The following is a 55104-nucleotide window of genomic DNA, read 5'->3' as shown; positions in this document are numbered from 1 at the left end:
GTCTCAAACCCGTTGGCATTCTCCGACCTAATGTTGCGGTCGGCTCTTGTGTTCGACATGTCTGCACGGATCCATATGTGGAGCGCGAGTCGTGGTGTGTTTCTTTTGCAACTGCGCCGATATCTCGTGGTCCGCCATCTCCTATTTGCCCAGCTCGACTTTGTGGCGCGGCGGCACAAGAGGGAACTCGCGACTGCCCGCAGCGAGGTCGACCTGCCCCACGCTCCACGAGCGAAATGCCAGGAGCAGCCACCAGGCTCGCCTGGCAGCACCTCTTCCCGGTCTCTCCCCTTGCGCCCATCCAGCGACTTGTCGGCAGATCCGCTTCCGCCTGCACGAATCGGCAGTGCAGAGGGCCGTGCACGATACCGGACGCGTGGCGGTGCTCGCCAAGCGCGCGGCATGCGGTACGCTCCGCCACAGCTTCGCGATCCACCTGCTCGAGGCGAGCATGGACATCCGGACGCTTCAGACACTGCTCGGCCGCCAGGATGTGCGGACCACGATGATCTACACCCAGATGAACGACCGCGGCCTTTGGGGCGTCATCAGCGCCCTCGCCCGCTGACCGCATCCTCCGCGTGGAGCGCCTTGAGCTCCGACCCCACGCCGTGGTGTCGCCCCCACTCATCGTGGAAATGTAGCGTATCCGACCGCTACCCCGCCTTGTCAAGGCGACTGCGCCAAGAGCGCACGAGCTCCACACCGGACAACGGCGCGAACGGTCTCTCGATGCCTGCCTCTCCGAGCCGAGAAGGTCGCCCTACAACGGCCCGGCCAGTCATCGGCCAGCCCTCTCATGTTGCTGCAGCTTGTCGAGTTCGCCATTGCGCGGTGCAGCGTCTGCAGCGAAGCACGCGCCAGTTCTGCGTCACGTTGAGGAGCACTCGGGGGACCGTAGGCGGTCGAGCTGCCGGCAGCGGGGATGGTGGTCAAGCGCCGGCGGGACGCTTGCCCGAGGCCCCCCTCGTCTCGCGCGGCCTCCTCCGCGCCTTCCACCGCCTCCGCCCCGAGCTTCGCCAGATCCTGTCGCTCGCCGCCACCGGCCTTTCCTCGCTCGAGATCGCCGCGTCCCTCTCGCTCCCGCGCCCCACGGTCGCCACCCGCCTCCGCCTCGCGCGCCGCCTCTTCGCCCGCGCCCTCACCCGCTCTCGGAGGTGGCCCCGATGAGCCGCGCCCCCGTCGACGCCCCCGCCGAGACGGCGGCCGAGCTGCCGACCGCGACCGAGGCCGCCCTCATCGAGATGGTGCTCGGCCTGCCCGGCGTCGGGCCGCGCATCCTCGGCACGGCCGCTCTCCCCTCCCTCGGTCGCCTCTCTCCCGCGGCGCTCGCCGAGCGCACCCAGATCGCCCTCTTCGACGCGACCCGGCTCGCCGCCGCCTTCGAGCTCGGCCGCCGCTACCACGCCGCCCGCGCGCGCCGGGGCGCGCTCCTCACCGACGCCGCCCGCGTGGCGCGGTACTTCGGCCCGAAGCTGGCGTCCCTGGTCCACGAGGAGCTCTGGATCGCAGCGCTCGACAGCCACGGTCGCGTCCGCGAGACGCGACTGCTCGCCCGCGGCTCCGACGACGCCCTCCACGTCGGCCGCTCCACCGTCCTGCGCACAGCGCTGGACATGGCAGCCCACAGCTTCGTCCTGGCCCACAACCACCCCAGCGGCGACCCGACGCCGACCCGCGAGGACGAAGACATGACCCTGGAGCTGCGCCACCTCTCCGAGGAACTGCACGTCCCGCTCAAGGCTCACGTCATCGTCACCCCCAGCGGCCGCTACGCCGCCGTCCACGAGTAGGCCCTCGCCACGCGCAGCGCCCCGCCGCCGGCGCGCTGCGCCCCGCGCATCCAGCCGAAAACCCCAGCGCATCGCCCCCGTCCGCATCACTGTCTCCCACGACCATTCTGACCACCGGAGCGGGAGTTGCCTCCGGTGAACCAGTCAAGGACCCACGATGCGACCGGCTGCCGACTCGATTCCAGAGGCGACGTTGGTCCACGCCTCATCGCGGTTGGCCCAACTCGTTACTGGCCGCGCGTCTTTCGGCAGAGCTTGCAGCTTGGCGAAGGGCGCGCGGCTCCACTTGCACTCGCGCAGAATAATGGGGATGACCATCGCTTCGCCGGCATCGTGCCGGGCAAGAGCACGCTTCATTTCGATATCGTAGCAGTAGTCCGACGCAAGAAAGTCTGCGCTCACGAGAAGCAGAATCATCTGCGCCTCTTCGAGGTTCGAATCGATCGCCGCCTTCCAATCCTCGCCAGCTTCAATGCGGCGATCGTACCAGCTTCGAATCACGCCCGCACGCTCAAGCAGCTTCAGGTGGGTCGCGAGTTCGTCACGAAGGACCTCGTCTTTATGGGAGTACGAGAAGAATACGCTAATCTGGTCCATAACTTCAATGTTCTTCTTACGGACAGCAGTGATCGGACGCTGGCCGCAATCCGTCAACGATATATCGACAGCCGTAGCCCTCTCCGATTCTTTCTGCGGAGGAATTGCAGCCTGAGGCGCGATCGTGACTGCCTCAAAGTGGATTGATGCGGAAACATCAGCAGTCGAACCTGCGTTCACAGGTTGCCCAGGCGAGGACGCTAGAACCCGAGGAGGGACGACCCTGCGATCATAATAGGGAGGAGGAGGAGGGAGCGGCGAGGGTCGGCGCGCAGGCGTGCAGGGCACTTCGGGCTTACGTTGTACCAAGCTGATGGATGGAACCTCGCCTCCGTTCATGAGCCGCATGTGCGAAGACGTGGCAAGAACCCGCTCAATCAATCTTCGGGTCTTATGTGAGGCTCGTTCCCGGCTTGATGGCCGCTCGATGATATCGAGGATCGAGAGCAGCTCTTGTTCAGGTCTGATGACCCCGTCAAATAAGGAACTCAACGCCGCGGGATCGGCATCCGTTTGGCTGCGTAGGATAAGGCGCGCCCTCGAGCCCGTCTTGTTTGCGATCTGATCGACGAACCACAGCGAACCGAAATTTGGAAGAGAGAGGGGCAACACGACGAAGTCCATCAGCGAAACGGCCAGCATGAGCTGGGAGTCGTAGGCATCGTGGTGCTGATAAAGTTGGACCTCGTAGTTCTTTCCGGCATTCTCCGCCGCCGCCAGAAACTCCTTGAATGCATCGGGATACCCGAACCACGCGCCACGAACTACTTTCCGAGAAAATGCAGCGTTCGTCACAGTTGTAACCTGGTGGTGATGATTCTCGTAACTACTCGAAGGTGACGATCTGGCTGGTTCGTGACTCCCGCATCTGCCGGCACAACGTCGCAATCAGCTGTGCTGCGCGACATGTCTTCGCGCTTTCGCGTGTAGGCATGCAACCCGTGGTGCCCGATCACCGTATTCTCGCGGATGAGCTGCGGCACTCCGTAGCATATCTTCGTATTTCTGCGGATAGGTCGCGATCTTCCGCGCGCCATCTGCGCATCTCCGGAGATAGGCCGCCGCTGCATAACTGTCGCAGACACCGATCTCGAGCGACGGAAACCCATGGTGCGCCGCGGGAAAGGACAGCACGGCCGGCCGGCCTGGCTCCCCGTTCGGGCCCGCGACGAGCGGCAGGCCCATCTCGACGCCATGACGCAACGACACAAGAAGGAACTCGCGGCTGACCGCGGCGAGGTCGACCTGCCCCAAGCTCTGCGCGCCAAAATGCCAGGAGCAGCCACGAGCCTCGCCTGGCAGTACCTCTTCCCCCCTCTCGCCCTTGCACCGAGCCTGCGACTGGTCGACAGGGGCCTCTACCACCTGCAGGAACTGGCGGTGCAAAGGGCCGTGCACGATGCCGGACGCGCGGTGGGACTCACGAAGCGCGCGACATGCCATACCCTCCGCCGTAGCTTCGCGCCCCACCTGCTCGAGGCGAGCACCGACATCCTGACGACTCAGACAATGCTCGGCCACAAGGATGTGCGGACCACGGCGCTCTACACGCATATTGGCGACCGCGGCCCACTCGGCGTGATCACTCCTCTCAACCGCTGACCGCCGCTTCCGCGTGGAGCGCCTTGAACTCCGACCCCACCCCCACGTGCCGCCCCCACGCATTGTGGAAAGGTAGCGTAACCGACGGCTGCCCCACCTTGTCAAGGAGACCGGCGCAGGACCGTGCGCTCTCTACACCGGACGAAGGCGCGAGCGGGCCCTCGATGCCCTCAGCGACGAAGTGCCCGTGCAACGGTCCGGCCGATCAGCGGCCGGGCTGTTCAGGCTGTCGAAGATTGCCGGCTGCTCCGCCAGGCAGGACAGCGTCCGACGACGCAGCAAAGCACGCGCAACTACGCGCCGAGTGTAGGAGCGCGCGGATGGCCGCGGGCTGTCGACGTGCGGACACCGGTGTCCGGCTTTCAGGTGCCGGCGGGACGCTTGCGCGGCCGGCCCCCCTTGATCTCCGTCATCGCGGCACTGCGAAGAAGAACCCCGGGCGACACATCGAGCGCGTTCGAGCCTGACGAGCGTGCCGAGGCTCATGCTCTGCCGCCTCCCTCTCGCTCCCGCGCCCCACGGTCGCCACCCGCCTCCGCCTCGCGCGCCGGCTCTTCGCCCGCGCCCTCACCCGCTCTCGGAGGTGGCCCCGATGAGCCCGATGAGCCGCGCCCCCGTCGACGCCCCCGCCGAGACGGCGGCCGATCTCCCGACCGCGACCGAGGCCGCCCTCCTCGAGATGGTGCTCGGCCTGCGCGGCGTCGGCCCGCGCATCCTCGGCACGGCCGCTCTCCCCTCCCTCGGTCGCCTCTCGCCCGCGGCGCTCGCCGAGCGCACCCAGATCGCCCTCTTCGACGCGACCCGGCTCGCCGCCGCCTTCGAGCTCGGCCGCCGCTACCACGCCGCCCGCGCGCGCCGGGGCGCGCTCCTCACCGACGCCGCCCGCGTGGCGCGGTACTTCGGCCCGAGGCTCGCCTCCCTGGTCCACGAGGAGCTCTGGATCGCAGCGCTCGACACCCACGGCCGCGTCCGCGAAACGCGCCTGCTCGCCCGCGGTTCGGACGACGCCCTCCACGTCGGCCGCTCAACCGTCCTGCGCACGGCGCTGAACATGGCCGCCCACAGCTTCGTCCTGGCCCATAACCACCCGAGCGGCGACCCGACGCCGACCCGCGAGGACGAAGCGATGACCCTGGAGCTGCGCCACCTCTCCGCGGAGCTGCTCGTCCCGCTCACGGCCCACGTCATCGTCACCCCCAGCGGCCGCTACGCCGCCGTCCACGAGTAGGCCCCCGCGGGGCGCAGCGCCCCGCCGCCGGCGCGCAGCTCCCCTGCGCATCCAGCCGACAGCCTCCAGCGCACCGCTGCCGCCCGCGTCTCCGTCGCCTCCGGAAGCCGCACAACTAGCTAGAGCACGCGGAGTCAAAGGCCGTGGCTTGGTTCGCCCAAGCTCGGTCGGGTCACGGCGCCTCGGGCGTGACGTCCTTCAGGTGGAGGGTGCCGGCGTTCTCCGCGCGCAGCGCCGCCACGCCGTCCAGGATGCCCTCAACCCCGGGCAGCGCTTTGCGCAGTCGCGCCGTCTGCTCAGGCCTCCGCGGCGGCGAGAGCGTCACGCCCAGCATGTCGGCCACCTCGCGGGGGATCGGCGGTCTGGCCGGCCTGGTGGTGCTGCTCGATCTCGTGGTGGGATCCGAGCGCCTCGTCGTCGTCGTTCGGGGAGCCATGGAATCCCCCTGGCGGATTCAAGGTCGAGGATGGCTTCGTCAGCATGGAATGATGGATCGGCCATCATTCCATGCTGGAGCGGCCATCGTCGAAGCCTGCGCGGTCAACCCCGGAGCATGGCTCGGCCGACCTCCAGCACGGGTCCGGCAGCATCGCGACGGGCGCGATGCTGCACGTCCGCCGCGACGCGCACATGAGACGCTCCGGCAAGCGTCGATGGATGTCCGGGGCATTCCCCGCTTATCTCATGGCCGGCGCACGAGGGTAGTGCATGTTTTGCGGATCAGACGTTCGAGCCGGCGGAGCAGCCTGTCGTCGCCAACGGCGGCCTCGAGCTCGCCAAGGAGTTCGCGGATGCGATCGATGTTGAGGTCGTGCTGCTCGGGCAGCACGCCGCGCACGTTCTCGATGTCCTTGGGGCGGCCGGCCAGGGCCTTGGTGAGGACCAGGTCTTGGGGGCTGATCATCGGCACGCGCACGCCGCCGAGATCGATCAGCCTGCGGCGCGCCAGGAACTCGACGTGCAGGCTCGACGCTGCGATCACCGCGTCGATGGGCATGCAGGTCGGGCGGTGCACGAGCGGGAGCAGGCGGGCTTCGCGGAAGAAATCCTCGCCGAGCTTACAAACATAGCGATGGGAGACAGTTCAGCCCGACGTGAACCTGCCGCAGGAGTCGCGATAGCGACCGGCCCGGTGGTCCCATCGCGCATTCGGCGTGCCCGAGCCGCTCGCCAGGGCGGCGCCGAGGCCCACGCCGAACAAGGTGGCGAAGAACGCCACAGCGCCCCAGCTGGGAGAGGTGGCCTGCGGTGCTGGGGTCGGCGCCGGGCGAGGCGGCGGCCACACCGGGCGCCCAGCCCGCGTTGCGCGGATCGTACGTTCCGCCGCAGCTCGCACCGAGGCCGCCGCCCTTTGGGTGGCGAGATCTCGATCGTAGCTACCCCGGGTCTCCGCATTGGCGAGAACCGCGTAAGCAGCCACAATCTTCTTTAACCGCATCTCGGCGCCCGTGTCGCCGTGGTTGCGGTCGGGGTGGTGCTTCTTCACGAGCTCGCGGAACGCTGCCTTGATCGCGTCGGCCGATGCGTCCTCACGGACACCGAGAACCTGGTAATACGTCGGATCCATCTTCGTGATGCCTTCCTTTTGCCGGTTGTGGTCAGTGGCGACAGATTCTCGCTGAGAATTTCGGAGCGGAAGATCGCGCGAGCGATCAGGACCGCCTCAGTCGGTGGGCTCGCGGCGCTATGCTTCCGACCTGAGCGCCGACGTCATTGTTCTCCCCCGCCCGGTTCTGCCTGCGGATCGAGCGCAACATCAACGAGCGCCGCAAAGAGCAGGCCCATCGCAGCGCCGACGAACATCCCCTCGCGCTTGCTGGTAACCGAGGTACCAATCGCCCCGCCGAGAAGCGCGCCGCCGAGGTACATCGCCGTCGTCACGCTCGTTTCGGCTCCTTGCTCGGCGCGCTCTCCGACGGTGATCCCGTCGATGGTCGCCTCGAAATGATCGTCGAACTCGCGAATGATCAAGGGCGGCGCGTTCGACGCGCTCTCGATGGCGTAGTCGGCGATCTGTCCGACGGGCCACGTCGCCGTCGGGCGAGCGCCAGCGTCTAGCGGATGGGGAAACGACGTCTTCGGGACGCGCGCCGTGACGCGGGGACCTGCCTGCTCAAGACCACGGCGAACACCGTCCCATGCCCGTCGGCTTCTCGCGCGCGTGTACATCACAGTTCTCCGCCAATCTCGCGAAGCAGATCAATGAAGCGATTCTCTGGCGGGCTGGTCGGTATCGAGCTCCGCGATCGACGGCTGCGGCGCTGCTCCATCGCGTTCGCTGACGGGAAGTGCTGGGGGAAGCGGTCCGCAATCTGCTGCGAGCCTAAAGCTCCGGAGCTCCGACCGGGCTGGAACATCGCCGCGTCGCGGGCGTCGAGCTCCCGCACCCTGCGGATCGCATCGGCGGTCGTGAACATCTCCGACCAAGCGGTGCCAAGCTCGGTCATCGCATCGCCAAACCGGACGCTGACATCCGCCCGGAGGTGCAGCATCATCTCGGACACGAGCAAGTGCAGCGGCCGCAGCTCTGGGTCCGTGAAGTCCCCGGCGTCGAGCACGTCACGCAGCACGTCCTCCGCGACGTCATCTATCTCCGCAAGCGAACCAGTCGCCTCGACCTCTGGAGCGTCCCACGTCGCGATGAGCAGGTTCAGTCGCACCGCAACCCAGAGCAGGAAGCGACACAGGGCGGCCTCGGGGTCGTCCCGCCGGGTCGCGATAGCGAATAGCAGGCGTCGTGCCGGGTCGAACCCGCCGCCCGCCGCGAACTTAAGGATGGCCTTCAGCCCCAGGAGAATCTCCGGGGGCACGCGCCACTGGAGCAAGTTCGTCGCGCCCCAGCAAACGCGGCCCATCTTCAGAAAGTCCGGGCGAACGACGGCTTCCGCGTACCGGAGCCCTTGGTGCTCGGCGAGCATGACCTCCAGCCCAAGTTGACCCGCCTGGAGGGCGAGGGTCGGGAGCTCCTTCTCAATCTGTTCACGAATCGCCTGGGGATAGAAGGCGATCACCTGGTTCATCACGGTTCGGACCATCAACACGGCAACCTCCTCGCTGACAACCAGAGCATGCACCAGGTGGGTGCCGTTCCTGACAGCGCCCGGTCAATTTCTGTTCTTTTGTAAACTCGGCCACAACCGGTGGCGCACGCTTTGCGGATCTGACGCTCCAGGCGGCGGAGCAACCTGTCCTCTCCGAGGGCGGCCTCGAGCTCGCCGAGGAAGTCGAAGATGCGATCGAGGTCGACGTCGTGCTGCTCGAGCAGCACGCAGCGCACGTCCTTGAGGTCCTTGGGGTGGCCGGCCAGGACCTTGGTGACGACCAGGTCTTCGGGAGGTCGAAGCCCGCGCGCGAGAGCTCGTGCACGAGGGTGAGCGTGTTGGTCTGCGCGAGGTCCTCCGGCCGTCTCGGCCCGAATGGATGAACCGCGGCAAACTAACAGGCGATGTTTCCGAGGGGTGCCGCGGTGGGGCAGCCCGGCGGGGCGGGTACGACCACGACGGCGGCGCGCGCGGGCGTCCGCAGGTCATCGCGCCGATGTTCGCCGATCAGCCCTACTGGGCCTCGTGGGTCCCGGCGCTCGGGCTCGGGACGTCCGTGGCTTGTGGAGCACTGAGCGCGGAGCGCCTCTTGGCCGCGTTGCGGGGAGCCCTCGAACAGCCGCGCCCCCGTCGATGCCCCCGCGGAGACGGCGGCCGAGCTGCCGACCGCGACCGAGGCCGCCCTCCTCGATATGATGCTCGGCCTGCCCGGCGTCGGCCCGCGCATCCTCGGCACGGCCGCTCTCCCATCGCTCGGTCGCCTCTCGCCCGCGGCCCTTGCCGAGCGCACCCAGATCGCCCTCTTCGACGCGACCCGGCTCGCCGCCGCCTTCGAACTCGGCCGCCGCTACCACGCCGCCCGCGCGCGCCGGGGCGCGCTCCTGACCGACGCCGCCCGCGTGGCGCGTTACTTCGGCCCGAGGCTGGCGTCCCTGGTCCACGAGGAGCTCTGGATCGCCGCGCTCGACGCCCACGGCCGCGTCCGCGAGACGCGCCTGCTCGCCCGCGGTTCCGATGACGCCCTCCACGTCGGCCGCTCAACCGTCCTGCGCACGGCGCTGGACATGGCCGCCCACAGCTTCGTCCTGGCCCATAACCACCCGAGCGGCGACCCGACGCCGATCCGCGAGGACGAAGCGATGACCCTGGAGCTGCGCCACCTCTCCGCGGAGCTGCTCGTCCCGCTCACGGCCCACGTCATCGTCACCCCCAGCGGCCGCTACGCCGCCGTCCACGAGGTTGCCCTCGCGGCGCGCAGCGCCCCGCCGTCGGCGCGCTGCGCCCCTGCGCATCCAGCCGAAAGCCTCCCGCGCACCGCCCCTTCCGGGAGTTCCGCGAGCCCGAGCAGCGGCAGAGGCGCTGGAGCAGGTGGAGCACCCGACCGTGCCTTGGCTCGCCCGAGCTCGATCAGGCCGCTCCGTGCCTGCGCCCTGCGCCACGCCAGTCGACGTCGGCCACCGCCGTCGTCGCGGCAGCTCCTCGCCGATGGGGAAGCGCGCCTGGGCAGCCGCCGAGCCGCGCGGTACAATCCCCCCGTGAACCTTCCCGAGCTGGAAGCCGAAGCCCTGAAGCTGCCCGTCGCGGAGCGCGCACGTCTCGCAGAGACGCTTCTGGAAAGCCTGGATGAGCTCTCCGAGGAGGAGCACAGGCGCCTCTGGACCGAGGAAGCGACGCGCCGGGACGCAGAGCTCGACGCAGATCCGTCCCGGGGGCGACCTGCCGAGGAGGTCTTTCGTGACGCCCGCGCGCGGCTCCGGTGACGCTCCCGGTCATCTTTCACGACCGGGCTGAGGTCGAGCTGAACGAGGCCGCCGCCTACTACGCTCGGGCGCGTCCTGGCCTTGGCGACACCTTCGTCACCGAGGTTCAAGGCGCAGTCGATGCCCTGGCTGCGTCACCGCTCGCGGGGAGGGTTGGGGAGAACGATGTTCGCTGGTGGCTCGTGCGGCGATTCCCCTACAGCGTGCTGTACCGGGTACGCGACGATCACATTCGTATTCTCGCGATTGCACATCAGAAGCGGCGTCCCTTCTACTGGCGCGGGCGCCAGTAATCCGGCTCGGCGCCTGCTCGCCCGCGGTTCCGAGGACGCCCTCTACGTCGGCCGCTCCACCGTCCTGCGCACGGCGCTGGACATGGCCGTCCACAGCTTCGTCCTGGCCCATAACCACCCGAGCGGCGACCCGACGCCGACCCGCGAGGACGAAGCGATGACCCTGGAGCTGCGCCACCTCTCCGCGGAGTTGCTCGTCCCGCTCACGGCCCACGTCATCGTCACGCCCAGCGGCCGTTACGCCGCCGTCCACGAGTAGGCCCTCGCGGGGCGCTTGCGCCCCCTATGCCCCTGCGGCGGCGCGCGGCGCCCCTGCGCATCCAGCCTCCAGCCTCCAGCGGACGCCTCGGCCGGCAGCTTCGCAAGCCTCCGGCAGCGGCGTCTCAGGCTGGCGCCCCCGCGCCATCTGATCCGGCCTGGTGGATGGCCATCGCGGAAGTCTCTGGTCACAACACCGGGCACGCTCGCGCAATGACGGCCGGCGAGACGCCTGGCGCCGCATGCCCGGCATGCCCGGATGGCATGCGGCACAGCCCGCCGCGATGCGGGGCTCGTCCATCGCAGCAGTGCCTGGTACGCTCCGCCCACGATGGGCGATCCCGAAGCGACATCTCCGGTCTACAATGAGGACGGCGTCGACCTCACGCTCATCCGGTGGATGCTGAGCCTCACGCCAGCGGATCGGGTCGCCACCCTCCAGGCCCACATCGACTTCGTCTCGCTCGCCCGTGAGAGCAGGCGCGCGCGAGAACCGCATGTCCGCGCCGACGAAGATCGTTGAGCGCATCAGTGTGCTCGCCCGGCACCTTTCGTGCTAAAAACAGACTTGCCCGCCTCTTCGAGCAACCAAGGACGGAACATGGCAACTCGACAGATTGTGGTGGATGTGCCCGAGAAGGTGCTCCTTGCGGAGAAGATGGACGAAGCTGAGTTCGCGCGAGAGCTCCGCACCCTCGCCGCGGTCAAGCTGTACGAGCTGGGGCGGCTCTCGTCCGGCCGCGCTGCGGAGCTCGCCGGCATGGCGCGGGTCGAATTTCTGTTGAGTCTGGGTCGCTACAAGGTTTTCCCTCTCGACGCCGAGCTCCGCGCGCTGGAGGCCGCAGTTGGTTGAGGCCATCAGCAATACCTCACCCCTGCTGTACCTTCACCGCATCGACGCCATCGACTGGCTCGCCGAGATGTTCAAAGACGTCTGAATCCCCAGCGCTGGCACGACGCACGGCTCAAGCGGCAGGGCTGGTCGTCTGGGGAACGCTCAAGATCTTGCTGGAGGCAAAGTCTCGAGGGATCACGCAAAACGTCGGACCGTGGGTCGACAAGCTCGCCGATGCGGGCATGTGGCTGTCTGGCGAGATCCGCCAGAGAATCCTGTCGCTGGCTGGGGAACCGGGTGAGTAGCGCACCGCCCCGGCCAGCAGCCTCGCCGCGCGTTCGCCCTCGTCATCGCGGTTGGCCGGGGAGGGGAGGAGCGGGGGTGCTCCTCGTGCTAGCCTCGACGGCGAAGCGGGCTTGCCTCCCGCGTCCACCCCAGCGCGATGTCGACCGCCACCGTCACCCTCGCTCTCCCCGAGGCGCTCTACCAGCGGCTGAGGGGGACTGCGCTCGCGACCCGACAGCCGCTCGAAGCCGTGATGCTGCGGGCGCTGAGCCTCGGCAGCCCTCCCGCCTGGGACGACGCGCCCCCGGAGTTCCAGGTCGACCTCGCTTGCCTGGACAAGATGGACGACCAGGCGCTCTGGCAAATCGCAAAGAGCCACAGATCCGAAGCAGAGCGCGCGCGCCACGACGAGCTGCTCGACCGGAATGCCCACGAACCCCTCACGCCAGGGGAGTGCATCGAGCTCGAGCGTCTTCGCCACGAGAGCGACCTGTTCATGCTCCGCAAGGCGCACGCTGCAGCGCTCCTGCGATGGCGCGGGCACGCGGTCGCTTCTCCGTAGCGCGCCCTCCACGCATCGTCACCGGACGCCGGCGCTGGGCCGAGGTGGGCTGGCACCCGCCCGCGTATCGCCGGCTGCGAAAGGCGCTCGCGAGGTGGGGCGGTGGGAGCCACCCGGCCGCTGCGACGTCCGAGGCGGGAGGACTGCGACGGGCGTACGCGCTCAGGGCGACGAGAGCCGGCCGGCCTCGGGAGCCATGCTCGCTCGCTATCGTCGGGGATCACCACCGTGGTACAGTGGGTCAGGAGCGCCACGCCGATGCATGATCGCCGAGCCGAACGAACAGGGGCTGAACCCTCCGACGCCGAGAAGAGCTGGGATCAGCGGATACTCGAAAGAGTCCCCTCTGGCGTCGATGCATCGCTCATCGCCGAGAACCTGCGCTTGACTCCCACCGAGAGAGTCGAGCGGATGCGGAAGGCACTGGAGTTCATCGAGGAAGCGAAGGCAGCCCATGGTCACCGACTTTCGTCGCGTCGTTGAAGCGCTCGTCGGTGAGCGTGTCGATTTCGTGATCATCGGTGGGCTCGCGCTGGTAATTCAAGGCTCCAGCCGCACGACGAACGACATCGATATGTGCTACTCGCGCGATCGCGAGAACTTGCGGCGCCTCGCACGCGCCCTGGCTCCGTTCCATCCCACGCTTCGCGGGTTTCCTCCCGAGTTGCCTTTCTTCTGGGATGACCAGACGTTATGGAGCGGGCTCAACTTCACGCTGAGCACGGATATTGGCGCCATCGACTTGCTGGGCGAGGTGCCCGGAGTGGGTAGCTTCGACGACGTTGTGAAAGGGTCGGAGGAAATCCAGCTCTACGGCTCCGCGGTTCGAATCCTGGGGCTGGACGCCCTGGAACGCGCCAAGCGCGCGGCCGGTCGTGCCAAAGATCTGCTCGATCTCGGTGAGATCGCTGCGATCCGTTCGCGCCGATCCCCCTGATGCTGACCGACGTCGGCCCGCGAGAACGAAGCGACGCCGGCTACCGCAAGCCGGCTACCGCAACCTGGGTCGGGTCACCCCCGGTGCAGTCCAGCGACGAGCACGCTCGTATCGAAAGCGAGCTTCACGAGTCTCCCTGGATCCGGTTCGCTCGTGCATCGCGATCGGGGCGATGGTCGAATACTTCGGCCGGCATGGCGGCGTCAGCGTCGACAAGCAGCAGGCCGTGCCGCTCGGTCAGGGTGACGCCCTCACGTCGAGCTGGATGATCTGCAGCAGGGACGTCGCTGGCGGCCTCGTGCGCGACCAGCTCGATCACGCGAAGCCGATCGGTGACAGGGAGGGCGCGGATGGCGGCGACGATCTGCTCGACGGTCATGCCCGGCAGGATGCCATCCCCGCAGCTAGGAAGGAAGTCGAGGAGCGGTCGCAGATGCGCTGAACAGGCGGAACGAGCGCGGCCGCGTCCTCGGCGAGCAACGCCGCCACGTCGTCCAGGAGTTCCGCAACCACGGGCAACTCCTTGTTGTAGCCGCGTATCTGCTCGGGCGTGAGCGGCGAGCTCGTCACGCCCAGCATGTCGGCCACCTCGCGGGTGCTTTGCGGCGTCACAGGCCCGTTGCAGCTCGGCCCCTTGGTGGGGACCGAGCTCTTCTTCGTCGTTGTTCGGAGGGCCATGAAGTCCCCTGGCGGGTTGCGCTGGAGCACGTGGAGCAACCGACCGTGGTTTGGCTAGCCCGAGCTCGGTCAGGTCGCTCCGTGCCTGCACCACGCCAGTCGACGTCGGCCATCGCCGTCGTCGCGGCATCTCCTCGCCGATGGGGAAGCGCACCTGCGCAGCCTCCGAGCCGCGCGGTACAATCCCCCCGTGAACCTTCCCGAGCTGGAAGCCGAAGCCCTGAAGCTGCCCGTCGCGGAGCGCGCACGTCTCGCAGAGACGCTTCTGGAAAGCCTGGATGAGCTCTCCGAGGAGGAGCACAGGCGCCTCTGGACCGAGGAAGCGACGCGCCGGGACGCAGAGCTCGACGCAGATCCGTCCCGGGGGCGACCGGCCGAGGACGTCTTTCGTGACGCCCGCGCGCGGCTCCGGTGACGCTTCCGGTCATCGTTCACGACCGGGCTGAGGTCGAGCTGAACGATCGTGAGCGCGACGTGCGATCTCGACCTGGATGGCGCGCGAGACAGGCGCTCGCGCGGTCGGGCGGTGGGAACCACCCGGCCGCTGCGACGTCCAAGGCGGGAGGACTGCGACTGGCGTACGCGCTCAGGGAGACGACAGCCGGCCGGCCTCGGGAGCCATGCTCGCTCGCCATCGTCGGGGATCACCACCGTGGTACAGGGGATCAGGAGCCCGACGCCGATGCACGATCGCCACACCGAACGAACAGCGGCTGAACCCTCTGACGTCGAGAAGAGCTGGGATCAGCGGATACTCGAGAGAGTCCCCTCTGGCATTGATGCATCGCTCATCGCCGAGAACCTACGCTTGACTCCCACCGAGAGAGTCGAGCGGATGCGGAAAGCACTGGAGTTCATCGAGGAAGCAAAGGCAGCCCATGGTCACTGACTTTTTCGATATCTTCGCTCTCGGGCCGAGCTCCTACGATGAGGTCGAGTTCAGTCGACGGCGAAAAGTCAAGGTCCGCGCCAGCGGAGAGGAGCTGGTTGTCGGATCCTGGGTTCACTTTGATTTCAACCGGTCGGAATGGTTCCAGCGAACAGCACTGTCATCGCTATTGCTCTGAAGCCCAGCCGGTGAAGGCAGGCTCGGGAAGATTCGCTGCATCAGCGACGCTTGGATCAGCCTGAGGAACCTGTGTCCTCGAGGCCGCCGCTGCGGCCGACGATTCCGCTCGCGCTCGGATCAGCTCGGGCTCTGTGACGCGATGAGCGATCGCAGCCAGTCGTCCGAGGCCTTGCGGTACTCGGGGATGCGGCTCCGCTCGGCCGCGGCGAGCGCCTCCTTCAGCCGAGGCGCGTCGAGGTCGTGGATGTAGCCGGGGGTCCCCGGCTGCTGGCGCCACGAGTCCTCGAGGCCGCCCGCGTCGACCGCATCGAAGCCGAGCTCGTCGACGAGACGCATGACCTTCGCCCGCGCTTCCGGCGGATCCCCCGCGATCGGGAGCGCGACGCGCCCCGGCGTGCCCTTCGGCTTGCCCTTCGTGAGCAGGCTCTCGAAGTAGATGTTGTTGAACGCCTTGACCACCGGCCGCCCGATCTGCTCGGCGACCCACGCGCTCTCGACCTGCCCCGCCTCGATGGCCGGGATGCTGCCGTCGCGGACCGGGTAGTAGTTGTTGGTGTCGATCACGACCACGTCGGCGGGCACGCCGGCGAAGAGATCCTTCGGCAGGTCCACGACCGCGCGCTGGGGGATCGTGACGACCACGATCTCGCCGCCGCGCGCGGCCTCCGCGGCCGTGACGGGGGTGGCCCCGCTCTCGGCGGCAAGCTCGCGGAGCGTGTCCGGCCCGCGCGAGTTCGCGATCACGACCTGGTGACCGAGCTTCCCCAACAGCTTCGCCAGCGACCCGCCGATCGCGCCGGCGCCGATGATTCCGATCTGCATTCGTCACTCCTTCGAGCCGAGCCGCCCGCGATCGAGCGCGGACGCCGGCGGTCCAGGTGCATCGTCTGACGCAGACGGGCGATCGCTCGCGCCGTTCACGTCGGGGATGGGCTCTACCACGACCAGCCACCCTCGGCCCGCGCACGAGAAGCACACTGCGCCCCGCCGGCGCTGCGCCCCTGCGCATCCAGCCGCCAGCCCCAGCGCATCGCGCCGGCCGGCTGCTCCGCAAGCCTCCGGCAGCGGCGGCTCAGGCTGGAGGATGGCGCCCCCGCCTCATCTCGGTTGTGCCGAGTGGGTCCGGTGTTTGCCGTCAAACGGTGGGCACAGTGCCCCCGTCGATCAGGTACTCGCTCCCGTGCATGGACGCAGCCCTGTCGGAGGCAAGGAATGCGACGAGCTCCGCGACCTCTTCGGGCCATGCGGGACGCCCGATGGGGATACCACCGAGCGCGTTCATGATGCCCTGCCGGGCCGTGTCCTCATCCGTACCGGCGTCGTCGGCAAGGCGCTTCACCAGGGCCTCGGCTGCCGTCGTGCGGATCCATCCCGGGGCGATCGAGTTCACGCGGACGCCCTTCGGTCCCAGCTCCTTGGAGAGCGCCTCGCTGTACGTGGACAGCGCGGCTTTCGCCGACGCGTACGCGATCGTCGCGTCGTGGAGAGGGAGCCGGCGCTGGATGGACGAAACGTGGAGGACGACCCCCGCGCCTCGCGCGATCATGTGCGGGAGGAGCGCGCGATCGAGGCGCACGGCGGCCATGAGGTTGAGCGACAGCTCGTCGTGCCAGATGTCCTCGGTGAGCGACGCGAAGCCGCCGCCCGGCGCAGAGGAGCCGCCGACGGTGTGGACCAGGATGTCGATCCCGCCAAGCTCGCCCAGGACCGCGCGGACGACGGCGTCCACCCCTGCTGCCGTGGCGAGGTCGGCCTGTACGAAGACGTTCGGCGACTGGCCTTCTGGGAGCGCAGAGCGCGCCGTGGTCGCCGTCACGGCGCCCCCGGCGCCGAGGCGGCGGACGATGGCCTCGCCCGCCCCCTTGGTGCCGCCTGTGACGAGCACGCGCTTGCCGGCGAACTCCTCGGGATCGAGCGAGAATCTTCGGGAGTAGGCGTGCATGGCATCGACGCTCCGCGCGTTCTGCGCGGCGACGTCCCCTGCGAGCGGTTCAGGTACTTGCATGGGCGGTGACTCCTCCTGAGGGACGATGACGCGCGGCCCGGCGCGTGGGCCCCCTCGCGCGCAAAGTTGGGCTAGGCTCATCGGGTGGCAAGAACGCACGAAAAGGTGGGGTACGCACCTGGAGGTGAGTACGACGAGCCGGCGACTCCCGAGATCGCCGCCGAGCGTGTCGAGCAGGCCCTCGAGCTCCTCAAGGGGCGCTGGAAGCTGGTGATCCTCTTCCGCCTCTTCGGAGGGAAGGTGCAGCGCTTCTCGGAGCTCGAGCGCGCCATCCCTGGCATCTCGCAGAAGATGCTGATCCAGCAGCTCCGGCAGATGGAGCGCGACGGGATGATCTGGCGCGTCACGCACCCCGAGGTGCCGCCCCGGGTCGAGCACGGGCTCACCGACTGGGGACAAGCGCTCTGCCCGGCGCTGGACACGCTGCTGCGATGGGCAGCCAAGCGCAACTCGTCCTCTCCCGTCGATTCGCGTTCGTGATGGCTGCCCCAGCGGCCGCTCTTCAACCCGCGCCACCATCGCTGGACCGATCACTTCACGTGGAGCGTCGACGTAACCAGGGTAGAGGGCGCGACTCCATCGGGTAGAGCAACGGTCATCGCGCTCCGGATGAACCGCGCGACGATCGTCGCCGCACGCCGGCGCTGGGCCGAGGTGGGCTGGCACCCGCCCGCGTAGCGACCGGCCGAGGACGTCTTTCGTGACGCCCGCGCGCGGCTCCGGTGACGCTCCCGGTCATCGTTCACGACCGGGCTGAGGTCGAGCTGAACGATCGTGCCCGGGCAGGCGGACGAGAACGCGCGCCCGGGCTCCGGGTCGTCACCGCCGCGGCCTGGGCGCGGTAACAGCCTCACCTCGGGTCGTCAGTCCGAGAAGTTGATCGCCAGGTGGTACGAGGCGGTCTCGGCCTGGTCCACGATCACGCGCATCACCCGGTTGATGCCCGGGGTCGACTCGGAGAAGCGGAGCAGGACGCCTTCGCCGCCGCTGTAGTTACCCAGCGTCTCATCGCGGCCGACGATCCTCTTCCGGAGAACGCGGAGCCGGAGCGAGCCACTCAGGACGTCCGCGTGCCCCTCTGTCGTCTTGGCGCGTCCACCGCTGCTGATGCTCCGGTTACCAGAGCCACCCAGGATACAGTGGTCGGTCCCGGATGTGCAGAAGCGCGCGGAGAAGTCCGCCGCCGAGAACGCCGACGCCGCCGTACCGAGCTCTTCGGCGCGCCCCGGTCCGCGGTCACCTGCGCCGTTCGGCTGCCCTTGCGTCGCCAGGGCCTCCGGGTTCGACAGAAGGTCGCCTCCGCGTTCCGAGGCGATGAGGTCCGGCGGCGCCGGGCGATTCGTCAGGTGCGTGAACAGCTCGCTCGGCAGAAAGCGGCTGATCTGGATCCCGCGCAGCGGATCGAACCCTGTCTTCTCGAAGACGGATCCGATGAAGACGCCCCCCTCTTCATTTCGCAGAAACTCCACGTACCCACCCCCGTCGTAGTCGACTCGCGCGAGCAGGCCCGCCTGGGGGTCGGAGTTCACCTCGAAGTCGTCCTCCATCGTCCCGGCGCCGGCGCTGCAGCCGACAACGGACGCCCCGGCAAGACAGGAGATCATGAAGGCGAATGCGAACGTGAAACGTCGATCGATTTTCATGGCGATTCTCCGCGCTCATTCGACCTTGACCGGCGGTGAGATCGAGACGCGCTCCATCTCGTCCCCCGGCCCGATGCACCTCGGGCGAGCGGCGATGCCCGGCGCAACGAGCTCGATTCCGCAAGAGACGTTCCATGTGCAGGCGACGCACGGCGACGAGCTCGCCGCGGCACCGTGATACGGTCACCGCATACGAGCGCTTCGACGTCGCCCACGAGCCCTCTCCATCGTCCTGCGCCTTTGCGCCTTTGCGCCTTTGCGTTGAACTCTGGCTGCTCCACAGGAGTTGCGCCGTGCGTACGGATGGCGTCGCGGTCAGCTGGCGACGAATCCGGATTTCAGGGCAGCGTGGCCAACCTCGGTCAGGTCACGGCGCCTCGGGCGTGACGTCCTCCAGGTGGAGCGCCATCCACCGAGCGCGAGCTCATGCGCGACGGACGAAGCCCCCTTGCGCCTCGCGCGCGGCGGGGCTCTGCTCGCCGCATGTCAGACCTCACATTCTATTACGCCCCCATGACGAGCGCAGACCGGGTGCACTGGGCGCTCGAGGAGCTCGGCGTCCCCTACGAGAAGGTCAAGCTCGACCTTGCGGCGGGAGATCAGCGCAAGCCCGAGTACCTCGCGCTCAACCCGAACGGCAAGGTTCCGCTGCTGGTCGTGGATGGGAAGCCCATCTTCGAGGGGCTCGCGATCCTGCTCTACCTCGGCGAGCGCTTCGGCGTGGACAAGGGCCTCTTCCCGCCGCTCAACGCCGATCGCGCCGAGGCGTTCAAGTGGATGGCCTGGGGCAACGTCACGCTGTTCGAGGCGACGACGCGGCTCCTGCGCAACACCATGGAGCGCTTCCCCGCCGACGAGCGCAACCCCAAGGTAGCCGAGGGCGCGAAGCAGGACCTCGCGAACGGGATCGAGATCCTCGACCGCGCGCTCGAGGGCAAGGAGTACCTCGTGGGCAACCAGTTCTCGTTCGCCGACGTGTCGCTCGTGACGGCGCTGCCGTTCCTGGCCCGCTTCGGCGTGGACCTCTCGCCTTTCGCGAACGTGAACGCGTGGATCGCCCGCTGCACGAGCCGGCCTGCGGCCAAGCGCGTCAGGCCGGGCTGACGTCTCCGCCCTCGCCCTGACTCCTGCGGAGATCACCAGGAAAGCCGGGCCGCCGATCAGCGCCCGGTCGGCGATGGGCACGGCGGGAGCGTCGTGGCGCAGTCGGCGGCGAGGTCGAGCGCATTCCCGCTCTGCTGCGCTCCCGTCTGGCCCGTCTTGATCTATCTCCCTGTCCCCTCATGCCAGCGAGCTTCACCCAGCCCCGCCTCGTCGTCCTGCTCGCCTTCGAGGGCGTCGCGCTGCTCGATCTCGCCGGGCCTCTCGAGGCCTTCACCGTGGCGACCACCTTGCGCGCGCCGGGCGCGCCTCCGCCTTATCGCGCGATCGTCGCCTCGACGGCCGGCGGGCCGGCGCGCACCACGACCGGGCTCGCGGTCTGTGCCGAGCCGCTCGCGGCGCTCGACGGCGAGGCCATCGACACCCTGATCGTGCCGGGCAGCGGGCCGCCGGAGGCCCCGGCCGTGCCGCCTGATCTCGTCGCCTGGCTCGCCCGCCGCGCGCCGCGCGTGCGCCGCACCTGCGCCGTGTGCACGGGCGCCTTCCTGCTCGCCGCCGCGGGCCTGCTCGACGGTCGCCGCGCGGCGACCCACTGGCGCTCCGCGCCGCTCCTCGCGGAGCGCCACCCGCGCGTCCGCGTCGACGCGGACTCCGTCTACCTGCGCGACGGCTCGATCTGGACCTCGGCCGGTATCACCGCCGGCATCGACCTCGCCCTCGCGCTCATCGAGGAGGACCTCGGGCACCGCGCGGCGATGGCGGTCGCCCGGCAGCTCGTCGTGTTCCTCAAGCGGCCTGGCGGGCAGTCGCAGTTCAGCGCGCCGCTCGCGGCGCAGGCCGCCGAGGGCGGCACCTTCGCCGACCTGCATGCCTGGATGGCGGACCGCCTCGCCGGCGATCTGCGCGTCGAGCGCCTGGCCGCGCAGGCGGGGATGAGCCCGCGCACCTTCGCGCGCGCGTACACGGCCGCGCTCGGGGAGACGCCGGCGAAGGTGGTCGCGGCCATGCGCCTCGAGGCCGCCTGCCAGGCCGTCGCCGGCACCGACCTCCCGCTCAAGCGGATCGCCCACCAGTGCGGCTTCGGCGACGAGCAGAACCTGCGCCGCGCCTTCCTGCGCCGGCTCGGCGTGGGACCGCTCGAGTACCGGGAGCGCTTCTCCGGGAACGCCCGCGCGCCTGGCAGGAAATGACCGCAGTTCGGCGGGGCGCCCCGCCGGCGAGCGCGCACCCTCCTGGAGCTTGGCCTTCGCCGGCAGACAGGAGCCCCCGCCATGACCCCAGAGATCGCCGGAATCCACGCCCCTGACACGCGCCTTGCCCATGACGCGACCGTGCTCGCGCGCGAGGTCTCGGCCCCTTACCTCTTCCACCACGTGATGCGCTCGTACTACTTCGGCGAGCTCGCGGCCCGGCAGCGCGGCATCGCCCTCGACCGCGAGCTGCTCTACCTCTCCGTGGTGCTTCACGACCTCGGCCTGACCGAGCGCTTCGCCGGCCCCGAGCGCTTCGAGGTCGACGGCGCCAACGCCGCCCGCGCCTTTCTCGTCGACCGCGGCCTGCCCCGGGAGAAGGCGTCCCTCGTGTGGGACGCCATCGCGCTGCACACCAGCCTGGGCATCGCCCCGCACAAGGAGCCGGAGGTCGCCGTCGCCCATCTCGGGATCGCGATCGATTACGGCGGCCTCGGGCTAGAGGCGCTGCCGCGCGGAGCGGTCGAGCAGATCCTGAGGGCCTATCCGCGGCTCGAGATGAAGCAGGAGCTGCGGCGCGCCCTCTGCGGCGTCGTGGAGCGGAAGCCCCACACAACGGCCGGCAATTTCCTCGCGGACTACGGCCGCCGCTACGTGCCGGGTTTTCAGCCCTTCGACGCCAGCGCCCTGCTGGAGGGCGCCCCGTTCGACAGCTGAGCTGGGCGGAGCGCTCATGAAGATCGATGCGTCCTTGCTGCGCCAGCAGCGGGCGCGTGCTGCGCGTGTGCTGCTGGAGCAGCAGGCGGCGGGCCGTGGGCTGGCGCCGGCCTCCTGCCGTGGCGCCAGGGGCGGCGAGGCGGTCGCCAGGGGCCTGCTCCGGCTCGGGAGCGTGGTTTGCAAGGCGCCCGCGCGGCAGCACCACCCGATTCGGCACGGCGGACGAACGCGCCGATCGACCGGCCGCTCGCCTCGGTTCGCGTGATGACACCTTCGCCGCCTCTCCCCCAGCGTTATCTCCTCGGCTTCATGGTGCTCGGCCTGCTCGCGGGCTCGAGCAACGGCGTGGCCAAGGTGGTCTTGCCGCTGTATGCCGCCTCGCTCCACGCCTCCCCCTGGCAGATCGGCCTGGTCGGCGGCCTGCAGTTCACGGGCATGCTGCTGCTCTCGATGCCGGTCGGAGGCTTGATCGACCGCCACGGCAGCCGGCCGCTGTTCCGCTTCGGCGGCCTCGCGGGCGCGGCGCTGTACCTGCTCGGCTTCACCCACATGGATCGGCCCTGGCAGCTCATCGCGGGCGTGGTCCTCTTCGGGCTGCTCAACCCGTTTCGCATGGTCGCGACCCAGACCGAGTTCCTTCACCTGCTTCCTCGCCTTGGCCCGCGCAAGGCAGGCTGGCAGCGCGCGTCCCACGCGCTCGGCATGTTCTTCGTGGGCCCGATGCTTGGCGCGCAGCTCCTCGGCCTGCTCGGCTACACCGGCGTGTTCGTTGTGACCGGGCTCGGGCTGCTGGCGACGGTCTTCGTCGGCGATCGCGTGCTCTCCGGGGCTCCTCCCGGCCGCGGGCGCTCGGCCACGCCGCTCCTCGAGCGCCTGCGCGGGCAGGTCGGGATCATCCTGTCTCGCCGCGAGCTGCGCCAGAGCATGCTCATTGAGCTGTGTGGTCAGATGGCGATGTCCTACTTCGCCGTGTTCGTTGTGTTGATCGGGATCCGCGAGTTTCACCTCTCGGTGCCCCAGGCCGCGACCCTCGTGACCCTCCAGGGCGCCGTGTTCGTGCTGACCCTGCTCCTCGCCGGGGGTGCCCTGTCGCCGCTGCGCGACGCTGCGCGCTACGCGATCGCCTTCTCGCTGCTGCTCGCGACCGAGCTCCTGCTCGCTTTCCCCCTCGGCGTCGCGTCGCTGTGGATCGGGGCGGTCCTGCTCGGGCTCGGGCTGGGCGTGCAGCACCTCACGAGCGTCAATCGCTTCGCGGCGCTCACCGCCGAGCTCGGCCGCGGCCGGGTGGGCGGCCTGTTCTCGCTCTCGGGACCGGCCGGGGGCCTGATCGGCGCGGTGGCGGGCGGCTCGCTCGGCCAGCGCTTCGGCCTGTTCAGCGGCTTTCGCGTGCTCGCGGCGCTCTATGCGGTGCTGATGCTGTGGCACGGGCGCGGCGTCCTGACCGAGAACGCCGAGCCCGTCGTGCTCGCCGAGGGCGAGCCGGAGTGACCGCTGCAGCTATGCCAGCTCACGCAAGAACGACAGGACCACCTCTCCCAGGCGCTCGGGTTGTTGAAACGGAAGGCCGTGCCCGGCGTCCTGTACCTGTTCGATTCGTACGCGTGGGTTGAGACCTCGCAGCTCCGTTGCCATCTCGAGCGTGACGACGGGGCTGTCGTCACCGATGACGAGCAGGCTCGGGACGTCAATCGCGCTCACCACGTCGCGATACGCGGGGTTGGGCGGCGTGAGGACGTCGAACGCGTCCATCCGGGTCTTCAGCCTCGCCTCGGCCTGGAGCTCGATGATCTCGGGCGAGCGGTGCGGCTGTCGGGCTCGAGCCCGCGCAACGAGGTCAGACTTCTGCAAGGCGAGGACCTGGCGGTGTTGCTCGGCGACGTCGCTGTCGCACACCTCGCGCTGGCGCTCGGGGCTCAAGAACGTCGGGTCGACAAGGACGAGGCCGCGGAGGATCCCCGCCCCTCGGCTCGCCACCACCGCGGCGGTCATGCCGCCCATCGAGTGGCCAAGCAGAACCGGACGAGAGAGCGAAAGGCCTCGGATGAGGCCCACGACGTCGCTCGCGTGATCGTCGTACCGGTATCCGTGCTGCGGCGCGCTCGAACCGCCGTGCCCGCGGGCGTCGGGCATGACGACGTCGAATTCACCTTCGAGCGCCCGCGCCAGGGGAGTCCAGCAGGCGCCGCTCCCCATCAATCCATGGAGCAGGACGACGGGAACCTTGGCGCCTCCCGTCCGGAGGTAGTGGATGGTGATGCCGTTCGTCTCGCAGACTCCGCTGATCCAGGTCGTCATGGAACTGTCCCTGCCTGCCGCAGCTTCGCACGTGTGATGTCTCCCGTCGCCCATTCGACAGCCCTGGCCCGCAGGACTACGCCTTGCGTACCGGGTAGCGCAGGTGTGTGACGCCGACGCCCGCGATCACCGTCGGGTTGCCAAGGACGGCTGGCGTGCGGGCGAGGTGGTCAAAGAGCCGAACTCCGGAGCCAAGAAGAACCGCCGCGATGTCGACGTGGATTTCGTCGAGGAGCCCAGCATTCAGGCACTGCTGGATGGTGTCGGCGCCGTGGACCCCGACGGACTTCCCGGCGGCGGCGGCTTTGGCCTGGCTCACGGCGCTCTCGATGCCGTCGGTCACGAAGTGGACAGTCGAGTTGGGTCGCGGCCATCCGGCGGGGATGTGGTGGGTGAGCACGAATGCCGGTCCCCAGGCGTGATTTCCGCCCCAGCCCTGGGCGAAGTTGAACGTGCGTCGACCGGTGAGCATGGCACCGAGTTCGGACGTGAGACCGCGAAGGTGCTCGGCGCTCGGCCCGGACACCTTGAACGTCATGGGATCCGACCCTCCGGTGTGGATCTCGACGTCCCCCGAGTTGGCGTACCAGTCGAACACCTCGGCCACGCCATCGTTGAGGTCGGCGACGTAGCCGTCGAGCGACATGGACATGATTGCGACGACCTTCGACATTGCGATGCTCCTCTGGAGGGTGGAGGCTGCGTTCAGGGGACAGGAAAGAGTACCATGGAAATCGACGCTACGACGCATTGGAGAGCGGACGCGGCTTCCGCCGCGTGTGGGGAGCGCAGCGTACCCGCGTGTCGGTCAGCAAGCCCTCGTCGGGCGGCGCTCCGTGTCAGTCGTCCGGCACGGGGACCCTCTCGGAATCCCACTCGAAGAAGCCCCGTGCGCGGATGGTGCGGTCAGCCAGGGCTCGCGCTGCGAGCTGGCGCTCCTCGATCGTGGAGACCCCGAAGAAGCGACGCGCCGCCTCGGCGACTTCACGGTCGCTGCGCTCGACCTCGAGCAGCAGGTGCTTGTTCCCCGGCACCGTCCCGCGCTCGGCGCGGAGGTGGTACCGGAGCATCTCCATGACCGCCTCGCCGAGCAACGCGCTGGCCATGGCGGGATCGCGCTCCACGACGTCCTCGCCGTCTTCCAGGAGTGTCGCCGCTGAATAACGAGCGAACGCGTCCTCATCCGGAGTGAGCACGGCGCGCTTCTTCAGCCACTCGGCGGCCTCCTCCCGGAGGCCGTCGATCGCCTGGCCGCCGAACACAGGGAAGCCGGTGGCAATCATGTGCGCCGCGGAGGGGCGACCGCGCTCGTGCTCGCTGGCGAAGTACGCTCGAATTGCGCGTGCCGGGTTGACGAAGATCTCGACCGGAACGTCGCCGAACCACCGCTGTAGACGCTGCTTGTACGGACGCTCCTGTACGACGAAGATGTCGAGATCACTGCTTCGATCACCTGCGCCGCGGACGACCGACCCCGCGGCGACGATCGCCCGCGGCTCGAAGGTCTCGAATACAAACGCGACGACCGCGCGGAGCGCTGTTGCATACCTCGACGGGAGGTCGGGCCAGCTGCACATGGCGAGCACGTCGGGGCTCATGTTGTTCTCCGAGATCGTCTCATCTGCCGGCCCAACGCGGCGACAAGCTGCGGGTGCGAAACGCCCGTCAGCTTCATCGGCTTGTCAGGCGTAGTCAAGGGAAGATGCCCAGGGTCAAGGCTCCTGAGGTGCGGAAGCCACCGAGGGCTCACTCCCTGTCCGTCGCAGCGCTTGATCCAGGTCGGCCCAGAGGTCCTCGACGTCCTCGATGCCAACGCTGAGCCGGAGCAAAGAAGGCGGGAGATGCTCCTGCCCAGGGATCGCTGCCCGCCGCTCGATCGTAGACTCCACCGCGCCGAGGCTCGTGGCATGCTGAATGAGTCCGAGGTAGGCGCAGACCGCGTTGGCCGCGTCGGCGCCACCTCGGACATCGAAGGAGATGATCGTTCCGAACCCTCGGAGCTGACGCCGCGCGACCTCGTGGGTCGGATGGGACGCCAGTTACATTACATGCCCAACGTCTTGCCGGTGTGCCGCGGCGCGGAGTGCCGCCGGCACCAGGGGCGTGTTCGGCACGTGCCGCTGCGCCGGCTCACGGGTACCGGTTTCGGCGCAATAGCAATGCACGCAGGCGAACTCGGTCCTCGCCATTCATGTCCAGAAGCTGGACTGTGGCGCGCCCCTCGGCCGTCAGCCCTTGAAGCGTACCCTCAATCGCGACCGTGAAGTGCTCGCGCCAAGAGTGACACCTGGGATGATACAACGCCACGAGGATCCCAGTCGTTGGATCGATGGAGGCGATGTTAGGACCCTTCTTCAGATTGCAATGGATGCAGCAGAGGCACAGATTGGCAATATCGTCGGAGCCACGATGCTGCCTCCCGATGATGTGATCGACTTGATGGGGGAGGATTGAAGCTTCTTGAGGAAGCCGGCAGTACTCACACACACCCTGGGCGCGCCGCTGTACGGTCTCCCGCACATCGTTCGAGAGCGTCACGAAGCCGCGCGCATCGTCCAGAACTCCTCGGCCTCGAGCTTGAGGAGGCTGAGCCTGTCGTTCAAGCGGACGATCTCTGCATACTCCCTTTGCTCCTCCGGGGTGAGCGCGCCTTCGGTGCTCTTCTGCGCGAGCTCCTCGACGCGTGGGGAGAGATCTCTGCTGACAGCATCGAGCGCCGCCTCAAGCTGTTCGAGGGTTCGCCTTTCCATGAGGTTCTCCGTTCGACGTCGGCACGGAGAGCATGCCATCCCTCCGCCGTCCCTTCAAGCTCCGCCCGCCTCGGCCGGGCGAAGCAACTCCACGGCCCGGGGGCCGCACGGCCCGTAGCAGGATCCACCCCGTCCGCCGGCGGTGAGGAGCCTGGCTTCGCGGGGCCGTTGCTTACGCCCGTCAGCGTCTTCGGGCAGAGCTCGCTGAGCACCGAGCCCGTCTGCCGAACGACCTGCGGCTCAGCCGCGTAGCGGCGTCGGCTGCTGCCGCTGGCTGGGCAGCTGCGGAGCCGGATCGCTGGACACGGGGAGGCACGTCAGCAGAAATGGCACGTCTGGCGAAGAGCGCAGCCGAGGCATCGCTCGGCGAGCGCCGTGAAGTCGGGCACAGCAAAGGGAAGACCTCCCTCGCGCGAGAACAGGTCTTCGAAGAGCCGGGCAGGCGGAAAAACGTAGTTGCCAAAGGTGATGCTCACCCATGAACGAGCGGCAGCGATTCCGGCGATCTCCATGTGCCCGGCCTTGTAGGGGTAACTGGCGATAGCAACCGGCGGAACGTCCCCGAGATCCACGCGCGCTCCGAAATCGAGCGCCGCGTCCTCGGCGTCGCGGCCTTCGGACATCGACACGGGCACCTGGGTACGATGGCATGTGATCGCGACGTAGTAGACGTCGTCGAACTGCGCCTGCGTCATGTCGATCCGCGCCCCGCCTTGGAGCGCTTCGAGCGCAAGCAGAGGCGGCCGCTTTGGTCGGAGCTCGCTCCAGATCGTGGCTTGAACGTTGTCATCATTCTCCAGAGAATGGCAGAGCTCCTCCGCGGAGTCGGGACGCCGCCACGAGCCCGGATTGCGCCCGCGGTACTTGCCGGCCTTGGGCATCCCGCGCGACATCGTGAACACGAAGGACCCAACGGGCTCGGGGTCCGTCCGCACAAACCGCTCGGGGTCCTTCCCGACGAACCCAGCGCTCATCGCGGCTTCGAGAAACGCCGTCATCGCCTCCGCCTTGAAGGCCAAGCTCGGATCGAGCGGGACGAGCAGATGAGAATAATACATGCTCATGGATTGCCTCGCGGTCCTGGGAGACCTCCGTGAACGAGTCGCCACGTATCGATGGAGGGCGACCGGTACGACGAAGCTGAGGCTCGAACTATCGCCTTCTCGTGCATGTCACCTCCGCTGCCCCGCATCAGGTAGCGCCGATCTACGGCATGTTGTCCGGCGGCTCGTTCCCGGCGCTCACAATGCCAAAGCGCGCGAGCGCGTTGGCGACGAGCGCTGCGAACGCGGGGTCGCTCCAGAGCGCCGAGCCGGCGTTGACGGATCCGGCGTTGAACACGCGCCCCCCGCGCGGACGCTCCCAGTAGATCAGCTCGCCGCCCTGGCTCGTCGCGCCTCTCTCCTGGCCATCCGTCGTGTGAAGGATCTGCCCGAAATAGTCGAACGCGCGCGAGCACGGCAACGTCGAGGTCGCGAGCACCTCGATGCCCGGCTCCGGTGTGGGCTCGGCGGCACCGTAGGGCACCGGAGCCTGCCGCAGTGGCAGTAACGTGGCGATCGTGACGTCGTATTCGTGCCCGACGGCGGCCAGCGTCCCGGTGCCGAGTTTGTCGCCCGCGCGTAGGCCGGTCTCGAGCGGCTGATGAAACAACGGGTGCGCGCCGTCGACTACCGTGTAGGGCGCGAAATCCGCGGAGCTCGCCGCCTCGGTGTACGCGAGGAACATGAGCCCCGAGAGGCTCGACCACGACCGACCGCGATCGCGCAGCAGCCCTCCGCGTTGCCCGTCGGCGGCGTGCCAGCTCTCGCCCCATCGGTCCGTGGATGTCCCGAGGCCGGGACCCACCTTGCGGCACTCCAGGATTGACCGATCGCGATCGTACGCGACGGTCCACCAGGCCGCATTCCCCGTGAGCGACATGAGGCAGCCGCCGCTGGTCAGCCACGCGTCGACGGTGTCGAACATTCGCGTGGTCCAGTATTCGGCATGACCTGCGAGGACGAGGAGCGAGGCGCCTGCGAGCGCCCGCTGCCCCTCGCGATCCAGATCCGAGTCCGCGATCACGTCGTAATCATAGCGCTGTGCCTCGAGCCATGCGTGCGTGAAGTGCTCCGCGCGCACCAGATGGTGGTACCCGGCACCGTACGCGATCGTGTCCGGCGCCGCCGCTGGCAGAGGGATGCGCAGGCCGAGCTGGAAGCCGGGTTGACCACCCCGATGGGGCGCGTAGCAGCTGTGCTGCGGAACGTCACCGCCTTCGCCGCCGAACGGATTCGTATTGTACGCACGCCAGGTGTGCGTGTTCGCGAGGACAACGACGCGCGGCCGCGGTCGCGTGCGGGGCGCGCGCACCACGAATGACACCCATGTCTCGCCGCTCGCGCCCCGAAATCGCGCGCCGTAGAGGCCGGGGCGTGCGTTCGCGGGGATAACGACGGTGTCAGTCGCGGTCCACCCGCAATCGTGGAGATCATCGCGCGCGAAGCGCACCGAGCTCCCCCGATCGGGGTCGGCGTAAGGATCGTACGCGCTGAACTGCGTGACTTTCGCCTCGGCGAACGAAGGACCGCCGATGTTCCACGTCCCGTTGTTGATCATCGTCCCGTGGCGAGCATCGTCGGAGATGTCCGGCGCGAGAACGCCTTCACGATGGTCGAGCGGCCAGCAGCCGAACGCGGGACGCGCCGGAGGGGTCCGACCCCGATCGTTGAACCGGCCGAGGACCTCGGAGGCGGTGAGCGCCTCGGTGTAGATGACGGGCATCGCGAGATCGCCGTCGAGGAACTGATCCGCAACGCCGTTGTTCCCGTACGCGCCCAGCCGGATCGGACTCACACCACCGGCGACGTATCCAGTGAAACCGTTGGCTGCGCTGCGCTGCCCGTCGACGTAGAGGCAGCGCGTGCGGCCATCCCAGGTACCTACGACGTGGTGCCACGTGCCCGGCGTGAGACACAGGCGCGCAGCGCAGTCGCCGGCCTGCTGCCACGCGGCTCCATCACCGAGGTAGAAGTACGGTGTGAGCGTCGGGTCGAGGAAGAGCCCGAAGCTGCACGCCGACGGGTAATCGTGCTGCGTGACGAGCCCGGTCCAAGCGCCCGCCACCGTGGGCCGGACCCAACATTCGATGGTGATCTGGTTCACCACGAAGCCCGGCTGGAGGCCGATCGCGTGGATGTACGACCCCGGATAAACCGGTTGTTGCATGGGCCTGGGCTGCGCCTGTGTCGCGACGATCGTGTCGCTGCCGCGATCGCCGACCACCGTACCGAGCCTCCGGATCTCGATGTCGTACGGCGTATGGCTGCTCACGTAGAACTTGATACGCTCGCCCGGGTAGACACTCTCACGGTCGGCGTACGCGTGCAGCCCGGCGAGATCGATGCGGCGGTGCGGCGGCAAGGAGCTCATTGATGGATCTTTCCTTCTTTACGGAGCTTGGTGCCGAAGGTGCGATTCGTGTGAACCCTCAAGCGGGAGTACCTCGATGTATTGCCTCCCAGCGTCGCAATCAGCTGTGCTGCGCGACATCTGTTCGCGTTTTGCATGTAGGCTGCGAACCGTGGTGCCCGATCACCGTATTCTCGCGGATGAGTCGCGGCATCTTGTAGCATATCTTCGTATTCCCGTGGATAGGTCGCGATGTGCCGCAGGCGATCTGCGCATCTCCGGAGATAGGCCGCCGCTGCATGACTACGTACCCCCGTTGATGGGCTTCGGACGGCGACGGTGCACTGCGAGGCAAGATGCGTGCCTGTGGTGGGTTGCCTCGGGCGACTGAAGTGCGGCCGAATTGTCCGCGGTTCGGCCTGCCGCTCGATCTTCCTGCATGGCCGCGGCGCTCTTCCGGCGTCACCGCAGGCGCCGTTCCGGCGCGTCCGCCGGGCCGGGCGCCCGGTCAGCGGCGGCGCGGCGGTTTTTTTTCCGGCGACCGATGATTCCTGGTGAGGCCGGGGGTCTACGGGGTGAATCCCAGCACGGAGGCACCCATGACCGCGATCTCCACCAGCATCCATCATCGTGACCAGGATCTCACCACCGGGCCCCGGGCCGAGGCGCCGGCCAGCGTCGCAGCGCCCGGCGCGGCGCCGTCCAGGCGAGCGCTGTGGGCGGGACGCGTCCTGAGCGGGCTGGGCGTGCTGTTTCTGACGTTCGATGCCGCGGTGAAGGTGCTGCAGCTATTCCCCGCGGATGCAGCCACGGCCCAGCTCGGATTCCCGGTCAGCCTCGTCCCCACGCTCGGCTACCTTCAGATCGCTTGCCTGGTCACGTACCTGATCCCGCGCACCGCCGTGCTCGGCGCGATCCTGTGGACCGGTTACCTGGGCGGCGCGATCGCGATCCACGTGCGGGTCGGGAGCCCGCTCTTCAGCCACACGCTCTTTCCGATCTACATCGCCGCGCTCCTCTGGGCGGGGCTCTGGTTGCGCGACCGCCGCGCGCGCGCGCTGCTCGCGAGCCCGGCGTCGCTCGACCGATGAGCTATACGTTTCCATGGATCGCGAGCAAGGAGACCACCGATGATCAAGGTCTACAACTTCGCGCGCGGGGCCCGCGGCCAGCGCGTGATGTGGCAGTGCGAAGAGATGGGTTTGCCCTACCAGGTCGAGATGGTCTCGTTTCCGCCGAGCGAAGCCTACCTCGCGCTGCACCCGCTCGGCACCGTGCCGTTCCTCGAGGATGAGGGCGGCGTGGCGATCCACGAGTCCGTCGCGATGATGCTCTACGTGGCGCAGCACTACGGGCCCACGCCCCTCCTGCCCGGCAAGGGCGATCCGGCGCTCGCGCGCGTGCTGCAAATGGCCGTGTTCGGCGAAGCGACCCTCGGGGCAGCCGTCAATGCCCTGCTGACAGCACATTTCGGCGCGCCGGAGGCGGACAAGCGCAACTGGTCGGTCCGCGCGCACGAGGCAAGCATCGAGAAGGCCTTGCGCTTCACGGCCACCACGCTCGGCAACATGCCTTTTCTCGCCGGCGAGCGCCTCACGCTCGCCGACATCTCCGTGAGCACCGCGATCGGAATCTATCGCGGCGCGCTCGGCAAGACGCTGCCCGACGAGCTCGTCGCCTACCAGGAGCGGATCGCCGCGCGGCCGGAGTACCAGCGCGCGCGCGCGAGGTGCCGTGGCGAGGACAGGGGCTGAATCCAGACGCGATCCGCATCCCTCCTGGAAAAGTTGACCCAGCATGGTTTGCCTGTAGCCTGCCGGGACATCGATCGGTGGAAGTGATGCCTGCGAAGCTTTGCGAGCTCAAGGTTCGTCCACTGGCAACTTTCTTGACGAGGCGTCCTCATGAATCGATCGTGGCCCGCGGTGGTCAAGTCGTTGATCTTCGTCCTCGCGGCGGTGCCCGCCGCGTGCAGCGACGCTGGCGTGGATCCGGGCGGGGCAGGGGGCTCGCCCCAGAGCTCGGGCACGCCGGCGTCGACGTCCACCTCATCGGCGTCTGCCTCATCGACAACCGCCGGCGGGGGCCCCGGCGTCTGGATCCCGGCGCTCGAGACGTCGTGGCACTGGATGATCGACCACCCCCTGGACCTGAACGACCCCAGGGACATGGGCCTGGTCGATCCCACGGGAGCGCCCATCGATTCGCCGCCTCCCACGGTCTACGACCTCGACTGGGAGTTCACGCCGGCCGAGACGGTGGCCGCGCTGCACGCGAAGGGCGCCAAGGTCATCTGCTACGTCGACGTCGGCGCGTTCGAGGACTATCGGCCAGACGCCGGCGACTTCCCGGAGTCGGTCAAAGGCAACCCGGACTACCACTGGGAGGGCTCGTTCTGGCTCGACATCCGGCAGATCGATGTCCTCAGGCCGATCATGCTGGCCCGGTTCCAGGTCTGCAAGGACAAGGGCTTCGACGCCATCGAGCCCGACGAGGTCGACGGTTACGCCAACGACTCCGGGTTCCCCCTCAGCTATGGAGACCAGCTCGCCTACAACGTGTTCATCGCGGATCTCGCCCACTCGGTGGGCCTGTCCGTGGGGCTCAAGGGCGACATCGAGCAGGCGGCGGACCTGTGGCCGTACTTCGACTGGACGCTGAACGAGCAGTGCTTCGAGTATGAAGAGTGCGAGCTCCTCGTCGATTCCTTCCTGGCGAACGGCAAGGCCGTGTTCGAGGTGGAGTACGACGATCCGTTCTCCGGTCACATGACCGACAGGTCGCTCTTCTGCGAACAGGCGAACGCCTGGGGCTTCAACAGCATGGAGATGCCGCTCGACCTCGACGGCGGCCGGTGGCCCTGCCGGTGACCCGCGGCCTTCCGAGCGCCCGCATCATCGCCTCGTCGGTGAGCGGGACGTAGGCCGCGAATCCCGAGGTCCACTCGGCTTCTTCCTCGTGCCCTCCGCCGTGCGGCCGCGCGCGCGCGGGCCGTCGCGGAGCGCGGCGATGACGAGCTCCCGGAAGCAGCGGGCGCCCTCGTCCTCGTGGGTCCGCTCGTGCCAGACGAGCTGCATGCGGAAGACGAGCGCGGCCACGGGCGGCTCGAGGAGGGTGAGCGGCGCGAGGCGAGCGAGCGCCTCGGCGATGCGGCGCGGCATGGCGGCGACGAGGTCGGTGTTCGCGGCGATGACCGCGGCGGCGGAGAAGGTCGGGACGGCGGCGGCGATCTCGCGGTGCAGCCCTTGGGCCGCGAGCGCCTCCACGGCGGCGCGGTTGCCAATGCCGCCGCGCCCGAGCGCGATGTGGATGTCGATGTGGCGCAGCGAGTTGAACGCCTCGCGCGTGAGCCGGCGGCGGGCGCACGGGTGACCGCGGCGGACCACGAACACGCTGTCCTGCTCGAAGAGGTCCGCGGCGTGGTGGCCCGGCGGGAGCGGGTGCGCGGGCGCGATGGTCGCGTCGACGTCGCCGCCGCCGAGCCCCCCGGTCGCCTCGAGGTGGTCGACGCTCACCACGCGGAGGGTCGCGCGCGGCATCTCGGCCGCGGCCGCGCGCGCGATCGCCGGCAGGCTGCAGATCTGGTCGAGGTCCGAGAGCGCGAGCGTGAACGCGCGCGTGGTCGCCCGCGGGTCGAACGCGCGATCCCCCTCGATCGCGCCCGTGATCTCGCCGAACGCGGCCCGGAGCCGCGGCGCGATCTGCTGCGCGCGGGGCGTGGGGACGAGGCCGCGCCCGCTGCGCACGACCAGCGGGTCGCCGAGCTGCGCGCGCAGCCGCGCGAGCGAGTTGCTCACCGCCGACGGCGTGACGCGGAGCCGCCGCGCGGCCCGCGCCGCGCTCCGCTCCTCGAGCACCGCGTGCAGGACGAGCAGCAGGTTGAGATCGAGCGTCGACAAGTTCACGGTTGGTGACGATTACCATCACGAATCATCACTGGCAATGAGCGTCAGTCCCACCCATGCTGGCCAGGAATCGAGGCTGGAGGTGGCGAGATGACACAGCGAGGTGTGCGGCGGGTGGTTGTCGTCGGCGGGGGCATCGCGGGCCCGGTGCTCGGGATGTTTCTTCAGCGCATCGGCGTGGAGGCGACGATCTTCGAGGCGCGCGCGGCCCCCCTGGAGCAGGAGGGCGCGTTCCTGGGCGTCGCGCCGAACGGGATGAACGTGCTCGCGGATCTGGGCGTCGCGCGCGCGGTGCAGGCGCGGGGCGCTGTGTGCGACGGGATCCGGTTCGAGAACGCCCGCGGGCGGCGCATCGGCGTGATCGATCAGCGCGACGCGGCGCGCCGGTTCGGCGCGGGGCTCGTGATGATCCGGCGCGGCGCGCTGCACGCGGCGCTCGCGGAGGAGGCGGCCCGGCGGGGCGTCGCGATCCGGTACGGCATGCGGCTCGAGGGGGTGGACTGCTCGGATCCGCGCGAGGTCGTGGCGCGCTTCGAGGGCGGCGGCGAGGCGCGCGGCGACGTGCTCATCGGGTGCGACGGCGTCCGATCGCGCACGCGGGCGGCGGCGCTGCCCGGCGCGCCGGCGCCGGGATACACCGGCCTCATCGATTTTGGCGGCTTCGCGCGCTGCCCCGGCGCGCCGCTTCCGCCTGGCTGGAGCGTGATGGTCTTTGGCCGCCGCGCGTTCTTCGGCGCGTTCGCGGCGCCGGAGGGCGAGGTCTGGTGGTTCCACAACAGCGGGGAGCCCGCGCCGGAGGGCGCCGCCGCGCCGGGGCCGCTCCGCGAGCGCATCCTCGCGCTCCACGAGGGAGATCCAGGCTGGATCGCCGACGTGGTGCGCGCGACGCCCGAGGTGCTCGGTCCGTGGCTGCTGCACGACATCCTGACGATGCCGCGCTGGCACGCCGGCCGGGTCTGCCTGATCGGGGACGCGGCGCACGCGGCGACGCCGCACGCCGGCCAGGGCGCTTCGCTCGCCATGGAGGACGGGATGCTCCTCGCGAGGTGCCTGCGGGACGAGCCCGAGCCGGAGCGAGCGTTCGCGGCGTTCGAGCGGCTGCGGCGGCCGCGGGTCGAGGCGATCGTCCGCCAGGCGCGCCGCAACGGCAGCCGCAAGGCGGTCTCGGGGCCTGTCGCGGGGTGGCTCCGCGACAGGGCGCTCCCGCTGTTCTTGCGGATCGGCGCCGCCGCCCAGGAGCGCGCGCACGCCTACCGGATCGACTGGGAGGAGCGGCTCGCGTAGCCGGGGAAAGGGCGGGGGTGTGTACCCCTCGACGTGGGCGCCCTCGACGCGCTTGGATCAGCGCCCGAGCGCCCGCGCGGTGATGCGCGCGAACACCGGCCCCGCCACCTTGCCGCCCGTCGCGTCCTCCGCGGCGACCACCGCGCCGACGAGGATGACGAAGCGCGGCTGCTCGGCCGGCGCGACCCCGATGAAGCTCGCGTAATTACGCGGCTCGCCCGCCGCCGATCGCTCGTCCGTGGTGCCGGTCTTCCCGGCGACCCGCACCCCTTGCACACGCGCCGCTTTGCCCGTCGCCTGCTCGTCGCTCACGGCGCGCTCCAGCATGCCCATCACCGCCCGCGCCGTCTCCGGGCGGAGCACGCGCTCGTTCTCCACGTGGTGCTCGAAGCGGACGCTGCCGTCCGCGCCCCGGGCGCGCCGGGCGAGCGTCGGCGCATTGAACACGCCGTCATTGGCGATCGCGGCATAAGCGGCGGCCATCTGCAGCGGGCTGGCCATCGCGCCGCCATGGCCCGATGCCAGGGCCACGCCGCGGAGCGAGCCGTCCGCGATGACCGGAGGGACCTCGCCGACCGGCGCGCCGCGGAGCTGGATGCGCATCGCCTCGCCGAAATGAAAGCGCCGGAGCCAGCGACCGAGCGCCTCGCCGCCCAGCTTGTCGAAGATCCGCGAGGCCCCGATGTTCGATGAGAGCGTGAGGATCTGCGGGACGTCGAGCCACTCGTTCGGGCTCGCGTCGCGGAGGACTTCCTTGCCATAGCTCCGCGCGCCCTTGTCGCAGAAGAACCGGTCGGTCACCGCAATGGCCCCCTCGTCGAGAGCGGCCGCGACGGTGAGCGACTTGATGGTCGAGCCGCTGATGCGCGGCGCCGCGGCGGTGCTCGGATCATGGATGGCCAGCACCTCGCCGGTCTTCGGATCGAGCACGATCGCCGTGGCGGTGACAGGGTGCCATTCGTCCGCCATCCGCTTCATCTCTTCATCGACGATCGCCTGGATGTCGCGATCGATCGTGAGCTCCAGGCGATCGGCCGGGGCGCCCAGCACGGAGGCGACCTCCGCGGTCAGGTGGGCCAGAGAGGCCGGCGTGGCGCTGGCAACGGCGGAGGTAGCGGTCGGAACGGACGCGCCCGCCGGTGCAGGAGCGATAGGCTCCGACTTCCCGGACGGATTGGCCGGATTGGCCGCCACGGCCGCGGCCGGTCCTTCCTTGCCGGCGGTGACGCACGCCACCACCCCGAGCAGCGCCGCAGCCGACGCGGTGATTGCAACGCCCCGCGCCGCCGACGTGCACAACGACCCCGCCCGCGGTCGCACGATGGCCTCGACCCGCGCCAAGAGCTGCGAGGGCTCCGCCATCCCGAGCGCTCCGCCCGGCACCTCACGGAGCCGCGCCGCGCTCGTCGCAATGGCCAGCAGGTGCTCGGCATATTCGGTCGGCCGCGCCCCGCTCGCCAGGACTCGCTCGTCCGCCGACAGCTCGCGCTCCATGCGAAGCCTGCGCGCCGCGAGCCACACCAGCGGGTTGAACCAGTGCATTGCACAGGCGAGCTGCCCCACGATCTGGGCAAGACAATCGCGCTGCCGAACGTGCGCCAGCTCGTGCAACAGCACGGCTCGCCAGCGCGCCTGGCTCCACTCGAGCGCCTCCCGCGGCACAAGCACCACCGCCGAAAAGACCCCGGTCACCGCCGGCACATCGATCTCGGAGCTGACGCACACGCGGGCTTTCATGCGCGCTTCGCCGAGCGTCGCCGTGATCCCGGGAAACGAGAGCGGGGTCGCGCGCCGGGCGATCCCACGCGCCTTGGCGAGGCCATGGGCCAGGCGAGCGAGCACCGCAAATGCCCCGAGCGCCCACCCGGCAAGGAGCACCAGGCCCCACGGAAAGGACTGCTTTGCCGGGGCGACTAGCGTAGACGGCGCCTGCGCCGCGGCGTGGGAGACGGACTCGACGGAGGGTGGGGCAATGGCATCCCCGATGGGCTCGGCGAAGGGTCTACTCGCGTCTGCGACGCCAAGCTCGGCCACCGGCAGCACGCGCCACGCCGGAACGAGCCGCGAGGCGACCGGCACCAGCGCCGCGGCCGCGAGCCCGAGCACCAGCACGAGCCGGCGCGTGGAGGCCGGCGCGCGGCGGAGCAGCGGCATCGCCGCGAGGGCGAGCCCGAGGAGCACAGCGCCCCGCGCGGCATCGACGAGGAACGGCAGCGGGCTCATCTCGATCGGGCTCATTATCAACCCCCTTCTTTCTTGGCGCGCTCGATCACCTGGGCGATGCGATCCAGCTCTTCCCGAGATAGCTTGGACTTCGACGTGTCGACGAGCGCGGTGACCGCTTGCTCGACCGAGCCTCCAAAAAACGTCCGCACGACCTGCGCCAGCGCGCTCCTGCGAGCCTCGCTCGGGGCCGTGACCGGCGTGTAGACGTAGCGTTGCCCTTCCTCCACGTGCTTGACGTGCCCGCGCTCCTCCAGCAGGCGCAGCAGCGCGCGGACCGCGGAGTAGCTCGGCGGATCCTCGAGGTTGTCCTTCACCTCGTGCGCGCTCGCGCGCCGCAGGCGGTACAAAATGTCCATGATCTCGCGCTCTCGGCGCGTGAGCGGCGGCTTCGGCATGACGTCCATCCGTAGCCCGGTGCTAAGAATTTAGCAAGCAACGCGTGCTAATTTTTTAGCACGTGCGATCGCGAGCTATCCTCGGGCCTGCACGCCATAGAGGGGGAGGGTGAGCGCCGTCGAGGCCTTCCGGCCCTTGCGACCGGGGAGCCCCGTGCGCGTCAGCCATGGTGCCACCCGGAGCGCTTGATTCCGGATCCACAGCGCTCGCGATGTGGCGGGGATCAGACTGGCCGCGCCTCCGCCGGCGAGCGCCTGGTTCACCTCGACGAACGGTCTCATGACGCGCTCGTACGAGGCGAAGGCGGCGCCAGGGTCGGAATGGGTCGCCAGCTCCCCCGCCAGGACATAGGCGCCGACCATGGCGGTGCTCGTACCTTGGCCCGACAGGAACGACGGCGCGTGGGCCGCGTCTCCCACGAGGGCGACCCTCCCCTTCGACCATCGAGGCATGCGGATCTGGCTGACGACGTCGAAGAAGACATCGGTGGCCTCCTGCAGAGCGGCGAGCATCCGCGGTACTTCCCAGCGGGCGCCGGCGAAGACACTGGCGGTCAACCTTCGCTGCGCCTCGATGTCGGCGAACTCCGAGAAGGGAGGCTGGGGACGGGCGAAGGTCAGGAAGGCGTGCAGGCGATCGCTGTCGCCGGCCGCGAACAGCACGGCCGCCTTCCCGGGCGTGTTGCTGATGAACGCCTCGTGAGAGAACCCGAGGGTGTTGGGGATGGTGAACCCCGCAAAGCAGTAGCCGAGATAACGGTGGTACTGCGCCTCGGGCCCGAAGGCGAGCCGCCGTGTGTTCGAATGCAATCCGTCAGCGCCGATGACCAGGTCGAAGGGGCGTTGCAGGCCGCTCTGGAAGCGCACGTCGACGCCGCCGCCGTGCTCGTTCAAGGCGGTGATGGAGTCGCCGAAGCGGAATTCGACGTCATCTCGGACGGCGTCGTAGAGCACCGTCGTGAGCTCTCCGCGAGGCAGCTCCAGATCCCGGCCTTCCTTGCCGCCGGTGAGCGCCTCGGGCCGGATCGACCCGATGAGCGCGCCGTCGCCGTCGACGAACGTGATTCTGCGTGAGTCGATGTGCGCGGCCGCGATGCGCGACAACACGCCCATGCGCTTCACGACGTCGATCGCGGTGCCCCGGATGTCGATGGGGTAGCCGCCGCTTCGCACAGCGCCGGCCTTCTCCACCACCGTGACCTGGAAGCCGTACCTGTGAAGCCAGTACGCGAGCACGGGGCCGGCGATGCTCGCGCCGGAGATCAGGATCTTCTTGTTCCGCGAAGTCGCCATGTGTCCGCCTTCCTTCGGTGTGAGCTCGCAGCGGCGGAGGGCGCATCCGCGAGAGATCGGCGCGACCCGCCCGCTGCCACGAGGCAGGGCAAGCAGCTGCCGACCGCGGTCCACTCGGCCCAGGGAGCTCTGACCTCGACTACACTACACGGTGTAGTGTACAAAGGCCAGGGCAAAAAGAGGCCAAAATGGGCTATACCTGGAGGTGCATGTCCTCCACCGGCGCACAAAAGGCTCTTCGTGAAGGGTCCGCGCAGAAGCGATCCGCCATCCTCGTGGCGGCCCGGGAGTTGTTCCTGGCCGACGGGTTCGATCGCTCGAGCGTCGATGCGGTCGCCGCTCGCGCCGGCGTCTCCAAGAGGACGGTGTATGACTATTTCGGCGACAAACAGGCTCTCTTGCTGGCCGTCGTCGAGTCCACAGGTGATCTGCTCATGGCGGCGACCCGACGGGCTATCGAGGACACCTTGACGCACGTCACGGACCTGGAGGACGCCTTGATCACCTTTTCGGCGCGGATCGTGACCGAGATGCTCGGCTCGGTGGACTACCTTGCCCTCATGCGGCTGGTGACGATGGAGTCCGCTCATCTGTCGCAGCTGCGAGGTCGCGACCACTGGATGATGAACGCTCCGGAAGAGGCGATCGCGGAGCGGTTCGCCGAATTTGCGCGTGCAGGGCTGCTCGACGCACCGAACCCCCGGCAGGCGGCCGATCATTTCATCGCGCTGACCGTCTTGCTCGCCGCCAACGGGTTCGGGCCGGTGATCGCCCCGAATGACGCCCGCATGCGAGAGCTCCTCGTCGAGGGGGTGCGCGCATTTCTTCGAGCCTACGCGCCCAGCCGCCCGGCCCAGCCTCGATCCCTCGCGTAGCGGCGCCCGTTTGATAGTTGTCGGCGTTCCACATGATCTTGCCGCCAACGCGCTTGTAGCCAGTGCCGGCCCGCGTCCGACCCTCCTTGTTCTATTGCCGCTGCGACCCGCGTGAATAGACGGCGAGATCGTCGTCGCCCCCTTGGACAGATTTGTCATCCCCCGCTCGTCGACCTGGTGCGCCATCACGATGCCCGCTTCTCCGAGGGGAGCGTCACCGAAAAGTTCCGTTCGGTCTGACCTCGCGTCTGTACCAGTTCGCGACCTCACGGGGTCCAGAGCACTGGTCACGTTGTTCAAATGAGTAATAAGCCGTGAGGACGCCATAAGACGCCAAGAGGCGCCATGAGACGCCAAGAGAGATGATTGAACAGGAAAAAATTAGGCGTCTTATGGCGCCTCTTGGCGTCTTATGGCGGCTTGAAATTCTGCATTCAGGCGATTTTGGCCCGTTGGTCGCTCTGGATGGCTCTGTGAAGCTCCGAGAGGCTGCGAAGGACGCGAACGCCGTCTGGAATGCGTTCCTCCGAGCACTACCCCTGAAGCGCAACCACGGTCATGCCTGCGGCGAGGCCAGCGGCGATCCCGGGCCCGCTGTCCTCCGCCACGACGCACTCGGACGGTCGAACACCCAGCGCCCGCCGCATGCAGGAACAAGCCGGGGTCCGGCTTCCAGACGCCGACCTCATAGGAGCTGAAGATCCTGCCTGAGAAAAACGGCGACAGGCCGGTGACCGACAGGCTCAGTTCGATCTTTTCCGGGGGGGCGCATGCGCCCTGCCTCGCCGGCGCAGGGTACCGCATCGCAGCGGCCTCGCGGGGCGCGCCGGGCGCGTGCGCTCCGACGCGCCGCCCATGCTTCTGCCCGCGACCCTTGCCGCCGCCCCCTTCGGTGCGCTACGTGCGCCGCCATGCGCACGTTGTTTCTGGATCTCGACGGCACCTTGACGGACCCGGCCCCTGGCATCGCCGCCTGCTTCGTGCACGCCGCCGATGTGCTCGGGCACGGCTCGGTAAGCCTCGCCGAGGTGCGCCGCTTCATCGGTCCGCCGCTGCGCGAGGCGTTCGCCGAGATCCTGGCGACGCGCGACAGCGCCCGCATCGAGGAGGCCGTGCGCGTCTATCGCGAGCGCTTCGGCACGCTCGGCCTGTTCGAGAACAGCGTGTATCCCGGTGTGCCAGACGCGCTCGCGCAGCTCTGCCAGGCGGGCCACGGCCTCTGCCTCGTCACCAGCAAGGCAGCCGTCTATGCCGAGCGCATCGTCGACCACTTCGGCCTTCGCTCGCACGTGCCCCGCGTCTACGGGGCCGAGCTGTCCGGCGAGCGCTCGACCAAGGCCGAGCTCATCGCGCACGCCCTGGAGCGCGAGTCGCTCACCCCCGCTGACGCCTGCATGATCGGCGACCGCGAACACGATGTCCTCGGCGCCAAGGCGCACGGCCTCGTGGCGATCGGGGTGACCTGGGGCTATGGGTCGCGCGCGGAGCTGGAGGCCGCGGGCGCCGACCGCATCGTCGACACGCTGGAGGAGCTGGTGCTGGCGGTGCGTGCGTTGAGGGAGACTCGAGGCCGAGCGGCTCGATGAGTGAGTCCGCGGCACCGCAGCGTCGCTATCTGAGGTCCATTATCCGGAGGCGGCCACCGATTCCGGCGCCGGCCGGCCACCCGGCGCCGGCGCTCACCACCAGCCGATGTCCTGGATGACGGTGCCGGCGTCGCCGTACCGCACGATCGCGCGGTTCTGACGGATCTCATAGGACTTCGGCGAGCTGTCGACGATGTCCTGATCGAAGGTGTGGCACTCGAGCTTGTAGGTGCCCTCGCCCTGCATCAGCGCGCCCTTCAGCTTGATGTACGTCTCGTTGTAGCGGCTCCTGAGCCGCAGGATCGCCTCCTCGGTGGCGTCGATGAGCAGCTCGAGGTGGACCGTCTTCTCCCGCTTCGGGTGCGACGCGTCGAAGGCGAGATTGACGACGACGCCGGCGTCGAGCAGCGCCTCGATATCCGACTTGGAGAACGTCTCGAAGACCATGAGCTTTGCCATCGCGCGCTCCTTCCAGGGATGTGCTCGTGGCGTTGTACTACGGCGCGCAGCCCGGGGCCGAGCATCCTCGCGCGGCGTGACGCCGGGGCCCCGCGGTCGCCCTCGGGCAACGGGGCGAACCGCCGCGCGCGCCGCGGCCGAGCGTCAGAAAATCCCTTCAGATCGCGGTCGAAATGCTGCTTCCGCCGGTCGCCCCATGCGGTGAAAATAAAAATCAATTGCATCTGCGCCAGCTCGTATGCTAGGAGACAGCAAGCACGCTGGAGAGGGAGAAGCAGGGGCGCCGTGTGCCCCGGGGCTGCCTTTCGGATCGCGTTCGTCCGAGGAGGTGGCGTCGTGGGCACCATGGCGCCTGCGGACGCTCACGTCTGCGCTCTCGATGTGGGGACGTCATGAGAACAGATCTCTTCCAGCTGCGTTGCTGTCGCGCGCGTGGAGGGCGGCGCGGCTTCGGCCGTGTGGAGTCGATGAGACCGAATCGACGGAGATCTGTGCCATGAACGATAGAGACACGCAGAAGCAGTTCATCCTCGAGGGGAAGCTGACGAGAGTGATGTGGGAGCTCTCGTGGCCGGCGGTGCTGGCCATGGTGCTCTACGGGCTCAACGCCTTCCTGGACGCCGTGTTCGTGGGCCAGCTGATGAACAAGAGCGCCCTGGCCGGCGTCGGCATCGCCTACCCCTTGTCCCAGCTGACGCTCGGCCTCGGCAGCCTGGTCGGGACCGGCGCGGGCACGGCGCTCAGCATCTACCTGGGCGCCGGCGACAAGGGCAAGCTCCACGGCCTGCTGGGCAGCGTGAACGGGCTGTCGCTGCTCCTCAGCTTGCCTTACACCGTGCTGGCCTACGTCTTCGCGGAGCCGCTCGTGCGCATGATGGGCGGCACCGGGGAGATCCTCGCGTACGGCACCGAGTACTTCAAGGTGACGGCGCTCGGCTCGGTGTTCTGGGTGCACGGCCTGGCCGTGAACATGACGGTGCGCGGCGAAGGCAAGATGAAGACCGCGGCGTGGATGATCTCCCTCGGCCTGCTGGTGGACGTCGCCCTGAAGCCGCTGTTCATCCACACGTTCGGCTGGGGCGTGCAAGGCGCGGCGTGGGCCACCAACGCGGCGATGCTCGTGTACTCGGTCGTTGGGCTCCTGTACTTCGCGAGGGGGCGCGCCTCGTTCGACACGGCCTGGCGCACGATCCGCGTCGATCCGGCGATCCGGAAGCAGATCGTCTCCCTGGGCATGCCGGGCATGATCTTGACCATCATGGGCATCGCCCAGAACGTCGTTGTCTACAACGCGGTCTCGGGCCAGGGCACGGAGAACGACGTCGCCTTCTACGCCGCCTGCAACCGCCTCTTCCTGTTCATGCTGACCCCGATGCTCGGGCTGATGCGCGCCTTGCAGCCGGTGGAAGGGATCAACTACGGGGCACAGCGCCACGTCAGGGTGAAGCGGGCCTTCAGCCTCTTCGGGCTCGCCGGGGTCGCGTTCGTCCTGCCGTTCTGGCTCGCGATGATGCTCGCCCCGAACGCGGTCCTCGGCTTCCTGCTGCCGGGGTCCGAGTTCACCGCGCAGCAGCTGCTCGATTTCCGGATCTACATCGTCGTGCTGCCCCTGCTGCCGTATGTCTTCAACGCGCTGGTGCTGTTCCCCTGCCTGGAGCGGGCGAAGCTCGCGAGCGTGGTCGCCCTCCTGAGGCAGGTGGTGCTCTTCATCCCCTTGATGTGGCTCCTGCCGAGGCTCGTCGGGGTGAGCGGGGTCTACTGGGGGACCACGGCCATCGACGTCGCGATGTTCCTCCTCGTGCTCGTCATGGTGAACCGAGAGTTCCGCAGGCTCGACGGGCGCGACGTGGAGACGAGCGCCGCGCTCAGGGAAGCGCCCGCCGGCTGAGCCCGGCCCGGCTTCCCGCGCGGAGCGCCGCGCGCGCGGCCATGAACGGCATCCTGAGTGCACATGCAAAACTATTGCAACATGTATCGCGTTGCTATAGATGGAGCCGCATGAACACCGAGGCTCCCGCGCTTCGCCGTCCGGCGCGCCCGTCCCGGGCGCGAAGGAGCGCCGGCGCCGCCGCTTTCGTCGCGGCCGGAGCTCTTCTCGCGGGCGGGGCCGCGCGCGCGCAGGACGCCGGCGCGGCTTCGCCGGCGGAGCCGGCCCGGGACGCCGCGCCGGACGGCGAAGCGCCTCCGGGCGCCGCCGATGAACCCCGGCAGGCGCCGGAGAATCACCCGCCGGTCCTCACCTCGTTCGTCGAGGCCGATTACCCGGCGGCCGCCCTCGCGCAAGGCCGGGAGGGGACCGTCGTGCTGAGGCTCACCATCGAGGCGGATGGGCGGGTGTCGGCGGCGGACGTGGCGCAGGCCGCGGGGCACGGCTTCGACGAGGCGGCGCAGGCCGCAGCGCAGCGCTTCCTGTTCTCGCCTGCGCGACGGGGGGACACCCCGGTCGCCTCCCGCATCCTCTACGCCTACGAGTTTCACCTCCCGAAGGCGCCTGCGAGCGGCGCGCTCCGCGGGCGTGTGCTCTCGCCCGGCGCGAGCTCCCTCGGCGTCGCCGGCGCCGAGGTGCTCGTGCGGCACCAGGATGGCTCCACCGAGCGAACGCGCACCGACGGCGAGGGCCGGTTCCAGATCGAGGGCCTCGCGCCCGGGCCCTGCGTCGTGATCGCCGAGGCGAGCGGCGTCGGCCGGGCCGAGGTCGAGACCGAGATCGCCGGAGCGCACGTCGCCGAGATCGCCTTGCGGCTCGTGCCATCCGGCGAGGAGGCCCCGATCGAGGTGACCGTGCGCGGGCCGTCGGAAGCCGAGCGGCGCCGGCAATCGGCCGAGGCCGTGACGGTCGTCGAGATGGATCGCGTCAAGCGGGAGTCCTCGGACATGGGCGAGGTGCTCGCGCGCACGCAGGGGGTCGGCGTGCGCCGCGAGGGAGGCCTCGGCTCGGCCACGCGCTTCTCGCTGAACGGGCTGACGGACGATCAGGTGCGGTTCTTCCTCGACGGCGTGCCGCTCGATCTGGCCGGTTATCCCTTCGGCGTCTCGAACGTGCCGGTAGGCCTCGTCGAGCGCGTCGAGATCTACAGCGGCGTGGTCCCGGTGCGCCTCGGCGCTGACGCCCTCGGCGGGGCGGTCGACCTGATCACCGATCAGGACCTCTGCGCGTCGCGCGCCGGCGCGTCCTACGAGGTGGGCTCGTTCGATACGCACCGAGCGGCGCTCGACGGCAGCCACCTGCACAGGCCGAGCGGCTTGTTCGCCCGCGCGAGCGGCTTCTTCGATTACGCGAAGAACGACTACCCCGTCGAGTTCGAGCTCGAGGACGAGCGCGGGCGCTTCTCGCAGGCGCGCGTCTACCGCTTTCACGACGCGTACCGCAGCGCAGGAGGCCACGTGGAGCTCGGGGTCGTCGATCGGCCGTGGGCGCGGCGCCTGCGCCTGCGCGCCTTCGTGACCGACTACGAGAAGGAGTACCAGCACAGGCTCGTCATGAGGGTCCCGTACGGCGGCGTGACGTACGGGGAGACCTCGGCAGGCGTGAACCTCCGTTACGAACAGCCGCTCGGGCGCGGCGTGTCGCTCGACGCGGTGGGCGGCTATGCGTACGTCCGAGGGCGCTTCCTCGACGTCGCGACCTGCGACTACGACTGGCTGGGACGCTGCGACCCCGAGGACAGCAAGCCTGGCGAGACGGACGCTGTCCCCCACGACCAGGTCTTCTGGGACCATTCCGCCTTCGCGCGCCTCAACGTGGAATGGCGCATCCGGCCGTCGCACGCCGTCCGCCTGGCCGTCGCGCCGACCTACGTGACACGGACGGGGGAGGAGCGCCGGCAAAGCGATCCAGATAGCCCCGATCCGCTCGCCGACCGCCGCAGCGTGCTCGCGCTGGTGAACGGCCTGGAGTACGACCTCGACCTGCTCGAGGACCGGCTCGATAACGTCCTGTTCGTCAAGCAGTACGTGCAGCGCATCGCGAGCGAGAGCCCGGTCGCCGGTGATCTTGCGCGCGACCGCGACGGGAGCACCCACCGCTTCGGTATCGGCGACGCGCTCCGGTACAGGTTCACGCCGTGGCTCTACGGGAAGGCCTCCTACGAGTGGGCGACGCGGCTGCCCAGCCCCGACGAGGTCTTCGGCGACAACACGTTCATCGCGGCCAACCTCGGGCTCGATCCCGAGGTCAGCCACAACGTCAACCTCGGGCTCACCCTCGACGCCCGCGAGACGCCGGCGGGCGCCTTTCGCGCGACGGGCAATGGCTTCCTGCGCGCAGCGGACCGGCTGATCGTGCTGCTCGGCAACGATCGGGACCAGAGCTACGAGAACGTCCACGGCGCGCGGTCGCTCGGCGTCGAGGGCTCCGCCGGATGGACCTCGCCCGGGGAGCACCTCGCGCTCGACGGCAACGTCACCTACCTCGATTTCCGCAACACCTCCAGCGAGGGGGCGTTCGGCGACTTCGAGGGAGATCGCATCCCGAACCGCCCGTACCTCTTCGCCAACGGCACCGCGCGCCTCCTGTTTCGCCGCGTCTTCGCCGCGGAGGACGAGGTCGCGCTCACGTGGAACAGCCGCTACGTACACGAGTACTTCCGCACCTGGGAGAGCCTCGGGCGGCCTGACTCCAAGCAGGTGATCCCCTCGCAGCTCGTGCACTCGGCCGGGCTCGGATACGTCGTCCGGCGCGGCAGCGCGAGCCTGAGCACGACGCTCGAGATGCAGAACCTCACGGATGAGCGTGTGTTCGACTTCTTCCGCACGCCGCGCCCGGGCAGGAGCTTCTACGTCAAGACCACGGCGGAGCTCTGAGCTCGAGGGGCAGGTGATGGGATGAACGGCCGCGCGACGAATCAACAGACCCTGCGGCTCGCCGAGCACACGAACTCGAGGAGATGAGATGCACACCGTTGTAGCCGTCAAGAACCTGCTCGTTCAGTCCGGCGCGTCCTGGGTCCTGTGGCTCCTGTTCGCGCTCTCGGCGGGCAGCATCGCCATCGCGATCGAGCGCTGGCTCTACTTCCGCTCGAAGGACGACGACGTGCGATCGCTCGCCGCCGAGCTCGACGCCCACCTGTCGAACGGCTCGGTCGCCGCCGCGCTCGACGCGCTCCGGCCGATGCGGTCGGTCGGGGCGATCGTCGCCCGCGCAGGCCTGAGGCTCGCGCAGCGCGGGTCGGCCGCGGCGGACAAGGGGATGCAGAGCGCGATGGCCGCCGAGCGGAAGGCGCTCGAGGCGCGGCTCGCGTACCTCGGGACCCTCGGCAACAACGCGCCCTTCGTGGGCCTCTTTGGCACCGTCATCGGCGTGATCCTGGCGTTCGAGCAGCTCGGCCAGGCCACGGGGGCGGCGGGCGGCGGGGCGGCGAGCCAGGTCGCCTCCGCCGCGGTCATGGCGGCGATCGCGGAGGCGCTCGTGGCGACGGCCGTGGGCATCGGCGTCGCGCTGCCGGCGGTGGCCGCTTACAACTACCTGCAGCGCCGGATCGCCGCGATGCTCGACGACGCCGAGACGCTCTCGAACCTGGTGCTCGCCTACCTGGCGACCGGAGAGGCTGCCCCGCAGTCCTCTCGTGTCGAGCCCGCGCGCGCGGCCCATGGCAGCGCGGCGATCGACAAGCCGATGAACGGTGAGGCGTCCCGCCCGGAGGCGGCCTAGTCATGGCGAGCGCCGGGCAGAGCGCGAGATCCCGCCGCGGCGGGATCATCGAAGGGATCAACGTGACGCCGCTCGTCGACATCACGCTGGTCCTCCTGATCATCTTCATCGTCACCGCGAAGATCGTCGTCGCGCCCGCCGTCCCGCTGGATCTGCCGCACGCGTCGCAGAGCGAAGATGTCCAGGCGGTGCTGAGCGTGGTGCTGCCCGCGGAGGGGCCCGCGCAGGTCGACGGGGCCGCGATCGACGATGCGGCGCTGCGCGAGCGCGCGCGGGCGGCCCTGTCGCGCGATCCGCAGCTCCGGGCCGTGATCCAGGCCGACCGCGCCGCCTCGCACGGCCGCGTGATGACGGTGCTCGACACGCTGAAAGCCGCGGGGATCGCGCGTGTCGCCTTCGGCGCCGTCCGCCCGGAGGCCGAGGCCCATGCGGCGGAGAGGACGGGCCACCCATGATTCAATCGGAATTCCACCCCGAGAGCGTCGCCGGCATCGTCCTCGACGCGGCGCGCTCCCACGTCCAGCCCCGGCGCGCGAGGGGAGGAGCCCGCGCATTCGCGGCCGACAGCACTGCCGGGATCGTCCTGGGAGCCGTCAAGGAACATTCGGCCCGAGCGCTCGTGCTCGCGCTCATGCCGGCGGCCGTCATGCAGGGCACGGTCGGGATCATCGCGTTCCGCCTGGGCCCGGACGACACGACGGCGAGCCAGCGCGACGCGCGCCCGCCGCTGCAGGTGGAGCACGTGGTCGATCTGGCCCCACCGCCGTCGCCACCGAGCCCCTCGCCGCAAGCGGAAGCTCCGGCGCCCAGGGCCGCCGAGCGCTCCCCCGCGCGCGCGGCCGCTCCTGCCGCTGCTCGGGCGCCTGACGCGCCCGCCGCGCCTCCTCCGCCCGCGCAGGCAGGGCAGGTCGCCCTGGCGGAGAACGCGGCTGCGCCGCTCGATTTCACCGGGTTCGACATCGCCGTTGGCCTCGGAGAGCGGTATGCCGGGGGCGTCACCTCCTCTGCGGGGACGAGCGCGCAGGCGGTGAACGTCGCGCGTGTGGACCCGAGCGCTCCTCCGGAGCGCCGGCAGGGAGGCCCCTCGCGCGCGAGGCCCGTCGGGCAGCCCGCGCGGGAATGGAATTGCCCCTGGCCGCGCGAAGCGGACGCGCTCTCGGTGGACGAGCAAACGGTGGTCATTCGCACGGTCGTTCGTTCGGACGGCACCGTCGCTTCGGCGGAGCTCCTCTCGGACCCGGGCTACGGCTTCGGCCAGATGTCGCTCGCGTGCGCCCGCAGGCAGCGATTCCTGCCCGCCGCCGACGAGGGAGGCCAGCTCATCACGGCGACGTCGCCGCCCATCCGCGTGAGGTTCACGCGACATCCGCGATCCACGGGCGCGCTCTAGCGAAGCCCGACGCGAGAAAGGAAGCAGGACATGAGCTCTTCACGTACTACCAGGCTCCTCGAGGTCGAGGCCGCCGCACGCCCGAGCGCCCGGCACCGCGAGGAAGGGCCGCGGCTCATGGAACGATGCCGGAAGGGGGGCGCTCGCTGGGCTCTCGCGACGTCGTGCCTCATCGGCCTGCCGCTCATGGCTGGTTGCGGCAGCGACCCCGGGGAGAGCGGCGCCCGGGAGCCGGACGACGGCGGTCCCCGCTATGCCCTCGCCAGCCGTGTCGAGGACAGCGACTTCACGAACAGCACCATGTTCGTCTGGGTGGTGGGCGACCTGAGCGGAGGAACCGTCAGCCTGGACGAGGCCACCGAGCTCCCCGGGAGAGGCTCTATCTGGGGACTCCCACGAACCGAGGTCTTCTATGTCGTGAGCTCGGAAGAGCTCACCGTCTCGAAATACAGCGTGGCCGGCGGCAATCCGGAGCTCCTCGCTCGGCTCGGACTGGGCGCAGCCGGGATCTCCTTCCTCCTCGGGGAGAGGATGGTGTTCGACGGCCCGGATCGAGCGTTCCTCTTCGACCTCGTCTCGGGGCAGGCGCTCGAGCTCGATCTCGCTGCCATGGAGATCACCCGGAGCATCGACGTGTCGGACGCGCGGATCGACTCCGCGGACACCACGTTCCTCGGGGAGCCCGGCTTTCGTGAGCACGGCGGGCGGCTCGTCGCTCCACTCTACGGCACGAGCGCGGCGTACGATCGCGTGGCCAGCGAATCGAAGGTCCTCTTCTTCGATCCGACCGACGGCTCGATCGAGGTGAAGGGCGCCCCTTGCGGAGGCCTCTACTACACGGTGAAGGCGCCGAGCGGAGACCTCCATTTTGCGTCCGATCCCTATGTCGCCTCGATCTTCATGATCGACCCGGAGAGAGCTCCAGCGCCGTGCATGGCGCGCATGGCTGCAGGCCAGGACGAGCTCGACACCGACGTCGTGGCGCTCAACGACGTGACCGGCGGCCCGACCGGCGGCCTGATCCCCGGCTCCGACGGCGTGGCGTACCTGCGCGTGCTGGACACCGGCATCTACTCGCCCAGCGCCGACGCCACCCACCTGGAGGCTTACTCGGCGCCGGGCTGGCAGACGTGGCGCATCGCGCTCGACGATCCAGGAGCGGCCGAGCGCCTCGATCGCCAGCCGCTCGCCGGCGGCATCAAGGTGTTCGAGGTGGACGAGCAGGCCTACGAGAACGAGTCAACGGCAGGCTTCGGCTCGACCACCCTGGTGCGGACGACCGGGGACGGCGCGCCCGCGCGCGCCCTGACGATGCCTGGCGCCACGTGGGGTGTCCTGCGCGTGCGCTGAACCGGAAGCGGAGAGATCCAATGTCCAACTCGAACGGGCTGATCGTGAAGGGGTTGATGAAGACGTACGCCAACGGCGTTCGAGCGCTGAACGGCGTCGACCTGAGCGTCGGACCGGGGCTCTACGGGCTCCTGGGCCCAAACGGCGCGGGCAAGAGCACGCTGATGCGCACCCTCGCCACGCTCCAGACGCCGGACGCGGGGACGATCACGTTCAACGGGATCGACGTCATTGCGTCTCCTGACCGCCTCCGCCGCCGCCTCGGGTACCTCCCGCAGCAGATCGGCGCGTACCCGGGGGTGACGGGGCGGTCGCTGCTCGAGCGATTCGCATGGCTGAAGGGGCGAACGGACCGCCGCGAGCGCGACGCGGAGATCTCGACGCTGCTCGCGCGCGTCAACCTGAGCGACGTCGGCCACCGCGAGGTCGCGACCTACTCCGGGGGCATGCTGCGGCGGTTCGGCATCGCGCTCGCGCTCGTGGGATCTCCGCAGCTCCTCATCGTGGACGAGCCGACCGCCGGCCTCGATCCGGCCGAGCGCAACCACTTTCATCGCGTGCTCGCGGAGGTCGCCGCGGAGGCCGTCGTGCTGCTCTCGACGCACATCGTGGACGACGTGGAGAACCTCTGCGGGCGGCTGTCGATCGTCAACCGGGGGCGCGTGGTCGCCGAGGGCGCGCCGGCCGAGCTCACCGCGCCGCTCGCGGGCCGCCTGTGGACCCGGACGTACGCGCGGGGCGAGCCGATCCCCGACGACGCGCTGAACGTCTCGCCCACGCCGAGCGGCACCCGCGCCGTCGTGGTGCGCGATGTGTCGCCCGGCGACGGCTTCGTCGCTCACGCGCCCAAGCTCGACGATGCCTATCATTACCTGCTGGCCGAGTCGCGACAGGCGGAGGCCGCGTGAGCTCCGCGCGCACCTATGTCGTCGAGGCGTGGCACGAGCTGCGGGCGGGGCTGCGTACCTCGCTCGTCCCGCTCATGTTCGTCGGCCTCGTCGGCTATCTGTTCATCATGCTCTCCAGCGCGGAGTACCTGCGCGACATGGGCGGGGCAGACGTCGCGCGCAACAGCCCGCATGTGGTCTTCCTGATGACCTCCGGGCAATCGTTCTGGCTCATCTTCGCGTGGGCGTGGATCTTCGCGCAGGTCGTCACGCGGGATCGCGCGGCGGGGCTCCACGAGCTGGTGCTCTCCGCGCCCGTGTCGCTCCGCGGGCTGCTGATCTCGCGCTACATCGGCGCGGTCGGGCTCGCTTGCCTCCTGGGCTCGGCGAGCTCGCTCGGGTTTCTGCTCGTCCCCGGGCTCGCCGCGCTCGGGGTGTTCCCCAAAGAGGCGGTCGGGCCCACGCCGATCCTGGCGATCGCTTCGTCGTGGGCGCTCTTCGTGGTGCCGTCGGCCATCGGCCTCGGGGCGCTCTACCTGACCGCGGCGCTCCGGACCCGGAGCACGGCCGGGCCGTTCGCCGTGGCGGCGGTGGTCATCTTGATCTGGATGGTGGCCATGATCGTCCTGCGGGGCGGTGACCTGCACACGGACATCGCGACCGTGGTCGACGTGAGCGGCTTCGGGGAGGCGGAGGCGCAGACCAAGCGCTGGACGCCGCACGAAAAGGCGACGGCGCAGCTGGCCATGACCGCGCCGCTCCTCGTCAATCGGCTCCTCTGGAGCCTCGTCCCCCTCGCCATCCTGGCGTTCGCGCTCGCGCGGCACGGGCGCGAGGCGCTCGTGCTCGGGCGGCCCGGCAAGCCGTCGCCGAGCGGCGAGGCGACCTTTCGTGGCGCCGCGCCCGCCGCGCCGGCCGTCGCGGCGCTGCCGCCGATCACGGCGCCATCCTGGCTTCGCGCGACGCTGTCCGAGGCGCGCTGGCACCTCTCGCTGACGACCCGAGGGTGGGCCTTCCGTACCGCGGTCGCGCTCTGGACCCTCATGAACGTGGCAGGCGCCTTCTACCATGTGATCGGGCACGCCGAGGGGCCGCTGGTCCCACGGCCTGCGCTGCTCGCGCCGTTCCTTATCCGCCTTTGTTACGTGTTCTCCGTGTTCGCCGTGGCGGGGTTCGTGGGGGCGCTCGCTCGTCGAGATCAGCAATCCGGGTTCGACGAGATGATCGACGCGACGCTGGCGCCGCTCGGCACACGCGTGGTTGGCCGCGCCGTCGCCGCCCTCCTGCTGACGGCGGTCATGGCCCTCGCGCCGACGCTCTCGGCGTGGATCGTGACAGGTCTCACCCTGCCTTCGAGCTTCGAGCCGTGGAATGCGCTGCTCGTGAACGCCCTCGTCGCCGCGCCCGCCCTGCTGGAGCTCGGCGCGATCACGTTCCTCGTCCACGCGCTCGTGCGTTCGCCCGGTACGGGGTACGCCGCGTCGATGCTGGCTGCGTTCATCGCGCTCGTGAATCACGAGATCGACATCGTCTCGTATCCACCCGCGCAGCTGGGGATCCCGGTGCATGTCGCCCTCTCCGAGCTCTCGGGGTGGTCGCCGTGGCTCCTGCCGGTGCTCGAGATGGGCGTCCTGAAGCTGAGCTGCGTCGGCCTCGCCGTGGCCCTGGCGTGGCTCGCTTACCCCCGCGGCACGGCCCTGAGGATGATCGATCGATGGCGCGGGGCAGCGCGGCAGCTCGCCCAGGGCGCGGGAGCCCTGGCGGCCCTCAGCCTCTTTGTGATCGCTTGCTCATCGACGATCTTGCACGAGCAGATCGTGGTGCAGAGCGGCTTCGCGTCGAAGAGCGAGGAGAACGCCGCCGACGCGGCCTGGGAGGCCCGTTTCTGGCCGGAGGCGTCGGCGTTCTCCGTGGAGGGCGGAGAGGTCGAGGCGAAGATCGCGCCGTCCGCGCGCACCGCCCACGTCCGCTGGACGCTGCGGGGAGTGCGGGCCAGCGCGGCGAAGCTGCACGGGAGCCTGCGCACCGGGATGGATATCGACAGCGCCCAGGTCGACGGCTCCCCTCGTGAGGTCGTCACGGCGAACGAGCACTTCATGGTCGATCTGGGCAGCTGCGCGCAGAGCGGGTGCGACGTCGAGCTCGAGATCAGGATCGCGTCGCCCCGCTGGTTCGCCGAGGGGGAGGCGCCGTGGCTGGACGGCTCCGGCGTGTGGGCGCGCGCGGCCGATCTCGTGCCGCGGCTCGGGCACGACGGAGAGCGAGCGCTGCGATCTCCGTCCACACGTCGCGCGCTGGGGCTCGCGGAGCGCCCCGGCGCGCTCGACAGGAATGCGCTGGTACCCGCCCTCGCCGTGGCGCCGGCGGGCCTTTGGCGCTGGTCGGTGTCGTTCTCCGAGCAAGGCGTGAGCACGCCTGTCGAGGGGAGCACGACACAAGGCCTCGACTTCGCCGTGGCGTGGCTGCCCAGGGGTGCGGAGCCGAGACAGCTGCGGCAGGAGGGCCTCACGGCGTGGCATGGCCCGTCGCGCTCCGGTACGGCGCGCGAGGTCCTGGAGGACGTCCAGACGATGGGCGCGTGTGTTCAGGCGCGGCTCGGGGCCATCCCGGAGGTGACGACGGTCGTGCAGGCGCCTCGCGACCTCGGCGAGATCCGGGCCCATGGCGCGGTCCTGTGGCTGCCGGAAGGGGACGGCTGGGACGTGGCCGCGTCCGGCGCCGGACGCCTGAAGCGACGGGCCGCGGTGGCCGAGGCGCTCGCCGCGCGCTCGCTCGCGGACCGCGCCGATCTGCGCGCGGAGCCGGGGGCGCGGTGGCTCATCAACGGCGTCGCGGGGTGGATCGGGCTCGAATGCGTGCGGCGGTCCGATGGCGGTGACGCGTGGCTCGCGCTCCTGGATCGCCGCAGCGACGACGTCGCGGATGCGCTCGGCGCCCTCGACGCGCCCGTGTCGGGTCTGGCCGACGACGGCGCGGCCAGCTGGGTCATGGCGTACGCTCCGCTGGAGACCCTCGCATGGGCGCAGGCCACCGGAGACGCCGAGGCGTTGCGCGCAGCGACGCGGGTCGCCGACATGGTGCGCTCCGGAGAGCCGGTCCGACGCGCGCTCGCGCGCGCAGCAGGCCCGATCATGGCCGACCGCCTCCTGGGTCCCCCTTCGGCCTCGGATGTGACCGTCGCGATCGCCGACGGCGGCGCGCTGGAGGTTCGCGGCGAGCGCTCGCAGTGGGAGGGGGGCGGCTGGCGGCCCGTCTCCAGCTCGTTCGAGATAGTCCAACGCTTCCACGACGAGGAGACGCCGGCGCGCGTGACGCGCGTGCCGGCAAGATTGGAGAGCGATGCCCAGTTCGTCGTCTTCGACGCGTGGCCCTCATTCGAACGCTCGCCGCGGGACAACGCGTGGAAGGCAGGCCCGCATTGACGGCGCGAGCCCGCGCCGCGCCTGCACATCCCCGCGCGTCAGGAGGATGAGGGCCGTGCAACGAACATGTTTCGCTGCGCCATGGAGGACTCGTTGGCTGCGCTGGTGAACGCTGAGTAGGGAGGCGCCTGACGAGCGCATCATCGACTCATTTCGTTAGACTTTCGATTGTGATCCGAGAGGTCGATTTCCTCCGGATCCACTTAAATTCAGCGCGGAGGCGCCTCCGGGGAGCGATCGTGTCCGCCGCACGAAAATCGCCGTTCGCCCGGCTTGACGCTGATGCAATTGGTATGTATATGCATTTAGTCATCATCTTCAAGATGTAGGCGACTCGGCGTCGTGCCTAT

57 protein-coding genes and 3 pseudogenes are annotated in these 55104 nt (G+C 69.4%); 34 read left to right on the top strand and 26 right to left on the bottom strand.

Translation table 11 applies throughout. The features are described 5' to 3' along the window. The first annotated feature begins 376 nt into the window (after positions 1 to 376). Positions 377 to 568 (top strand): tyrosine-type recombinase/integrase, encoded by a 192-nt coding sequence (locus tag WME95_RS41050; protein ID WP_437904704.1) that lies wholly within the window; start codon positions 377 to 379, stop codon positions 566 to 568. A 598-nt stretch (positions 569 to 1166) separates the two neighbouring features. Beyond that, complete coding sequence (locus tag WME95_RS41045; protein ID WP_437904703.1) at positions 1167 to 1793, top strand: JAB domain-containing protein; 627 nt, start codon at positions 1167 to 1169, stop codon at positions 1791 to 1793. Positions 1794 to 1937: 144 nt separating this feature from the next. On the opposite strand, the gene WME95_RS41040 is transcribed toward WME95_RS41045, so the two are convergent. Then, a complete protein-coding gene (locus tag WME95_RS41040) occupies positions 1938 to 3185 on the bottom strand; it encodes a toll/interleukin-1 receptor domain-containing protein (RefSeq protein WP_437904702.1) in 1248 nt (415 codons plus the stop codon). A 198-nt stretch (positions 3186 to 3383) separates the two neighbouring features. On the opposite strand from WME95_RS41040, the gene WME95_RS41035 reads away from it, so the two are divergent. Both WME95_RS41035 and WME95_RS41030 read left to right on the top strand, forming a co-directional pair. Continuing rightward, positions 3384 to 3992 carry a tyrosine-type recombinase/integrase gene (locus WME95_RS41035; RefSeq protein ID WP_437911081.1) on the top strand — a complete coding sequence of 203 codons (609 nt, stop codon included), beginning with the start codon at positions 3384 to 3386 and terminating at the stop codon, positions 3990 to 3992. A gap of 601 nt (positions 3993 to 4593) precedes the next feature. Next, complete coding sequence (locus WME95_RS41030; RefSeq protein ID WP_437911080.1) at positions 4594 to 5220, top strand: JAB domain-containing protein; 627 nt, start codon at positions 4594 to 4596, stop codon at positions 5218 to 5220. Positions 5221 to 5392: 172 nt separating this feature from the next. Here the strand turns inward: WME95_RS41030 and WME95_RS41025 are convergent, their stop codons facing one another. From WME95_RS41025 to WME95_RS41000, 6 genes are all read right to left on the bottom strand, one after another. Then, on the bottom strand, positions 5393 to 5656 hold the full coding sequence (locus WME95_RS41025) for a hypothetical protein (protein ID WP_437904701.1): 264 nt from the start codon (positions 5654 to 5656) through the stop codon (positions 5393 to 5395). Positions 5657 to 5902: 246 nt separating this feature from the next. Beyond that, a complete protein-coding gene (locus WME95_RS41020; protein ID WP_437904700.1) occupies positions 5903 to 6217 on the bottom strand; it encodes a nucleotidyltransferase in 315 nt (104 codons plus the stop codon). Between the two features lie 87 nt (positions 6218 to 6304). Continuing rightward, on the bottom strand, positions 6305 to 6787 hold the full coding sequence (locus tag WME95_RS41015) for a J domain-containing protein (RefSeq protein WP_437904699.1): 483 nt from the start codon (positions 6785 to 6787) through the stop codon (positions 6305 to 6307). A gap of 143 nt (positions 6788 to 6930) precedes the next feature. Beyond that, complete coding sequence (locus WME95_RS41010; protein ID WP_437904698.1) at positions 6931 to 7389, bottom strand: hypothetical protein; 459 nt, start codon at positions 7387 to 7389, stop codon at positions 6931 to 6933. Further along, positions 7389 to 8261 (bottom strand): hypothetical protein, encoded by an 873-nt coding sequence (locus WME95_RS41005; protein ID WP_437904697.1) that lies wholly within the window; start codon positions 8259 to 8261, stop codon positions 7389 to 7391. The genes WME95_RS41010 and WME95_RS41005 overlap by 1 nt, the downstream gene beginning before the upstream one ends. Continuing rightward, a complete protein-coding gene (locus WME95_RS41000; protein ID WP_437904696.1) occupies positions 8255 to 8488 on the bottom strand; it encodes a hypothetical protein in 234 nt (77 codons plus the stop codon). The genes WME95_RS41005 and WME95_RS41000 overlap by 7 nt, the downstream gene beginning before the upstream one ends. A gap of 465 nt (positions 8489 to 8953) precedes the next feature. Here WME95_RS41000 and WME95_RS40995 point away from each other — a divergent pair. From WME95_RS40995 to WME95_RS40955, 9 genes and pseudogenes are all read left to right on the top strand, one after another. After that, positions 8954 to 9499: pseudogene (locus WME95_RS40995) on the top strand (JAB domain-containing protein); the annotation flags it as partial. 297 nt (positions 9500 to 9796) lie between these two features. Then, positions 9797 to 10021 (top strand): addiction module protein, encoded by a 225-nt coding sequence (locus WME95_RS40990; protein WP_437911079.1) that lies wholly within the window; start codon positions 9797 to 9799, stop codon positions 10019 to 10021. Beyond that, positions 10018 to 10314, top strand: coding sequence for a type II toxin-antitoxin system RelE/ParE family toxin (locus tag WME95_RS40985; RefSeq protein WP_437904695.1), 297 nt, complete (start codon positions 10018 to 10020; stop codon positions 10312 to 10314). Before WME95_RS40990 ends, WME95_RS40985 begins: the two co-directional genes overlap by 4 nt. A gap of 10 nt (positions 10315 to 10324) precedes the next feature. Beyond that, positions 10325 to 10573 (top strand): annotated as a pseudogene (locus WME95_RS40980) (JAB domain-containing protein); the annotation flags it as partial. Positions 10574 to 10903: 330 nt separating this feature from the next. Further along, positions 10904 to 11095, top strand: coding sequence for a hypothetical protein (locus tag WME95_RS40975; RefSeq protein WP_437904694.1), 192 nt, complete (start codon positions 10904 to 10906; stop codon positions 11093 to 11095). A 78-nt stretch (positions 11096 to 11173) separates the two neighbouring features. Further along, on the top strand, positions 11174 to 11425 hold the full coding sequence (locus WME95_RS40970; protein WP_129572626.1) for a UPF0175 family protein: 252 nt from the start codon (positions 11174 to 11176) through the stop codon (positions 11423 to 11425). After that, positions 11422 to 11712 carry a DUF3368 domain-containing protein gene (locus WME95_RS40965; protein ID WP_437904693.1) on the top strand — a complete coding sequence of 97 codons (291 nt, stop codon included), beginning with the start codon at positions 11422 to 11424 and terminating at the stop codon, positions 11710 to 11712. The genes WME95_RS40970 and WME95_RS40965 overlap by 4 nt, the downstream gene beginning before the upstream one ends. A gap of 137 nt (positions 11713 to 11849) precedes the next feature. Further along, positions 11850 to 12254, top strand: coding sequence for a hypothetical protein (locus WME95_RS40960; protein WP_437904692.1), 405 nt, complete (start codon positions 11850 to 11852; stop codon positions 12252 to 12254). A 454-nt stretch (positions 12255 to 12708) separates the two neighbouring features. Beyond that, the gene (locus tag WME95_RS40955) at positions 12709 to 13191 is read left to right on the top strand and encodes a DUF6036 family nucleotidyltransferase (protein WP_437904691.1); all 483 of its coding nucleotides are present in this window, start codon (positions 12709 to 12711) and stop codon (positions 13189 to 13191) included. A gap of 124 nt (positions 13192 to 13315) precedes the next feature. Here the strand turns inward: WME95_RS40955 and WME95_RS40950 are convergent, their stop codons facing one another. Next, on the bottom strand, positions 13316 to 13570 hold the full coding sequence (locus WME95_RS40950) for a hypothetical protein (RefSeq protein WP_437904690.1): 255 nt from the start codon (positions 13568 to 13570) through the stop codon (positions 13316 to 13318). Next, positions 13567 to 13899, bottom strand: coding sequence for a hypothetical protein (locus tag WME95_RS40945; protein WP_437904689.1), 333 nt, complete (start codon positions 13897 to 13899; stop codon positions 13567 to 13569). Before WME95_RS40945 ends, WME95_RS40950 begins: the two co-directional genes overlap by 4 nt. A gap of 160 nt (positions 13900 to 14059) precedes the next feature. On the opposite strand from WME95_RS40945, the gene WME95_RS40940 reads away from it, so the two are divergent. Next, complete coding sequence (locus WME95_RS40940; RefSeq protein WP_437613523.1) at positions 14060 to 14284, top strand: addiction module protein; 225 nt, start codon at positions 14060 to 14062, stop codon at positions 14282 to 14284. Between the two features lie 771 nt (positions 14285 to 15055). On the opposite strand, the gene WME95_RS40935 is transcribed toward WME95_RS40940, so the two are convergent. Further along, positions 15056 to 15760 (bottom strand): NADPH-dependent F420 reductase, encoded by a 705-nt coding sequence (locus tag WME95_RS40935; protein WP_437904688.1) that lies wholly within the window; start codon positions 15758 to 15760, stop codon positions 15056 to 15058. Between the two features lie 313 nt (positions 15761 to 16073). Next, positions 16074 to 16880, bottom strand: coding sequence for an SDR family oxidoreductase (locus WME95_RS40930; protein ID WP_437911078.1), 807 nt, complete (start codon positions 16878 to 16880; stop codon positions 16074 to 16076). Positions 16881 to 17027: 147 nt separating this feature from the next. Between WME95_RS40930 and WME95_RS40925 the strand changes: the two genes are divergently transcribed. Continuing rightward, positions 17028 to 17423: a winged helix-turn-helix transcriptional regulator gene (locus tag WME95_RS40925; RefSeq protein WP_437904687.1), complete on the top strand. Its 396-nt coding sequence runs from the start codon at positions 17028 to 17030 to the stop codon at positions 17421 to 17423. Positions 17424 to 17806: 383 nt separating this feature from the next. Here the strand turns inward: WME95_RS40925 and WME95_RS40920 are convergent, their stop codons facing one another. Then, positions 17807 to 18586 (bottom strand): hypothetical protein, encoded by a 780-nt coding sequence (locus WME95_RS40920; RefSeq protein ID WP_437904686.1) that lies wholly within the window; start codon positions 18584 to 18586, stop codon positions 17807 to 17809. Here WME95_RS40920 and WME95_RS40915 point away from each other — a divergent pair. The 5 genes from WME95_RS40915 to WME95_RS40895 all read left to right on the top strand — a co-directional run bounded on the left by WME95_RS40915 (position 18585) and on the right by WME95_RS40895 (position 23082). Further along, complete coding sequence (locus tag WME95_RS40915; RefSeq protein ID WP_437904685.1) at positions 18585 to 18764, top strand: hypothetical protein; 180 nt, start codon at positions 18585 to 18587, stop codon at positions 18762 to 18764. The two genes, WME95_RS40920 and WME95_RS40915, sit on opposite strands and share 2 nt — an antisense overlap. A 305-nt stretch (positions 18765 to 19069) precedes the next feature. Further along, on the top strand, positions 19070 to 19690 hold the full coding sequence (locus WME95_RS40910) for a glutathione S-transferase family protein (RefSeq protein WP_437904684.1): 621 nt from the start codon (positions 19070 to 19072) through the stop codon (positions 19688 to 19690). A 179-nt stretch (positions 19691 to 19869) separates the two neighbouring features. Beyond that, complete coding sequence (locus WME95_RS40905; protein WP_437904683.1) at positions 19870 to 20877, top strand: GlxA family transcriptional regulator; 1008 nt, start codon at positions 19870 to 19872, stop codon at positions 20875 to 20877. Between the two features lie 81 nt (positions 20878 to 20958). Then, on the top strand, positions 20959 to 21594 hold the full coding sequence (locus WME95_RS40900) for an HD domain-containing protein (protein WP_437904682.1): 636 nt from the start codon (positions 20959 to 20961) through the stop codon (positions 21592 to 21594). A gap of 264 nt (positions 21595 to 21858) precedes the next feature. Further along, positions 21859 to 23082, top strand: coding sequence for an MFS transporter (locus WME95_RS40895; RefSeq protein ID WP_437904681.1), 1224 nt, complete (start codon positions 21859 to 21861; stop codon positions 23080 to 23082). Positions 23083 to 23091: 9 nt separating this feature from the next. Here the strand turns inward: WME95_RS40895 and WME95_RS40890 are convergent, their stop codons facing one another. The 8 genes and pseudogenes from WME95_RS40890 to WME95_RS40855 all read right to left on the bottom strand — a co-directional run bounded on the left by WME95_RS40890 (position 23092) and on the right by WME95_RS40855 (position 30053). Then, complete coding sequence (locus WME95_RS40890; RefSeq protein ID WP_437904680.1) at positions 23092 to 23889, bottom strand: alpha/beta fold hydrolase; 798 nt, start codon at positions 23887 to 23889, stop codon at positions 23092 to 23094. A 76-nt stretch (positions 23890 to 23965) separates the two neighbouring features. Beyond that, complete coding sequence (locus WME95_RS40885; RefSeq protein WP_437904679.1) at positions 23966 to 24562, bottom strand: dihydrofolate reductase family protein; 597 nt, start codon at positions 24560 to 24562, stop codon at positions 23966 to 23968. Between the two features lie 166 nt (positions 24563 to 24728). Further along, the gene (locus WME95_RS40880; RefSeq protein ID WP_437904678.1) at positions 24729 to 25487 is read right to left on the bottom strand and encodes a nucleotidyltransferase domain-containing protein; all 759 of its coding nucleotides are present in this window, start codon (positions 25485 to 25487) and stop codon (positions 24729 to 24731) included. A gap of 114 nt (positions 25488 to 25601) precedes the next feature. Beyond that, a pseudogene (locus WME95_RS40875) lies at positions 25602 to 25928 on the bottom strand (PLP-dependent transferase); the annotation flags it as partial. Positions 25929 to 26019: 91 nt separating this feature from the next. Continuing rightward, the gene (locus WME95_RS40870; RefSeq protein ID WP_437911077.1) at positions 26020 to 26376 is read right to left on the bottom strand and encodes an HNH endonuclease; all 357 of its coding nucleotides are present in this window, start codon (positions 26374 to 26376) and stop codon (positions 26020 to 26022) included. Between the two features lie 47 nt (positions 26377 to 26423). After that, positions 26424 to 26639 (bottom strand): hypothetical protein, encoded by a 216-nt coding sequence (locus WME95_RS40865; RefSeq protein ID WP_437741843.1) that lies wholly within the window; start codon positions 26637 to 26639, stop codon positions 26424 to 26426. A 317-nt stretch (positions 26640 to 26956) separates the two neighbouring features. Beyond that, on the bottom strand, positions 26957 to 27520 hold the full coding sequence (locus WME95_RS40860; protein ID WP_437904677.1) for a hypothetical protein: 564 nt from the start codon (positions 27518 to 27520) through the stop codon (positions 26957 to 26959). Between the two features lie 325 nt (positions 27521 to 27845). Continuing rightward, positions 27846 to 30053 (bottom strand): N,N-dimethylformamidase beta subunit family domain-containing protein, encoded by a 2208-nt coding sequence (locus WME95_RS40855; RefSeq protein ID WP_437904676.1) that lies wholly within the window; start codon positions 30051 to 30053, stop codon positions 27846 to 27848. Between the two features lie 578 nt (positions 30054 to 30631). Here WME95_RS40855 and WME95_RS40850 point away from each other — a divergent pair. From WME95_RS40850 to WME95_RS40840, 3 genes are all read left to right on the top strand, one after another. Continuing rightward, complete coding sequence (locus tag WME95_RS40850; protein WP_437545582.1) at positions 30632 to 31123, top strand: DoxX family protein; 492 nt, start codon at positions 30632 to 30634, stop codon at positions 31121 to 31123. A 39-nt stretch (positions 31124 to 31162) separates the two neighbouring features. Further along, positions 31163 to 31786, top strand: a complete 624-nt coding sequence (locus WME95_RS40845; RefSeq protein WP_437904675.1) for a glutathione S-transferase family protein — start codon at positions 31163 to 31165, stop codon at positions 31784 to 31786. Between the two features lie 150 nt (positions 31787 to 31936). After that, positions 31937 to 32902 (top strand): endo alpha-1,4 polygalactosaminidase, encoded by a 966-nt coding sequence (locus tag WME95_RS40840; RefSeq protein ID WP_437904674.1) that lies wholly within the window; start codon positions 31937 to 31939, stop codon positions 32900 to 32902. 24 nt (positions 32903 to 32926) lie between these two features. Here WME95_RS40840 and WME95_RS40835 read toward each other — a convergent pair whose 3' ends face one another. Continuing rightward, a complete protein-coding gene (locus WME95_RS40835; RefSeq protein ID WP_437904673.1) occupies positions 32927 to 33937 on the bottom strand; it encodes a LysR family transcriptional regulator in 1011 nt (336 codons plus the stop codon). A 90-nt stretch (positions 33938 to 34027) separates the two neighbouring features. On the opposite strand from WME95_RS40835, the gene WME95_RS40830 reads away from it, so the two are divergent. After that, positions 34028 to 35221, top strand: coding sequence for an FAD-dependent oxidoreductase (locus tag WME95_RS40830; RefSeq protein ID WP_437904672.1), 1194 nt, complete (start codon positions 34028 to 34030; stop codon positions 35219 to 35221). 57 nt (positions 35222 to 35278) lie between these two features. Here WME95_RS40830 and WME95_RS40825 read toward each other — a convergent pair whose 3' ends face one another. The 3 genes from WME95_RS40825 to WME95_RS40815 all read right to left on the bottom strand — a co-directional run bounded on the left by WME95_RS40825 (position 35279) and on the right by WME95_RS40815 (position 39135). Beyond that, a complete protein-coding gene (locus WME95_RS40825; RefSeq protein WP_437904671.1) occupies positions 35279 to 37459 on the bottom strand; it encodes a penicillin-binding transpeptidase domain-containing protein in 2181 nt (726 codons plus the stop codon). A 2-nt stretch (positions 37460 to 37461) separates the two neighbouring features. Next, positions 37462 to 37842 (bottom strand): BlaI/MecI/CopY family transcriptional regulator, encoded by a 381-nt coding sequence (locus tag WME95_RS40820; protein WP_437904670.1) that lies wholly within the window; start codon positions 37840 to 37842, stop codon positions 37462 to 37464. Between the two features lie 75 nt (positions 37843 to 37917). Then, positions 37918 to 39135, bottom strand: coding sequence for an FAD-dependent monooxygenase (locus WME95_RS40815; RefSeq protein WP_437904669.1), 1218 nt, complete (start codon positions 39133 to 39135; stop codon positions 37918 to 37920). A gap of 209 nt (positions 39136 to 39344) precedes the next feature. Here WME95_RS40815 and WME95_RS40810 point away from each other — a divergent pair, with 209 nt between their 5' ends. Continuing rightward, positions 39345 to 40010, top strand: coding sequence for a TetR/AcrR family transcriptional regulator (locus WME95_RS40810; RefSeq protein ID WP_437904668.1), 666 nt, complete (start codon positions 39345 to 39347; stop codon positions 40008 to 40010). A 533-nt stretch (positions 40011 to 40543) separates the two neighbouring features. On the opposite strand, the gene WME95_RS40805 is transcribed toward WME95_RS40810, so the two are convergent. After that, a complete protein-coding gene (locus WME95_RS40805) occupies positions 40544 to 40657 on the bottom strand; it encodes an HAD-IA family hydrolase (protein ID WP_437904667.1) in 114 nt (37 codons plus the stop codon). Positions 40658 to 40921: 264 nt separating this feature from the next. Here WME95_RS40805 and WME95_RS40800 point away from each other — a divergent pair, with 264 nt between their 5' ends. Next, entirely contained in the window at positions 40922 to 41596 is a 675-nt protein-coding gene (locus WME95_RS40800; RefSeq protein WP_437904666.1) for an HAD hydrolase-like protein, read from the top strand. Between the two features lie 93 nt (positions 41597 to 41689). Here the strand turns inward: WME95_RS40800 and WME95_RS40795 are convergent, their stop codons facing one another. After that, a complete protein-coding gene (locus tag WME95_RS40795) occupies positions 41690 to 42055 on the bottom strand; it encodes a hypothetical protein (protein ID WP_437904665.1) in 366 nt (121 codons plus the stop codon). A 496-nt stretch (positions 42056 to 42551) separates the two neighbouring features. On the opposite strand from WME95_RS40795, the gene WME95_RS40790 reads away from it, so the two are divergent. From WME95_RS40790 to WME95_RS40755, 8 genes are all read left to right on the top strand, one after another. Continuing rightward, a complete protein-coding gene (locus tag WME95_RS40790; protein WP_437904664.1) occupies positions 42552 to 43943 on the top strand; it encodes an MATE family efflux transporter in 1392 nt (463 codons plus the stop codon). 110 nt (positions 43944 to 44053) lie between these two features. Next, positions 44054 to 46858: a TonB-dependent siderophore myxochelin receptor MxcH gene (gene mxcH, locus WME95_RS40785; RefSeq protein WP_437904663.1), complete on the top strand. Its 2805-nt coding sequence runs from the start codon at positions 44054 to 44056 to the stop codon at positions 46856 to 46858. 88 nt (positions 46859 to 46946) lie between these two features. Next, positions 46947 to 47705: a MotA/TolQ/ExbB proton channel family protein gene (locus WME95_RS40780; RefSeq protein WP_437904662.1), complete on the top strand. Its 759-nt coding sequence runs from the start codon at positions 46947 to 46949 to the stop codon at positions 47703 to 47705. 2 nt (positions 47706 to 47707) lie between these two features. Next, positions 47708 to 48160, top strand: coding sequence for an ExbD/TolR family protein (locus WME95_RS40775; RefSeq protein ID WP_437904661.1), 453 nt, complete (start codon positions 47708 to 47710; stop codon positions 48158 to 48160). Further along, the gene (locus WME95_RS40770) at positions 48157 to 49095 is read left to right on the top strand and encodes a ferric siderophore ABC transporter substrate-binding protein (protein ID WP_437904660.1); all 939 of its coding nucleotides are present in this window, start codon (positions 48157 to 48159) and stop codon (positions 49093 to 49095) included. The genes WME95_RS40775 and WME95_RS40770 overlap by 4 nt, the downstream gene beginning before the upstream one ends. Before the next feature lie 30 nt (positions 49096 to 49125). Further along, complete coding sequence (locus WME95_RS40765; RefSeq protein WP_437904659.1) at positions 49126 to 50445, top strand: hypothetical protein; 1320 nt, start codon at positions 49126 to 49128, stop codon at positions 50443 to 50445. Positions 50446 to 50465: 20 nt separating this feature from the next. Further along, on the top strand, positions 50466 to 51353 hold the full coding sequence (locus WME95_RS40760) for an ABC transporter ATP-binding protein (RefSeq protein ID WP_437904658.1): 888 nt from the start codon (positions 50466 to 50468) through the stop codon (positions 51351 to 51353). Further along, positions 51350 to 54754, top strand: coding sequence for an ABC transporter permease (locus WME95_RS40755; protein WP_437904657.1), 3405 nt, complete (start codon positions 51350 to 51352; stop codon positions 54752 to 54754). Before WME95_RS40760 ends, WME95_RS40755 begins: the two co-directional genes overlap by 4 nt. Positions 54755 to 55104: the final 350 nt, after the last annotated feature.

It is taken from the genome of Sorangium sp. So ce327, from assembly GCF_051530205.1.
Taxonomy (GTDB): domain Bacteria; phylum Myxococcota_A; class Polyangia; order Polyangiales; family Polyangiaceae; genus Sorangium; species Sorangium cellulosum_B.
The sequence above is the reverse complement of the archived record's forward strand: the minus strand, read 5'-3'. Positions and strand labels throughout refer to the sequence as shown.

Coding starts and splice junctions, on each gene's coding strand:
- WME95_RS40900 (WP_437904682.1), top strand. CDS start 20,959: ATGACCCCAGAGATCGCCGGAATCCACGCCCCTGACACGCGCCTTGCC.
- WME95_RS41025 (WP_437904701.1), bottom strand. CDS start 5,656: ATGGCTCCCCGAACGACGACGACGAGGCGCTCGGATCCCACCACGAGA.
- WME95_RS40825 (WP_437904671.1), bottom strand. CDS start 37,459: ATGAGCCCGATCGAGATGAGCCCGCTGCCGTTCCTCGTCGATGCCGCG.
- WME95_RS40840 (WP_437904674.1), top strand. CDS start 31,937: ATGAATCGATCGTGGCCCGCGGTGGTCAAGTCGTTGATCTTCGTCCTC.
- WME95_RS40905 (WP_437904683.1), top strand. CDS start 19,870: ATGCCAGCGAGCTTCACCCAGCCCCGCCTCGTCGTCCTGCTCGCCTTC.
- WME95_RS40805 (WP_437904667.1), bottom strand. CDS start 40,657: ATGCGGCGGGCGCTGGGTGTTCGACCGTCCGAGTGCGTCGTGGCGGAG.
- WME95_RS40770 (WP_437904660.1), top strand. CDS start 48,157: ATGATTCAATCGGAATTCCACCCCGAGAGCGTCGCCGGCATCGTCCTC.
- WME95_RS40950 (WP_437904690.1), bottom strand. CDS start 13,570: ATGACCGTCGAGCAGATCGTCGCCGCCATCCGCGCCCTCCCTGTCACC.
- WME95_RS41020 (WP_437904700.1), bottom strand. CDS start 6,217: ATGCCCATCGACGCGGTGATCGCAGCGTCGAGCCTGCACGTCGAGTTC.
- WME95_RS40775 (WP_437904661.1), top strand. CDS start 47,708: ATGGCGAGCGCCGGGCAGAGCGCGAGATCCCGCCGCGGCGGGATCATC.
- WME95_RS41015 (WP_437904699.1), bottom strand. CDS start 6,787: ATGGATCCGACGTATTACCAGGTTCTCGGTGTCCGTGAGGACGCATCG.
- WME95_RS40910 (WP_437904684.1), top strand. CDS start 19,070: ATGTCAGACCTCACATTCTATTACGCCCCCATGACGAGCGCAGACCGG.
- WME95_RS40915 (WP_437904685.1), top strand. CDS start 18,585: ATGGCGATTCTCCGCGCTCATTCGACCTTGACCGGCGGTGAGATCGAG.
- WME95_RS40800 (WP_437904666.1), top strand. CDS start 40,922: ATGCGCACGTTGTTTCTGGATCTCGACGGCACCTTGACGGACCCGGCC.
- WME95_RS40935 (WP_437904688.1), bottom strand. CDS start 15,760: ATGCAGATCGGAATCATCGGCGCCGGCGCGATCGGCGGGTCGCTGGCG.
- WME95_RS40895 (WP_437904681.1), top strand. CDS start 21,859: ATGACACCTTCGCCGCCTCTCCCCCAGCGTTATCTCCTCGGCTTCATG.
- WME95_RS40845 (WP_437904675.1), top strand. CDS start 31,163: ATGATCAAGGTCTACAACTTCGCGCGCGGGGCCCGCGGCCAGCGCGTG.
- WME95_RS40880 (WP_437904678.1), bottom strand. CDS start 25,487: ATGAGCCCCGACGTGCTCGCCATGTGCAGCTGGCCCGACCTCCCGTCG.
- WME95_RS40830 (WP_437904672.1), top strand. CDS start 34,028: ATGACACAGCGAGGTGTGCGGCGGGTGGTTGTCGTCGGCGGGGGCATC.
- WME95_RS40960 (WP_437904692.1), top strand. CDS start 11,850: ATGTCGACCGCCACCGTCACCCTCGCTCTCCCCGAGGCGCTCTACCAG.
- WME95_RS40795 (WP_437904665.1), bottom strand. CDS start 42,055: ATGGCAAAGCTCATGGTCTTCGAGACGTTCTCCAAGTCGGATATCGAG.
- WME95_RS40860 (WP_437904677.1), bottom strand. CDS start 27,520: ATGCCCAAGGCCGGCAAGTACCGCGGGCGCAATCCGGGCTCGTGGCGG.
- WME95_RS40955 (WP_437904691.1), top strand. CDS start 12,709: ATGGTCACCGACTTTCGTCGCGTCGTTGAAGCGCTCGTCGGTGAGCGT.
- WME95_RS40765 (WP_437904659.1), top strand. CDS start 49,126: ATGAGCTCTTCACGTACTACCAGGCTCCTCGAGGTCGAGGCCGCCGCA.
- WME95_RS41045 (WP_437904703.1), top strand. CDS start 1,167: ATGAGCCGCGCCCCCGTCGACGCCCCCGCCGAGACGGCGGCCGAGCTG.
- WME95_RS40790 (WP_437904664.1), top strand. CDS start 42,552: ATGAACGATAGAGACACGCAGAAGCAGTTCATCCTCGAGGGGAAGCTG.
- mxcH (WP_437904663.1), top strand. CDS start 44,054: ATGAACACCGAGGCTCCCGCGCTTCGCCGTCCGGCGCGCCCGTCCCGG.
- WME95_RS41010 (WP_437904698.1), bottom strand. CDS start 7,389: ATGTACACGCGCGCGAGAAGCCGACGGGCATGGGACGGTGTTCGCCGT.
- WME95_RS40920 (WP_437904686.1), bottom strand. CDS start 18,586: ATGAAAATCGATCGACGTTTCACGTTCGCATTCGCCTTCATGATCTCC.
- WME95_RS40865 (WP_437741843.1), bottom strand. CDS start 26,639: ATGGAAAGGCGAACCCTCGAACAGCTTGAGGCGGCGCTCGATGCTGTC.
- WME95_RS40780 (WP_437904662.1), top strand. CDS start 46,947: ATGCACACCGTTGTAGCCGTCAAGAACCTGCTCGTTCAGTCCGGCGCG.
- WME95_RS40930 (WP_437911078.1), bottom strand. CDS start 16,880: ATGCACGCCTACTCCCGAAGATTCTCGCTCGATCCCGAGGAGTTCGCC.
- WME95_RS40970 (WP_129572626.1), top strand. CDS start 11,174: ATGGCAACTCGACAGATTGTGGTGGATGTGCCCGAGAAGGTGCTCCTT.
- WME95_RS40810 (WP_437904668.1), top strand. CDS start 39,345: ATGTCCTCCACCGGCGCACAAAAGGCTCTTCGTGAAGGGTCCGCGCAG.
- WME95_RS40890 (WP_437904680.1), bottom strand. CDS start 23,889: ATGACGACCTGGATCAGCGGAGTCTGCGAGACGAACGGCATCACCATC.
- WME95_RS40885 (WP_437904679.1), bottom strand. CDS start 24,562: ATGTCGAAGGTCGTCGCAATCATGTCCATGTCGCTCGACGGCTACGTC.
- WME95_RS40815 (WP_437904669.1), bottom strand. CDS start 39,135: ATGGCGACTTCGCGGAACAAGAAGATCCTGATCTCCGGCGCGAGCATC.
- WME95_RS40820 (WP_437904670.1), bottom strand. CDS start 37,842: ATGCCGAAGCCGCCGCTCACGCGCCGAGAGCGCGAGATCATGGACATT.
- WME95_RS41030 (WP_437911080.1), top strand. CDS start 4,594: ATGAGCCGCGCCCCCGTCGACGCCCCCGCCGAGACGGCGGCCGATCTC.
- WME95_RS40760 (WP_437904658.1), top strand. CDS start 50,466: ATGTCCAACTCGAACGGGCTGATCGTGAAGGGGTTGATGAAGACGTAC.
- WME95_RS40975 (WP_437904694.1), top strand. CDS start 10,904: ATGGGCGATCCCGAAGCGACATCTCCGGTCTACAATGAGGACGGCGTC.
- WME95_RS40855 (WP_437904676.1), bottom strand. CDS start 30,053: ATGAGCTCCTTGCCGCCGCACCGCCGCATCGATCTCGCCGGGCTGCAC.
- WME95_RS40850 (WP_437545582.1), top strand. CDS start 30,632: ATGACCGCGATCTCCACCAGCATCCATCATCGTGACCAGGATCTCACC.